Annotated in this window: 58 protein-coding genes, 1 tRNA gene and 2 rRNA genes (2 of these 61 running past the window's edge); 57 read left to right on the forward strand and 4 right to left on the reverse strand. The window is 40.4% G+C overall.

Going from position 1 to position 48,162, the window contains the following annotated elements; all coding sequences use genetic code 11:
- The 7 genes from purC to purH form a co-directional block, all read left to right on the forward strand.
- Positions 1-613 carry the 3' portion of a phosphoribosylaminoimidazolesuccinocarboxamide synthase gene (purC, locus tag HMPREF9182_RS06045; RefSeq protein WP_009754326.1) on the forward strand. It extends 95 nt beyond the left edge of the window, so the window shows 613 of its 708 coding nt (coding positions 96-708); its start codon lies beyond the left edge, outside the window; its stop codon occupies positions 611-613.
- 9 nt (positions 614-622) lie between these two features.
- Entirely contained in the window at positions 623-4,348 is a 3,726-nt protein-coding gene (locus HMPREF9182_RS06050; RefSeq protein ID WP_009443535.1) for a phosphoribosylformylglycinamidine synthase, read from the forward strand.
- Positions 4,349-4,501: 153 nt separating this feature from the next.
- Entirely contained in the window at positions 4,502-5,944 is a 1,443-nt protein-coding gene (purF, locus tag HMPREF9182_RS06055) for an amidophosphoribosyltransferase (RefSeq protein ID WP_009443629.1), read from the forward strand.
- A gap of 43 nt (positions 5,945-5,987) precedes the next feature.
- Positions 5,988-7,010, forward strand: coding sequence for a phosphoribosylformylglycinamidine cyclo-ligase (purM, locus tag HMPREF9182_RS06060; RefSeq protein WP_009754738.1), 1,023 nt, complete (start codon positions 5,988-5,990; stop codon positions 7,008-7,010).
- Entirely contained in the window at positions 7,007-7,558 is a 552-nt protein-coding gene (gene purN, locus HMPREF9182_RS06065; RefSeq protein ID WP_009754936.1) for a phosphoribosylglycinamide formyltransferase, read from the forward strand. The genes purM and purN overlap by 4 nt, the downstream gene beginning before the upstream one ends.
- Before the next feature lie 162 nt (positions 7,559-7,720).
- Entirely contained in the window at positions 7,721-8,266 is a 546-nt protein-coding gene (locus tag HMPREF9182_RS06070) for a hypothetical protein (protein WP_255263265.1), read from the forward strand.
- Positions 8,263-9,810 (forward strand): bifunctional phosphoribosylaminoimidazolecarboxamide formyltransferase/IMP cyclohydrolase, encoded by a 1,548-nt coding sequence (purH, locus tag HMPREF9182_RS06075; protein ID WP_009443184.1) that lies wholly within the window; start codon positions 8,263-8,265, stop codon positions 9,808-9,810. Before HMPREF9182_RS06070 ends, purH begins: the two co-directional genes overlap by 4 nt.
- Positions 9,811-10,378: 568 nt before the next feature.
- On the opposite strand, the gene HMPREF9182_RS06080 is transcribed toward purH, so the two are convergent.
- On the reverse strand, positions 10,379-11,095 hold the full coding sequence (locus tag HMPREF9182_RS06080; protein ID WP_009754729.1) for a GntR family transcriptional regulator: 717 nt from the start codon (positions 11,093-11,095) through the stop codon (positions 10,379-10,381).
- Positions 11,096-11,237: 142 nt separating this feature from the next.
- On the opposite strand from HMPREF9182_RS06080, the gene HMPREF9182_RS06085 reads away from it, so the two are divergent.
- From HMPREF9182_RS06085 to HMPREF9182_RS06120, 8 genes are all read left to right on the forward strand, one after another.
- A complete protein-coding gene (locus HMPREF9182_RS06085; protein WP_037603053.1) occupies positions 11,238-13,031 on the forward strand; it encodes a glycoside hydrolase family 35 protein in 1,794 nt (597 codons plus the stop codon).
- On the forward strand, positions 13,028-13,504 hold the full coding sequence (locus HMPREF9182_RS06090) for a PTS system mannose/fructose/N-acetylgalactosamine-transporter subunit IIB (protein WP_009443588.1): 477 nt from the start codon (positions 13,028-13,030) through the stop codon (positions 13,502-13,504). The genes HMPREF9182_RS06085 and HMPREF9182_RS06090 overlap by 4 nt, the downstream gene beginning before the upstream one ends.
- Before the next feature lie 26 nt (positions 13,505-13,530).
- Entirely contained in the window at positions 13,531-14,445 is a 915-nt protein-coding gene (locus HMPREF9182_RS06095) for a PTS mannose/fructose/sorbose/N-acetylgalactosamine transporter subunit IIC (protein WP_009754837.1), read from the forward strand.
- Positions 14,432-15,250, forward strand: coding sequence for a PTS system mannose/fructose/sorbose family transporter subunit IID (locus HMPREF9182_RS06100; RefSeq protein ID WP_009754896.1), 819 nt, complete (start codon positions 14,432-14,434; stop codon positions 15,248-15,250). The genes HMPREF9182_RS06095 and HMPREF9182_RS06100 overlap by 14 nt, the downstream gene beginning before the upstream one ends.
- An 11-nt stretch (positions 15,251-15,261) precedes the next feature.
- On the forward strand, positions 15,262-15,666 hold the full coding sequence (locus HMPREF9182_RS06105; protein ID WP_009754547.1) for a PTS sugar transporter subunit IIA: 405 nt from the start codon (positions 15,262-15,264) through the stop codon (positions 15,664-15,666).
- A 139-nt stretch (positions 15,667-15,805) separates the two neighbouring features.
- Complete coding sequence (locus HMPREF9182_RS06110; protein ID WP_009443057.1) at positions 15,806-16,966, forward strand: SIS domain-containing protein; 1,161 nt, start codon at positions 15,806-15,808, stop codon at positions 16,964-16,966.
- A gap of 22 nt (positions 16,967-16,988) precedes the next feature.
- On the forward strand, positions 16,989-17,990 hold the full coding sequence (lacD, locus tag HMPREF9182_RS06115; protein ID WP_009754324.1) for a tagatose-bisphosphate aldolase: 1,002 nt from the start codon (positions 16,989-16,991) through the stop codon (positions 17,988-17,990).
- 105 nt (positions 17,991-18,095) lie between these two features.
- Positions 18,096-19,130 carry an aldose epimerase family protein gene (locus tag HMPREF9182_RS06120; RefSeq protein WP_009443731.1) on the forward strand — a complete coding sequence of 345 codons (1,035 nt, stop codon included), beginning with the start codon at positions 18,096-18,098 and terminating at the stop codon, positions 19,128-19,130.
- 83 nt (positions 19,131-19,213) lie between these two features.
- Here HMPREF9182_RS06120 and HMPREF9182_RS06125 read toward each other — a convergent pair whose 3' ends face one another.
- From HMPREF9182_RS06125 to HMPREF9182_RS06135, 3 genes are read right to left on the reverse strand one after another with little or no spacing between them, the layout of a single operon-like run.
- A complete protein-coding gene (locus HMPREF9182_RS06125; RefSeq protein ID WP_009754970.1) occupies positions 19,214-20,227 on the reverse strand; it encodes a DUF4097 family beta strand repeat-containing protein in 1,014 nt (337 codons plus the stop codon).
- A complete protein-coding gene (locus tag HMPREF9182_RS06130; RefSeq protein ID WP_009443880.1) occupies positions 20,220-20,804 on the reverse strand; it encodes a DUF1700 domain-containing protein in 585 nt (194 codons plus the stop codon). Before HMPREF9182_RS06130 ends, HMPREF9182_RS06125 begins: the two co-directional genes overlap by 8 nt.
- Entirely contained in the window at positions 20,791-21,120 is a 330-nt protein-coding gene (locus HMPREF9182_RS06135) for a PadR family transcriptional regulator (RefSeq protein ID WP_009754501.1), read from the reverse strand. The genes HMPREF9182_RS06130 and HMPREF9182_RS06135 overlap by 14 nt, the downstream gene beginning before the upstream one ends.
- Before the next feature lie 211 nt (positions 21,121-21,331).
- On the opposite strand from HMPREF9182_RS06135, the gene HMPREF9182_RS06140 reads away from it, so the two are divergent.
- From HMPREF9182_RS06140 to HMPREF9182_RS06345, 42 genes are all read left to right on the forward strand, one after another.
- On the forward strand, positions 21,332-21,463 hold the full coding sequence (locus tag HMPREF9182_RS06140; protein WP_009443417.1) for a teichoic acid D-Ala incorporation-associated protein DltX: 132 nt from the start codon (positions 21,332-21,334) through the stop codon (positions 21,461-21,463).
- Positions 21,464-21,507: 44 nt separating this feature from the next.
- A complete protein-coding gene (gene dltA, locus HMPREF9182_RS06145; protein ID WP_441347890.1) occupies positions 21,508-23,031 on the forward strand; it encodes a D-alanine--poly(phosphoribitol) ligase subunit DltA in 1,524 nt (507 codons plus the stop codon).
- Positions 23,028-24,275, forward strand: coding sequence for a D-alanyl-lipoteichoic acid biosynthesis protein DltB (dltB, locus tag HMPREF9182_RS06150; RefSeq protein ID WP_009443544.1), 1,248 nt, complete (start codon positions 23,028-23,030; stop codon positions 24,273-24,275). The genes dltA and dltB overlap by 4 nt, the downstream gene beginning before the upstream one ends.
- Positions 24,276-24,291: 16 nt before the next feature.
- Positions 24,292-24,531 (forward strand): D-alanine--poly(phosphoribitol) ligase subunit DltC, encoded by a 240-nt coding sequence (dltC, locus tag HMPREF9182_RS06155; RefSeq protein WP_009754845.1) that lies wholly within the window; start codon positions 24,292-24,294, stop codon positions 24,529-24,531.
- Complete coding sequence (dltD, locus tag HMPREF9182_RS06160) at positions 24,524-25,792, forward strand: D-alanyl-lipoteichoic acid biosynthesis protein DltD (protein ID WP_009443827.1); 1,269 nt, start codon at positions 24,524-24,526, stop codon at positions 25,790-25,792. Before dltC ends, dltD begins: the two co-directional genes overlap by 8 nt.
- Positions 25,793-25,902: 110 nt before the next feature.
- Positions 25,903-26,388 carry an acetyltransferase gene (locus tag HMPREF9182_RS06165; protein WP_009755076.1) on the forward strand — a complete coding sequence of 162 codons (486 nt, stop codon included), beginning with the start codon at positions 25,903-25,905 and terminating at the stop codon, positions 26,386-26,388.
- Positions 26,389-27,135: 747 nt separating this feature from the next.
- A complete protein-coding gene (locus tag HMPREF9182_RS06170; protein ID WP_009443201.1) occupies positions 27,136-27,732 on the forward strand; it encodes a TetR/AcrR family transcriptional regulator in 597 nt (198 codons plus the stop codon).
- Entirely contained in the window at positions 27,732-28,685 is a 954-nt protein-coding gene (locus HMPREF9182_RS06175; RefSeq protein WP_009754264.1) for an ABC transporter ATP-binding protein, read from the forward strand. The genes HMPREF9182_RS06170 and HMPREF9182_RS06175 overlap by 1 nt, the downstream gene beginning before the upstream one ends.
- Positions 28,672-29,448 (forward strand): ABC transporter permease, encoded by a 777-nt coding sequence (locus tag HMPREF9182_RS06180; RefSeq protein ID WP_009754475.1) that lies wholly within the window; start codon positions 28,672-28,674, stop codon positions 29,446-29,448. Before HMPREF9182_RS06175 ends, HMPREF9182_RS06180 begins: the two co-directional genes overlap by 14 nt.
- Positions 29,449-29,694: 246 nt before the next feature.
- Positions 29,695-30,003, forward strand: a complete 309-nt coding sequence (rpsJ, locus tag HMPREF9182_RS06185; protein WP_002894478.1) for a 30S ribosomal protein S10 — start codon at positions 29,695-29,697, stop codon at positions 30,001-30,003.
- Between the two features lie 82 nt (positions 30,004-30,085).
- On the forward strand, positions 30,086-30,712 hold the full coding sequence (gene rplC, locus HMPREF9182_RS06190) for a 50S ribosomal protein L3 (RefSeq protein ID WP_009754612.1): 627 nt from the start codon (positions 30,086-30,088) through the stop codon (positions 30,710-30,712).
- 24 nt (positions 30,713-30,736) lie between these two features.
- The gene (gene rplD / locus HMPREF9182_RS06195) at positions 30,737-31,360 is read left to right on the forward strand and encodes a 50S ribosomal protein L4 (RefSeq protein ID WP_009443323.1); all 624 of its coding nucleotides are present in this window, start codon (positions 30,737-30,739) and stop codon (positions 31,358-31,360) included.
- Positions 31,360-31,656, forward strand: a complete 297-nt coding sequence (locus HMPREF9182_RS06200) for a 50S ribosomal protein L23 (RefSeq protein WP_008809908.1) — start codon at positions 31,360-31,362, stop codon at positions 31,654-31,656. Before rplD ends, HMPREF9182_RS06200 begins: the two co-directional genes overlap by 1 nt.
- A 17-nt stretch (positions 31,657-31,673) precedes the next feature.
- Positions 31,674-32,507: a 50S ribosomal protein L2 gene (rplB, locus tag HMPREF9182_RS06205; protein ID WP_009754277.1), complete on the forward strand. Its 834-nt coding sequence runs from the start codon at positions 31,674-31,676 to the stop codon at positions 32,505-32,507.
- A gap of 100 nt (positions 32,508-32,607) precedes the next feature.
- On the forward strand, positions 32,608-32,889 hold the full coding sequence (rpsS, locus tag HMPREF9182_RS06210; protein ID WP_000533766.1) for a 30S ribosomal protein S19: 282 nt from the start codon (positions 32,608-32,610) through the stop codon (positions 32,887-32,889).
- An 11-nt stretch (positions 32,890-32,900) separates the two neighbouring features.
- Positions 32,901-33,245 (forward strand): 50S ribosomal protein L22, encoded by a 345-nt coding sequence (gene rplV, locus HMPREF9182_RS06215; RefSeq protein WP_009443859.1) that lies wholly within the window; start codon positions 32,901-32,903, stop codon positions 33,243-33,245.
- Between the two features lie 12 nt (positions 33,246-33,257).
- The gene (gene rpsC, locus HMPREF9182_RS06220) at positions 33,258-33,911 is read left to right on the forward strand and encodes a 30S ribosomal protein S3 (protein WP_009754724.1); all 654 of its coding nucleotides are present in this window, start codon (positions 33,258-33,260) and stop codon (positions 33,909-33,911) included.
- Positions 33,912-33,914: 3 nt separating this feature from the next.
- Positions 33,915-34,328: a 50S ribosomal protein L16 gene (gene rplP, locus HMPREF9182_RS06225; protein ID WP_000960948.1), complete on the forward strand. Its 414-nt coding sequence runs from the start codon at positions 33,915-33,917 to the stop codon at positions 34,326-34,328.
- 9 nt (positions 34,329-34,337) lie between these two features.
- Entirely contained in the window at positions 34,338-34,544 is a 207-nt protein-coding gene (gene rpmC, locus HMPREF9182_RS06230; protein ID WP_003071328.1) for a 50S ribosomal protein L29, read from the forward strand.
- A 23-nt stretch (positions 34,545-34,567) separates the two neighbouring features.
- The gene (gene rpsQ / locus HMPREF9182_RS06235) at positions 34,568-34,828 is read left to right on the forward strand and encodes a 30S ribosomal protein S17 (protein WP_000440801.1); all 261 of its coding nucleotides are present in this window, start codon (positions 34,568-34,570) and stop codon (positions 34,826-34,828) included.
- 25 nt (positions 34,829-34,853) lie between these two features.
- Positions 34,854-35,222 carry a 50S ribosomal protein L14 gene (gene rplN / locus HMPREF9182_RS06240; RefSeq protein ID WP_002894494.1) on the forward strand — a complete coding sequence of 123 codons (369 nt, stop codon included), beginning with the start codon at positions 34,854-34,856 and terminating at the stop codon, positions 35,220-35,222.
- Positions 35,223-35,294: 72 nt separating this feature from the next.
- A complete protein-coding gene (rplX, locus tag HMPREF9182_RS06245) occupies positions 35,295-35,600 on the forward strand; it encodes a 50S ribosomal protein L24 (protein WP_008809903.1) in 306 nt (101 codons plus the stop codon).
- 23 nt (positions 35,601-35,623) lie between these two features.
- A complete protein-coding gene (gene rplE / locus HMPREF9182_RS06250; protein ID WP_002894499.1) occupies positions 35,624-36,166 on the forward strand; it encodes a 50S ribosomal protein L5 in 543 nt (180 codons plus the stop codon).
- 17 nt (positions 36,167-36,183) lie between these two features.
- The gene (locus tag HMPREF9182_RS06255) at positions 36,184-36,369 is read left to right on the forward strand and encodes a type Z 30S ribosomal protein S14 (RefSeq protein WP_001085697.1); all 186 of its coding nucleotides are present in this window, start codon (positions 36,184-36,186) and stop codon (positions 36,367-36,369) included.
- A gap of 213 nt (positions 36,370-36,582) precedes the next feature.
- On the forward strand, positions 36,583-36,981 hold the full coding sequence (gene rpsH / locus HMPREF9182_RS06260; protein ID WP_009754342.1) for a 30S ribosomal protein S8: 399 nt from the start codon (positions 36,583-36,585) through the stop codon (positions 36,979-36,981).
- Positions 36,982-37,288: 307 nt separating this feature from the next.
- Positions 37,289-37,825: a 50S ribosomal protein L6 gene (rplF, locus tag HMPREF9182_RS06270; RefSeq protein WP_009754802.1), complete on the forward strand. Its 537-nt coding sequence runs from the start codon at positions 37,289-37,291 to the stop codon at positions 37,823-37,825.
- Positions 37,826-37,906: 81 nt separating this feature from the next.
- Positions 37,907-38,263, forward strand: coding sequence for a 50S ribosomal protein L18 (gene rplR, locus HMPREF9182_RS06275; protein WP_005592009.1), 357 nt, complete (start codon positions 37,907-37,909; stop codon positions 38,261-38,263).
- Between the two features lie 18 nt (positions 38,264-38,281).
- The gene (rpsE, locus tag HMPREF9182_RS06280; protein ID WP_006269137.1) at positions 38,282-38,776 is read left to right on the forward strand and encodes a 30S ribosomal protein S5; all 495 of its coding nucleotides are present in this window, start codon (positions 38,282-38,284) and stop codon (positions 38,774-38,776) included.
- A 13-nt stretch (positions 38,777-38,789) separates the two neighbouring features.
- Positions 38,790-38,972 carry a 50S ribosomal protein L30 gene (gene rpmD, locus HMPREF9182_RS06285; protein ID WP_002894509.1) on the forward strand — a complete coding sequence of 61 codons (183 nt, stop codon included), beginning with the start codon at positions 38,790-38,792 and terminating at the stop codon, positions 38,970-38,972.
- 155 nt (positions 38,973-39,127) lie between these two features.
- Positions 39,128-39,568, forward strand: a complete 441-nt coding sequence (gene rplO / locus HMPREF9182_RS06290; protein ID WP_009754329.1) for a 50S ribosomal protein L15 — start codon at positions 39,128-39,130, stop codon at positions 39,566-39,568.
- Between the two features lie 13 nt (positions 39,569-39,581).
- Positions 39,582-40,892, forward strand: a complete 1,311-nt coding sequence (gene secY, locus HMPREF9182_RS06295) for a preprotein translocase subunit SecY (protein WP_009443862.1) — start codon at positions 39,582-39,584, stop codon at positions 40,890-40,892.
- A 94-nt stretch (positions 40,893-40,986) separates the two neighbouring features.
- Positions 40,987-41,625 carry an adenylate kinase gene (locus HMPREF9182_RS06300; RefSeq protein WP_009755025.1) on the forward strand — a complete coding sequence of 213 codons (639 nt, stop codon included), beginning with the start codon at positions 40,987-40,989 and terminating at the stop codon, positions 41,623-41,625.
- 117 nt (positions 41,626-41,742) lie between these two features.
- The gene (infA, locus tag HMPREF9182_RS06305) at positions 41,743-41,961 is read left to right on the forward strand and encodes a translation initiation factor IF-1 (RefSeq protein ID WP_001029883.1); all 219 of its coding nucleotides are present in this window, start codon (positions 41,743-41,745) and stop codon (positions 41,959-41,961) included.
- A 24-nt stretch (positions 41,962-41,985) separates the two neighbouring features.
- Positions 41,986-42,102 (forward strand): 50S ribosomal protein L36, encoded by a 117-nt coding sequence (rpmJ, locus tag HMPREF9182_RS10025; protein ID WP_001808836.1) that lies wholly within the window; start codon positions 41,986-41,988, stop codon positions 42,100-42,102.
- A gap of 16 nt (positions 42,103-42,118) precedes the next feature.
- Positions 42,119-42,484: a 30S ribosomal protein S13 gene (rpsM, locus tag HMPREF9182_RS06310; RefSeq protein WP_009443982.1), complete on the forward strand. Its 366-nt coding sequence runs from the start codon at positions 42,119-42,121 to the stop codon at positions 42,482-42,484.
- A 19-nt stretch (positions 42,485-42,503) separates the two neighbouring features.
- Positions 42,504-42,887, forward strand: coding sequence for a 30S ribosomal protein S11 (rpsK, locus tag HMPREF9182_RS06315; protein WP_001118385.1), 384 nt, complete (start codon positions 42,504-42,506; stop codon positions 42,885-42,887).
- 45 nt (positions 42,888-42,932) lie between these two features.
- Positions 42,933-43,871, forward strand: a complete 939-nt coding sequence (locus HMPREF9182_RS06320) for a DNA-directed RNA polymerase subunit alpha (RefSeq protein WP_009443840.1) — start codon at positions 42,933-42,935, stop codon at positions 43,869-43,871.
- 11 nt (positions 43,872-43,882) lie between these two features.
- Entirely contained in the window at positions 43,883-44,269 is a 387-nt protein-coding gene (rplQ, locus tag HMPREF9182_RS06325; RefSeq protein WP_009443738.1) for a 50S ribosomal protein L17, read from the forward strand.
- A gap of 312 nt (positions 44,270-44,581) precedes the next feature.
- Positions 44,582-45,064, forward strand: a complete 483-nt coding sequence (locus HMPREF9182_RS06330; RefSeq protein ID WP_009443860.1) for a sigma-70 family RNA polymerase sigma factor — start codon at positions 44,582-44,584, stop codon at positions 45,062-45,064.
- A 278-nt stretch (positions 45,065-45,342) separates the two neighbouring features.
- Positions 45,343-46,889 (forward strand): 16S ribosomal RNA (locus tag HMPREF9182_RS06335).
- A 53-nt stretch (positions 46,890-46,942) separates the two neighbouring features.
- Positions 46,943-47,015 (forward strand) — tRNA-Ala (locus HMPREF9182_RS06340).
- 120 nt (positions 47,016-47,135) lie between these two features.
- Positions 47,136-48,162 (forward strand): 23S ribosomal RNA (locus HMPREF9182_RS06345); it runs 1,873 nt beyond the window's last position.
- Together the 16S and 23S rRNA genes with 1 tRNA gene alongside form the textbook arrangement of a ribosomal RNA operon.

A 48,162-nucleotide genomic window follows, 5' to 3' on the forward strand; every position in this document is an offset into this window, starting at 1 on the left:
AGCTTTTAATGGTGTGAAAAAGGAGCAAATTGAGGGCAAGGGGATACTCAATAATCAAATCTCATCTTTTATTTTTGAAAAGCTTAATGCTGCTGGTGTGGAGACGCATTTTATTGAAAAGATTTCGGACACAGATCAGCTCAATAAAAAAGTGAATATTATTCCTTTAGAAGTCGTATTGAGGAATTATACAGCAGGTTCTTTCTCTAAGCGCTTTGGCGTAGAGGAGGGAATAAAACTTGAGACTCCAATCGTTGAATTTTATTATAAAAATGATGATTTAGATGATCCTTTTATCAATGATGAGCATGTGAAATTTTTGCAGATTGCCACTGATGAAGAAATAGTATTTTTAAAAGAAGAGACTCGTCGGATTAATGAACTTTTATCAGATTGGTTCCGTCAAATCGGATTGAAGTTGATTGATTTTAAGGTAGAATTTGGTTTTGACAAAGATGGGAAAATTATTCTAGCAGATGAATTTTCACCAGATAATTGTCGTCTATGGGATGCGAATGGTCATCATATGGATAAAGATGTTTTCCGAAGAGGTTTAGGGAAGCTGACAGATGTTTATGAAACTGTCTGGGAGAAATTACAGGTATTAAAATAAGGTATTGAAATGGATAAACGTATTTTTGTTGAGAAAAAAGCAGATTTTCGGGTGAAATCAGATAGTTTGGTCAAGGAGCTTCAGCATAATCTCAGCTTGACCACTTTAAAAGTCATTCGTATTGTACAGGTCTATGATGTGTTTGATTTGGCAGAGGGTTTGTTCGCGCGTGCGGAGAAGTATATTTTTTCGGAGCAGGTGACCGATACTGTTTTGTCAGAAGAAACTGTGCAGGCTAATCTCGCCAACTATGCATTTTTCGCCATTGAAAGCTTGCCAGGTCAGTTTGACCAACGGGCAGCTTCATCTCAAGAAGCTTTGTTATTACTTGGTAGCTCAAGTAATGTGACAGTAAAAACAGCGCAACTTTACTTAGTCAATAAAGATATTGATGAAGCTGAGTTGGAGTCTGTTAAAAAATACTTGCTGAATCCAGTGGATTCACGCTTTAAGGATATTAAACAACCAATTCAATTGGAAAAATTTTCTGAATCGGATAAAACGATTCCCAAATTGACTTTCTTTGAAAGCTATACAGCAGAAGACTTTGCGCACTATAAGGCAGAACAAGGACTGGCTATGGAAGTGGATGATTTGCTCTTTATCCAAGAATATTTCAAGTCAATCGGACGTGTGCCAACAGAAACAGAGCTCAAAGTTTTGGATACTTACTGGTCTGATCACTGCCGTCACACGACTTTTGAGACTGAGTTGAAGACTATTGACTTCTCAGCGTCGAAATTCCAAAAGCAATTACAGGAAACATATGAGAAGTATCTAGCTATGCGTGAGAAATTAGGTCGTTCTGAAAAACCACAAACCTTAATGGATATGGCGACTATTTTTGGTCGTTACGAACGTGCTAATGGTCGTTTGGATGATATGGAAGTGTCTGACGAGATTAATGCTTGCTCGGTTGAAATCGAAGTGGATGTTGATGGTGTCAAGGAACCTTGGCTTCTCATGTTCAAAAATGAAACCCATAACCACCCAACGGAAATCGAACCATTTGGTGGAGCTGCGACATGTATCGGTGGGGCTATTCGTGACCCATTGTCTGGACGTTCTTATGTTTATCAAGCCATGCGTATTTCGGGGGCAGGTGATATTACGGCGCCAATTTCTGAAACACGTGCTGGGAAATTGCCACAACAAGTCATTTCTAGGACAGCAGCTCATGGTTACTCTTCTTATGGGAACCAGATTGGTCTTGCGACGACATATGTTCGCGAGTACTTCCACCCAGGATTTGTAGCTAAACGTATGGAGCTTGGTGCAGTTGTTGGCGCAGCTCCAAAGGAAAATGTAGTCCGTGAGAAACCTGAAGCGGGTGATGTGATTATCCTCCTCGGTGGGAAAACAGGTCGTGATGGTATTGGTGGTGCGACAGGATCTTCTAAGGTTCAAACAGTAGAGTCTGTAGAGACTGCTGGTGCAGAAGTTCAAAAAGGAAATGCCATTGAAGAACGCAAGATTCAACGTCTATTCCGTAATGGTGAGGTCACTCGTCTTATCAAGAAATCAAATGATTTTGGAGCAGGTGGTGTATGTGTGGCTATCGGAGAATTGGCAGATGGTCTTGAAATTGATCTGAACAAAGTACCTCTTAAATACCAAGGTTTGAATGGTACAGAAATTGCTATCTCTGAATCGCAAGAGCGGATGGCGGTCGTTGTTCGTCCGAAGGACGTAGAAGCCTTTGTTGCGGAATGCTATAAAGAAAATATTCATGCAGTTGTGGTCGCAGTTGTCACTGAAAAACCAAATCTGGTGATGCACTGGAATGGTGAAATGATCGTGGATTTGGAGCGTCGTTTCCTTGATACCAACGGAGTGCGTGTTGTTGTAAATGCCAAAGTAGTTGACAAGGATGTCAACCTACCTGAAAAACGATCAACATCTATAAATACACTTGAAGCAGATGTTCTTGCAGTTCTATCAGACTTGAATCATACGAGTCAAAAGGGATTGCAAACAATCTTTGATAGCTCAGTTGGTCGCTCAACTGTCAATCAACCACTAGGTGGACGACACCAAATCACGCCAACAGAAGCGTCTGTTCAGAAATTACCTGTACAACATGGTGTGACTCATACTGCATCAGTAATAGCTCAAGGTTACCATCCTTACTTGGCTAAATGGTCGCCTTATCATGGTGCAGCGTATGCTGTTATTGAGGCTACAGCTCGTCTGGTGGCAGTAGGTGCCAACTGGTCCAAGGCTCGCTTTTCTTATCAAGAATATTTTGAGCGGATGGACAAACAAGCTGAGCGTTTTGGACAACCAGTATCAGCACTTCTAGGTTCTATCGAAGCACAAATTCAACTTGGTTTACCATCTATCGGAGGTAAAGACTCTATGTCTGGTACTTTTGAAGAATTGACTGTACCACCAACTTTGGTTGCCTTTGGAGTGACAACGGCAGATAGTCGCAAGGTGCTCTCACCTGAATTTAAGACTGCTGGTGAACATATTTACTACATTCCGGGTCAAGAACTTTCTCAAGATATTGACTTTGAATTGATTAAGTCAAACTTTGCTAAATTTTCAGAGATTCACGCGGCACATAAGGTAACTGCAGCATCTGCGGTTAAATATGGCGGTGTTGTTGAAAGCCTCTCACTTGCAGTATTAGGGAATCACATTGGTGCAAATGTAGCATTGACTCATCTTGAGAGTAGCTTGACAGGACAATTAGGTGGATTTGTCTTTACTTCACCTGAAGAAATTACTGGAGTAGAGAAAATCGGTCAAACTAGTGCAGACTTTACACTAACTGTCAACGGTGTGAAGTTAGATGGATACAAACTTGACAGTTCCTTCCAAGGTAAACTGGAAGAAGTTTACCCAACTGAGTTTAGGCAAGAAACGGAATTGGCAGAAATTCCAGCTGTTATGTCTAGCATAGTCATCGAAGCCAAAAAAACAATTGAAAAACCTGTGGTTTACATCCCAGTATTCCCAGGAACTAACTCTGAATATGATTCAGCTAAAGCTTTTGAAAAAGAAGGAGCACAAGTAAACTTAGTGCCTTTCGTAACAATTGATGAAGATGCTATTGTCAAGTCTGTTGACAAGATGGTTGACAACATTGTCAATTCTGACATTATCTTCTTTGCAGGAGGTTTCTCAGCTGCAGACGAACCAGATGGTTCGGCAAAATTTATCGTTAACATATTGCTTAATGAGAAGGTTCGTGTTGCTATTGACAGCTTTATTGATAGAGGTGGCTTGATAATTGGTATTTGTAATGGATTTCAAGCTCTTGTAAAATCAGGACTTTTACCATATGGTAACTTTGAAGATGCAAGTAGCACAAGTCCAACTCTCTTTTATAATGACGCTAATCAGCATGTGGCTAGAATGGTGGAAACGCGTATTGTCAATACTAACTCACCGTGGCTTGCTGGTGTTACAGTTGGAGATATTCATGCGATCCCAGTATCGCATGGTGAAGGGAAGTTTGTCGTAACAGCAGAGGAGTTTGCAAGACTTCGTGACAATGGTCAGATTTGGAGTCAGTACGTAGATTTCGATGGTCAGCCAAGCATGGACAGTAAGTACAATCCTAACGGTTCCCTTTACGCTATCGAAGGAATCACTAGCAAGAATGGTCAAATTATCGGGAAAATGGGCCATTCAGAGCGCTGGGAGGAAGGCCTTTTTCAGAATATTCCAGGTCAGAAAGACCAGAAACTATTTGAAAGTGCTGTTCGCTATTTCAGACAGAAATAAATAGTCCTAGATATAGATGAGTTTCTAAAATAATAATGTATCAGACGACAGTATGAAAGCAGTGAAACTGAACTATAAGAAAGAATACGGAGTTGTTTAGCTTGATCGGCTAGCTTTCTCCATTTTGCAAGATAAAAGAATTTAGGTAAATCAATGACGTACGAAGTAAAGTCACTTAATGAAGAATGTGGTGTTTTCGGTATCTGGGGGCATCCTGATGCAGCAAAACTAACGTATTTTGGTCTTCATAGCCTTCAGCATCGTGGCCAGGAGGGGGCAGGAATCCTTTCTAACGATGCTGGGCAGTTGAAGCGCCATCGTAATATGGGGCTTTTATCCGAAGTCTTTAAAAATCCTGCTAATTTGGATAAATTAACAGGAACAGGTGCGATTGGGCACGTTCGTTATGCAACTGCTGGCGAGGCTTCTGTAGATAATATCCAGCCTTTTATGTTTAAATTTCATGACATCCAATTTGGTCTTGCCCATAATGGGAATTTGACGAATGCAGCGTCATTAAAAAAAGAACTTGAAAAGAATGGGGCCATTTTCAGCTCGACTTCAGATTCTGAAATTTTAGCGCATTTGATTCGTCGTAGCCATAAGCCTACATTGATAGGAAAAGTCAAAGAAGCACTCAGTACAGTTAAGGGAGGCTTTGCCTACCTCTTGATGTTTGAAGACAAGCTTATTGTGGCGCTGGATCCAAATGGTTTTCGTCCTTTATCTATCGGGAGAATGGCGAATGGTGCAATTGTGGTATCCTCTGAAACCTGTGCTTTTGAGGTCATTGGAGCAGAGTGGCTTAGAGATGTGAAGCCTGGAGAGGTAGTCATCATTGACGATCAGGGCATCCAGTATGATCACTATACGACAGATACACAGCTTGCAATTTGCTCTATGGAATATATCTACTTTGCCCGTCCAGACTCGAATATCCATGGTGTCAATGTACATACAGCTCGTAAGCGAATGGGAGCTCAGTTAGCGCGTGAGTTTAAGCATGAAGCGGATATAGTGGTTGGTGTGCCTAATTCGTCGCTCAGTGCAGCCATGGGATTTGCGGAAGAATCAGGCTTACCCAATGAAATGGGCTTAATCAAAAACCAATATACACAACGCACTTTTATCCAACCAACTCAGGAATTACGTGAGCAAGGAGTTCGTATGAAACTCTCTGCGGTATCAGGTGTTGTTAAAGGAAAACGAGTCGTTATGATTGATGATTCGATTGTTCGTGGAACGACATCTCGTCGGATCGTTCAGCTCTTGAAAGAAGCGGGAGCTTCTGAGGTTCACGTTGCTATTGGTAGTCCAGCACTAGCTTATCCATGTTTTTACGGGATTGACATCCAGACTCGTCAGGAGTTGATCGCAGCGAATCACACAGTTGAAGAAACCCGTCAAATCATTGGTGCGGACAGTCTGACTTATCTTTCTATTGAGGGGTTAGTAGATTCCATTGGTATTGAGACAGACGCTCCCAATGGTGGACTTTGCGTGGCTTACTTTGATGGAAACTATCCAACCCCTCTCTATGACTATGAAGAAGAATATCGAAGAAGTTTGGAAGAAAAGACCAGTTTTTACAAATAGGCGGATGAAGGCTCTCCATTAAAGGAAAGGAAGAGGAGAAAAGATGACAAATAAAAATGCATATGCACAATCCGGTGTGGATGTTGAAGCGGGTTATGAAGTTGTTGAGCGGATCAAAAAACATGTGGCACGGACAGAACGTGCGGGTGTTATGGGTGCTCTAGGTGGCTTTGGTGGTATGTTTGATCTTTCAAAGACTGGGGTCAAAGAGCCGGTCTTGATTTCTGGTACGGATGGAGTTGGTACTAAACTGATGTTGGCGATCCAGTATGACAAGCATGATACCATTGGGCAGGACTGTGTAGCTATGTGTGTCAATGACATCATCGCAGCAGGAGCAGAACCTCTTTATTTTTTAGACTATATTGCTACTGGAAAAAATGAGCCAGCAAAGTTGGAACAAGTTGTCGCTGGTGTGGCTGAAGGTTGTGTGCAGGCAGGTGCAGCTCTCATTGGTGGGGAAACTGCTGAAATGCCTGGTATGTATGGAGAAGATGACTATGACTTGGCTGGTTTTGCGGTAGGTGTGGCTGAAAAAAGCCAAATTATTGATGGCTCAAAAGTAGCCGAAGGGGATATCCTCCTTGGACTTGCTTCCAGTGGGATCCACTCCAATGGTTACTCTCTCGTTCGTCGTGTTTTTGCCGACTATACAGGTGAGGAAGTCTTGCCAGAATTGGAAGGAAAGAAACTTAAGGAAGTCCTTCTTGAGCCGACTCGAATTTATGTCAAAGTTTTGTTGCCATTGATTAAAGAACAGCTAGTTCACGGAATTGCCCACATCACAGGTGGAGGCTTTATTGAAAATGTCCCACGTATGTTCTCGTGTGATTTAGCTGCAGTGATTGAGGAAGATAAGATTCCGGTGCTACCAATTTTCAAAGCACTTGAGAAATATGGTCAAATCAAGCACCAAGAAATGTTTGAAATCTTCAATATGGGGCTAGGGATGATTTTGGCCGTAGCTCCTGAAAATGTGGATCGTGTTAAAGAGCTTCTTGATGAGCCTGTTTATGAAGTTGGCCGGATTGTCAAAAAAGAAAATGAAAGTGTCATCATCAAATGAAAAAAATAGCGGTTTTTGCCTCTGGTAATGGCTCAAATTTTCAAGTGATTGCCGAACAATTTCCAGTGGAGTTTGTTTTTTCAGACCATCGTGATGCCTTTGTTCTCGAGCGTGCAAATCAGTTAAGGGTTAAAAGCTATGCTTTTGAACTCAAGGAGTTTGAGAACAAGGCAGACTATGAAGCAGCACTCGTGGAACTCTTGCAAGAACACCAGATTGACTTGGTTTGCCTCGCTGGCTACATGAAAATCGTTGGTTCAACCTTGCTTAGTGCTTATGAAGGTCGAATCATAAACATTCATCCAGCCTATCTGCCAGAATTTCCAGGAGCCCATGGGATTGAGGATGCTTGGCAGGCTGGTGTTGAGCAGTCTGGCGTGACCATTCACTGGGTGGACTCGGGTGTGGATACAGGCAAAATTATTCAGCAAGTGCGCGTGCCACGTCTGGCAGAAGATACACTAGAAAGCTTTGAAGCCCGCATTCATGAGGCGGAATACAGGTTATATCTAGAAGTGTTGGATAGTTTGGGAGTGGATAGGAAGTAAATTTTTGAATAATAAAGCTGTTGAGACTTTACTAGATAAAGTTAAAGAATTTGAAGAATTTTTTAATGAATATGAAAAACAATTTTACCCTAAAGTAAAAAAATTAGAAATAAATTTCTAATTAGCTTAATTGTATTTATTACTCTAATGTTAACAAGTTATGTGCTTTGGTTGTGGGATTTTGGTGATTTGTGTGTTAAAATACCTTCTCTTATTTTTACTGTGTTTTCTTTGTGGTATTTTATTTATCTCAGTCGAAAATTTGATAAAGTTTCAGATGGAAAACCTAATAAATTTGAAGAGCTATGTAGAGAAATAAAGTATGAATTGATTCTTATGTATGGAGAAAAAGCTAGTTATGCTGTGAAGTTGTTAATAGCTGATTTGACAGATAAACGTGATAGGTCGATTAATCGATATGAAAGTTCAATACAATTTGTTGGTAGAATTGGTATAATTTTGACAACGGCTTTTGTCACTTTGGCTTTAAATAAATTATTTGTTGCAGATGATACAGCTATTTCTGTTGAAACATTTTTGGGTTTAATTTTAATCGTGGCTATAATAGTATGGTTGATTAATTTCATAGATAGTGGAATAAAAAATATTATTAAATACCCCATATGGGGTAAAGCTTCAAAAGAAGTGTATCTAATAGATATTTTATACGAAGTAAAATATATGGTTTTGGAAAAGGAGAACATATGACTAAACGCGCCTTAATCAGCGTCTCAGACAAAGCGGGCATCGTTGAATTTGCCCAAGAACTCAAAAAACTTGGTTGGGAGATTATCTCGACAGGTGGTACCAAGGTTGCCCTTGAAAATGCTGGGGTAGAGACCATTGCCATCGATGATGTGACGGGTTTTCCAGAAATGATGGATGGCCGTGTCAAGACCCTCCACCCCAATATCCATGGTGGGCTCCTGGCTCGTCGTGACTTAGATAGCCACCTAGAAGCAGCTAAGGATAATCAGATTGAGCTCATTGACCTTGTGGTGGTGAACCTTTATCCATTCAAGGAAACGATTCTCAAACCAGACGTGACTTACGCTGATGCTGTAGAGAACATCGATATCGGCGGCCCATCCATGCTTCGTTCAGCAGCTAAAAACCATGCCAGCGTGACGGTTGTGGTAGATCCGGCTGACTATACAGTGGTGCTTGGTGAATTGGTTGCAGAGGGTGAAACCACTTATGAAACGCGCCAACGCTTAGCAGCTAAGGTTTTCCGTCACACAGCGGCTTATGATGCCTTGATTGCAGAATACTTCACAGTTCAAGTGGGCGAAAGCAAACCTGAAAAGCTCACTTTGACTTATGACCTCAAACAAGCCATGCGCTATGGGGAAAATCCTCAGCAGGATGCCGATTTCTACCAAAAAGCTTTGCCGACTGATTACTCTATTGCATCTGCAAAACAGCTTAATGGTAAGGAATTGTCCTTCAATAACATCCGTGATGCCGATGCAGCTATTTGTATCATCCGAGATTTCAGAGACCGTCCAACCGTTGTGGCTTTGAAACATATGAATCCGTGCGGTATCGGTCAGGCAGATGACATCGAAACAGCTTGGGACTATGCTTATGAGTCTGATCCTGTATCTATCTTTGGTGGGATTGTCGTTCTCAACCGTGAGGTGGATGTGGCGACAGCTGAGAAGATGCATGGTGTTTTTCTGGAAATTATCATTGCACCGGGCTATACAGATGAGGCGCTAGCCATTTTGACCAACAAAAAGAAAAACCTGCGTATCCTCGAGTTGCCATTTGATGCTCAAGAGACTAGTGAAGCAGAGGCTGAGTACACAGGTGTAGTCGGCGGGCTTCTTGTGCAAAATCAAGATGTGGTAAAGGAAAGCCCTGCGGATTGGCAAGTGGTGACCAAACGCCAGCCAACGAAGACAGAGGCAACCGCTCTTGAGTTCGCTTGGAAAGCTATCAAGTACGTTAAATCAAATGGTATCATCGTGACTAACGACCACATGACGCTTGGGGTAGGCCCAGGTCAGACTAATCGTGTAGCTTCAGTTCGTATCGCCATCGAGCAAGCTAAAGACCGCCTTGACGGTGCTGTCCTCGCTTCAGATGCTTTCTTTCCATTTGCTGATAATGTGGAAGAAATTGCTAAGGCTGGTATCAAGGCTATCATCCAGCCGGGTGGCTCCGTTCGTGACCAAGAATCTATCGAAGCGGCTGACAAATATGGCTTGACTATGATTTTTACTGGTGTACGTCATTTTAGACATTGAGAAAAACATAATATAATGAAGAGAGTAGGACAGAAATCGGTAATTCGTTAGAATTCGATTTCGTCGGCCCACCTCCGCACAGTTGAGTAGGGCTGTAAAAGCTGATGAAATCAGCGTAGTAGAGCCCACTCAACCACTGCGTCTTGCTCGATAATCCAAAGGCAATTGAGAGGCTAGGACTTTTGTCCCAGCCTCTTAAAGTATGAAAATAGAATGAGAAATGCGTAAGGATAAGAAAATAAGCGAAAAAAAGTAAATGATTCAAGGATTTTAGGCGGATAGCTGATTGTATGAAGAAGAATTTTTGCAAAATGTTTGAAGCTCAACAAAACAAACAAAATGTTTCGTGTGTCATTTGTGGTGATTAGCATCAAAAAGTCTCTCGAACAAGTTGTATGAGAGACTGTTAAATCAGTAAATGTTCGAATAAACTGCTTGATCAAACAAATGAGAGTTTTTGCTAAAAAACCTTTTCAAATCAGGCGAACTTCGATATAATATAAACATAAATGAAAACGCTTTTAACAAAAAGAACAATTACTTTGTCTGCAACTGTTCTTTTGTAATATTATCGGCTCTTATCAGAAGAGATAAATTTAATCTTATAAAAATCGCTACGCTTATAAGCTTCGCTATATTCTAGAATCTGTCCAGTACTTTCCAGTTGAGTTGTTTTCACTTGGTGTACAGAAGGGAATTGGGCATCAATTCCTAGTTTTTGTGCGATTACTTCAGGCGTTGGGAAGATAATTTCGTTTACTTCTTCAAAATGCTCATCATTCATATGGATATGGTAATCAGCTTTAAATCGACCATAGATAGAGCTATAGTAATCTAGATTTGGATAGTTGGCATTGATATATTGCTCAGGGATATAAGACTGATGGTAAATGTAAGTGACACCGTTTGTCTCCCGAACTCGTTCAATTTTATAATAGAATTGATTGCTTTTTAAACCGAGCTTTTCCAAGATAGACAAATCATTTCCGCGTTCGATAGATAGTACAGTCACTCGATCGTTTTGAGTTGGGAAAACTTCGATGTCGGAGAATTCAACTAATTTATGCTTACGAGCCCGAGATACAAAGGTACCTTTTCCCTGTTGGCGGATAATATAGCCGTCATTAGCTAAGTCGTTCAGTGCTCTGACAACAGTGATAGAACTAACATCGTACATTTGAATCAATTCAGCTTCAGTATAAAACTTATCACCATTTTCAAATTGACCCGAAATAATCTTTTGCTTTAGTTCTTCTTTTATATATTGATATTTAGGGATTGCCATTATTTGTTTCACCTCGCTTTTATTCCCTTTCAATAAAGATTTTACCATATTTTTAAAAAAATAGTTTAAAAGTATTGACTTTTTTTCAAAATATTATTATATTAATTAATGAAAAGGATTTCTTTTGCAGGGAGGTGAGGATTTGGTGAGATTCGAAATCTCAGATACTTTCTTATTAGATCAAAAACCATTTAAGATCTTGTCTGGGGCAATCCATTACTTCCGTGTGCATCCAGACGATTGGTATCACTCATTATACAATCTAAAAGCTTTAGGTTTTAATACAGTTGAGACTTACATTCCTTGGAATATGCATGAGCCTGAGAAAGGCAGATTTAATTTTCAAGGGCAGTTGGATCTGGAGAGATTTTTACAGATAGCCCAGGATTTGGACCTATATGCTATTGTTCGACCATCTCCTTTTATCTGTGCAGAGTGGGAGTTTGGAGGCTTGCCGGCTTGGCTCTTGTCGGAAGAGATGAGGATTCGCTCTTCAGACTCGCAATTTATTGAAGCTGTTTCATCTTATTATGATGCCTTGCTTCCCCGCCTAATCCCCAGATTACTGGATAATGGCGGTAATATCCTGATGATGCAAGTCGAAAATGAGTACGGTTCTTACGGGGAAGACAAAGCTTACCTTCGAGCTATTAAAGATTTGATGCTGAATCGTGGCGTGACTTGTCCCCTCTTCACTTCAGATGGACCTTGGAGAGCTACTTTAGAGGCTGGGACATTGATTGATGAGGATTTGTTTGTGACTGGAAACTTTGGATCTCGAGCAGATGAGAATTTTGCTTCGATGAAAAATTTTTTCCAAGAGCACAACAAGAAGTGGCCACTTATGTGTATGGAATTTTGGGATGGTTGGTTTAACCGCTGGAAGGAACCTATCATCAAGCGCGATCCAGACGAGTTGGCAGAAGCTGTTCATGATGTTTTGAAGCAAGGCTCTATCAATCTCTATATGTTTCATGGTGGAACTAATTTCGGTTTTATGAATGGTTGTTCGGCAAGAGGAACGATTGATCTGCCTCAGGTCACATCCTATGACTATGATGCTCTGCTTAATGAAGCTGGGAATCCAACTGCTAAATACTTTGCAGTCCAAAAAATGATAAAAGCTTACTATCCAGAGTATCCACAGATGGAGCCTTTGGTAAAAGATAGTTTTGAACGAAAGAATATTCCCTTGAGCGACAAGGTTAGTTTGTTTGAAACTTTGGCGGATTTGGCAGAGCCTGTTCAAAGTCTCTATCCTAAAAAGATGGAGGAACTGGGACAGAACTACGGTTATCTACTCTATCATATAGAGGCTAGTTGGGATGCAGAGTTAGAAAAGATTCGTGTCATTGATGGACGTGATCGAATGCAACTTTTTGTTGATCAAAAGCATATAGCAACTCAGTACCAAACGGAAATTGGAGAGGATATCTTAGTTGAAGGGGACATCAAGGCCAATTATAGCATTGACATTCTAATTGAGAATATGGGACGTGTCAACTATGGTCATAAACTCTTGGCAGATACCCAGAGAAAAGGGATCCGAACAGGGATTTGCAAGGATTTACACTTTATGCTAGATTGGCAGCACTACTGTCTTACTCTAGATCAACCTGAAAAGATTGATTTTTCAAAGAAATGGCACCCAGGACATCCTGCTTTCTATGCTTTTGATTTTAACTTAGAAATGAAAACGCTTAACGATACTTATCTAGATTTAACTAATTTTGGAAAGGGCGTGGCTTTTGTCAATAACGTTCATATCGGGCGTTTTTGGGATGTCGGACCGACACTATCGCTTTATATTCCCCATGGGCTTCTGAAAGAAGGAGCGAACCGTATTATTATCTTTGAGACAGAAGGGAAATATGAAGATTCTATTCAACTTGTTAACCAACCTATATTTAAAAAAGTAAAGGGGGAAAATCTATGACAATCGTAGGTAATCGAATTGACGGACGTTTGATTCACGGACAGGTAGCCAATCTTTGGACTACTAAGCTTAATGTAACACGCATCATGGTAATTGATGATGAAGTGGCACAAAATGATATTGAAAAGAGCGGACTCAAGTTGGCAACGCCGCCAGGAGTGAAGCTCAGCATTCTGCCAATCGCTAAAGCAGCAGAAAATATCTTGGCTGGTAAATATGACTCACAACGACTCTTTATCGTTGCCCGTAAACCAGACCGTTTCCTTCGTTTGGTAGAGGCTGGTGTACCACTAGAAACACTTAATGTTGGAAATATGTCTCAGTCAGACGAAACTCGTCCAATCACTCGCTCCATCAATGTAGTTGATGCAGATGTGGAAGCTTTCCACAAACTGCATGAAAAAGGCGTGAAGCTGACAGCTCAGATGGTTCCAAATGATCCAGTTACGGATTTTATGAATTTGTTAAAATAAGGAAAAATTTTTAGGAGGTCTTTGTCATGATACAATGGTGGCAAATTTTACTACTCACTCTGTACTCAGCTTATCAAATCTGCGATGAGTTGACGATCGTTTCTTCAGCAGGTTCACCTGTATTTGCTGGATTTATCACAGGTCTCATTATGGGAGATTTACCTACAGGTCTATTGATTGGTGCCAACCTTCAATTGGTGGTACTCGGTGTTGGTACCTTCGGTGGCGCTTCTCGTATTGACGCTACTTCTGGTGCGGTTCTTGCGACTGCCTTCTCAGTAGCTCAAGGTATCAAACCTGAAATTGCGATTTCAACAATCGCTGTTCCAGTAGCTGCTCTCTTGACTTACTTCGATATTCTTGGTCGTATGACTACAACTTACTTCGCTCACCGTGTAGATGCTGCGATTGAGCGCTTTGACTACAAAGGTATCGAACGCAACTATCTCCTTGGGGCTCTTCCTTGGATGGCATCTCGTGCCCTCCCAGTCTTCTTCGCACTTGCTTTTGGTGGAGCTTTCGTAGAAACTGTTGTTACAGGCATCTCTAATGTACAATGGTTGGCAAACGGTCTAAAACTTGCAGGTCAAATGCTTCCAGGTCTTGGATTTGCAATCTTGCTTCGCTATCTTCCAGTGAAACGCAACCTTCACTACTTGGCTCTCGGCTTTGGCTTGACAGCTATGTTGACAGTGCTTTACAGCAATGTTCAAAGCCTTGGTGCTGCAGTATCTAGTATTGTTGGTTCTGAAGTGTTCTCTAAACTTCCAAAAGAACAAGCTATTACTTTTGTTAACAACTTCAAGAGTGTATCTATGATTGGTATTGCCATTATCGGTATCTTCCTTGCAGTACAACACTTCAAAAACAGCCAACGTACAGTCGTAGCTGCTCCAGTAACTGAATCAGAAAGCGGGGAAATTGAAGATGACGAATTCTAATTACAAACTAACAAAAGAAGATTTTAAACAGATTAACAAGCGGAGCTTATTCACCTTCCAATTGGGTTGGAACTATGAGCGTATGCAGGCTTCTGGTTACCTTTATATGCTCTTGCCTCAACTTCGTAAAATGTACGGTGATGGTACTCCAGAATTGAAAGAAATGATGAAATTGCATACGCAATTCTTCAATACTTCACCATTCTTCCATACCATTATCACTGGTTTTGATCTAGCTATGGAAGAAAAAGATGGTGTCAAATCAAAAGATGCGGTCAATGGTATCAAGACAGGTCTCATGGGACCATTCGCTCCTCTTGGAGACTCAATCTTTGGATCATTGGTACCAGCTATTATGGGTTCTATCGCAGCAACTTTGGCTGTTGCAGGAAACCCAGCCGGTATCTTCTTATGGATCGCTGTAGCAGTTGTGTATGATATCTTCCGCTGGAAACAATTGGAATTTGCCTACAAAGAAGGGGTTAACCTCATCAACAACATGCAAAGTACTTTGACTGCTTTGATTGATGCAGCATCTGTACTTGGTGTTTTCATGGTTGGTGCCTTGATTGCTAGCATGATTGGTGTTGAAGTTTCTTGGGCTCCACACATTGGGGACAAAGCAATTGAAATTCAAGATATGCTCAACCTCATCTTCCCACGTTTGGTACCAGCTATCATCACAGGTGTAATCTTCTGGTTGCTTGGACGTAAGGGTATGAACTCTACAAAAGCTATCTTACTTATCATTCTTGCAGCGATTGCTTTCTCAGCATTTGGTCACTTCTTCTTTGGAATGGCATAATGGTGTAAATTATGAGTAAGCAATTAGTATTAATCAGTCATGGTCGTTTCTGTGAGGAATTACAACGTAGTACTGAGATGATTATGGGCCCACAAGAGTCTATTCATAGCGTTGCATTGCTTCCAGAAGAAGGGCCAGATGATTTTCTAGCAAAATTTTTAGATACTATCAAAGATTTTGATGACTATCTGGTGTTTGCTGATCTTTTGGGAGGCACTCCGTGCAATGTTGTTAGTCGCCTGATTATGGAGGGAAAAGAAATTGAGCTTTATGCTGGTATGAATTTACCAATGGTTATTGAGTTTATCAATTCTTCTCTCATCGGAGCTGACTGCAATTACCAAGAAAAAGCAGCAGGAAGTATCGTCAAGGTCAATGACCTCTTGGCCGACTTTGATGATGACGAAGACGAGTAAGAATAGTTTCTATGACTCTCTTAGCGTTTGCTAGAAACCTTATATAAGAAATAATGAGGGGAAAGGAAGAGTTTCCTCTCCTCTTTTTTGAACGAAAATGTTTGATTTTTTTCAAATTGACTAGAAAGGAAACAAAATAATGCTAGACTATTCAAAGGAAGAGCTGATAGAGTTGGGGGCAGAGATTACAACACGTGAAATCTACCAACAACCTCAGGTGTGGCAAGAAGCATTCGATACTTACAAGGCCAATCAAGCGGATATTGAAGCTTTTTTGCAGATGATTGATCGCAAACATGATTATATAAAAGTTATCTTAACAGGAGCAGGAACTTCAGCTTATGTAGGAGATACTTTAATCCCCTATTTTAAAAGTATTTATGATGAGCGTAAATGGAATTTCAATGCTATAGCAACGACGGATATTGTCGCTAGTCCTTTACATCACTTGCATAAAGATATTCCGACAGTGCTGGTTTCTTTTGCACGTAGCGGCAATTCGCCAGAAAGTGTAGCAACAGTTGATTTGGCTAAGCAGATCGTAGATGAGCTTTATCAAATAACGATCACCTGTGCTGCAGAAGGAAAATTAGCGCAACAAGCACAAGGAGATGAGAAAAATTTACTGCTGCTTCAGCCTGAACCATCCAACGATGCTGGTTTTGCTATGACATCAAGCTTTACCTCTATGATGCTGACGGCTTTATTGGTGTTTGATAAGGCTGATTTGACCATCAAAGAAGAAAAGGTAGCAGCTCTTATCGAGCTTAGCCAACAGACACTTAATCAAGTAGATACTATCCAGAATCTGGTTAATTTAGACTTTAATCGTGTTATTTATCTGGGAGCTGGTCCTTTCTTTGGCTTAGCACATGAAGCTCAGTTGAAGATCCTGGAATTGACAGCAGGACAGGTAGCAACCATGTATGAAAGCCCCGTCGGTTTCCGTCATGGGCCAAAATCACTGATTAATGAACAAACCATTGTCCTACTATTTGGCTCGGTCAATCCTTATACAAAACAGTACGATTTGGATTTAATCAAAGAAGTGGCAGGTGATCAGATTGCACGGAAGATTGTTCTTCTAACAGATAAAAAAGAAGCATTAGCACAAGTAGAACAAGTAGAAATGAACAATCGTTTGTTAGATGATATTTATCGGACCTTCCCATATATTATATTTGGTCAGCTATTTGCTCTTTTGACTTCTCTGAAAGTCAATAATAGACCAGATACTCCTTCTCCGACTGGCACTGTCAATCGTGTAGTGCAAGGAGTTGTGATTCATCCATTTGAGTAGGAGAGAAAGGATATATACAGTTATGAAATCATTGACATTAAGCAAAGGAAAGGCAGCTCATCTGAGAAATCTATCGGATGAGAAAGGTATTATTTCCGCTTTAGCTTTTGATCAGCGGGGCGCTTTAAAACGACTGATGGCTCAGTACCAAGAATCTGAACCAACAGTAGCACAAATGGAAGAGTTGAAGGTTTTGGTAGCAGAAGAATTGACACCCTATGCTTCATCCATGCTACTTGATCCTGAGTTTGGGCTTCCAGCAACCAAGGTTTTAGACAAAAAGGCAGGTCTTCTACTAGCATATGAAAAGACCGGTTACGATACGTCGACTACCAAGCGCTTACCAGACTGCCTCAATCTTTGGTCTGCAAAACGGATTAAAGAAGAAGGAGCTGATGCGGTTAAGTTTTTGTTATACTATGATGTAGATAGCAGTGACGAGCTCAATCAAGAAAAGCAGGCCTACATTGAGCGTATTGGTTCTGAATGTATAGCAGAGGACATTCCATTCTTCTTGGAAATTCTTGCTTATGATGAAACCATTGCTGATAATGGATCTGTTGAGTATGCCAAGGTTAAACCTCGTAAAGTAATTGAGGCTATGAAAATTTTTTCTGACCCACGTTTTAATGTAGATGTTTTGAAGGTTGAAGTACCGATTAATGTTAAATATGTCGAAGGTTTTGGTGAAGGGGAAATTGTTCATACTAGGGAGGAAGCAGCGGCCTTCTTTGAAGCACAAGACCAAGCAACGCACTTGCCTTATATTTATTTGAGTGCGGGTGTCTCAGCTAAGCTCTTCCAAGAGACCTTGGTTTTTGCACATGAATCAGGCGCTCACTTCAACGGTGTACTATGCGGTCGAGCTACATGGGCAGGTACTGTACAAGCCTATATTGAAAACGGCGAGGGCGCAGCACGCGACTGGCTACGGTCAACTGGTTTTGAAAATATTGATGAACTGAATAAAGTTTTGCAGACCACAGCTCATAGTTGGTTTGATAAAGTAGAAGAAAGTCTTTAAAAAGTAGGTGGTTTTTAAGCTATAGATTGTGTTATAGTGAGGTAACGAGAATGTTGCTAGGCTATCACACAGCCGCGCCTTTCCATTTCACCATAAGGAGTCACTATGAAACCGTATCAAAAATCTATTTTTGGACAGCTTCGCAACGAAGATATTTTTCGTTTTACTTTTGAAAATGACCTAGGCTATCGCCTTAGTGTTATGAATTATGGCGCAACGATATTGGAATATCAGACGCCGGATAAAGCAGGACATTTTGCAAATGTTATTTTAGGGTTTGATCGTTTTGTAGATTATATCGGAAATAGCCCTAAACATGGAGCGAGTATCGGTCCGGTTGCTGGTCGAATTGCTGGAGCAACTTTTGACTTAGCTGGAGAAAACTATATCCTTGAAGCTAATAATGGACAAAATTGTAATCACAGTGGATCGACAGGTTGGGATAGTGTTGTTTTTCAGATAGAGGAAGTGACAGATGAAGGACTTGTTCTTTATACGGAGCGTAGAGATGGCACAGGAGGCTTCCCAGGTAACCTCAAAGTCTGGATTTCTTACACTCTTTCTGAGCAAGGAGAGTTAGAAATCTCTTATCAAGTACAGACTGATAAAGATACATTGATCAATCCAACCAATCATAGTTATTTTAACCTTTCTGGTCACTTTGATCAGCCTATTGATGATCATGTTTTTCAGGTTGATAGCCTTGGTGTATTTCCAATTGCAAAAGACGGCATTCCAGCTAAGGAGCCGGAAGAAAGAGAATTTGTGAAGCACTTGCGCCAAGCGATGCTCTTAAAAGATCTATTTGCTGAGCAGGACGAACAGATTCAGCTTGTATCGGGTCTGGATCATCCTTTTGCTCTTAAGTCAGACCATGAAACAGCAGGATTTCTCTATCATCAGGAGTCAGGACGTTTCCTAACCTTTAAGACGGAAGCGCCATGCTTGGTCGTTTACACGGCTAATTGTGTGGATGATGCTATCCTATTCAATGGAAAAACTATGAAGCAGCATAATGGAATAGCACTTGAAATGCAGGCTCTACCAGATGCCATTCATAGCAACTACAAGGACCAAGTTCTAGTCCGAGCAGGTCAAGAATTTACTAGCACTACTACTTATCGCGTCATTGCGAAATAGCAAAAAAGGCTGAGATTTTCCCAGCCTTTTTTAATATCCATCTGCAGACGGATGTGGTTTTCGTTTGAAATGCTAAAATAATGTTACTCGGCAGCAGATAATTCAATGCTACCAGCACTATCTCTCACAAAAACTTTTCCTTTACTATTATCTAGTGTACGTTTAAGTTTAGAGCCGACTTCATCGCTTTCTCCTGTAATAGATTGAAAGTTACTTGGTACTTTAACGGTGCCAAGGCTAGTTTCGAGGTCAAATGACAGTGTGTCAAGACTTTCCTTGACTAAGTTTAGTTTCACATCTCCCAAACTATTGTCGATAGTGATATCTCCAGATAGAGTGAGTTGATGCGAATCAAGGAGACCAGACGATAGATCGATTGTACTATCAGCTAGCTTGCTTTGGTTTAGCATGATATCTCCCAGAGAGTTTTTCAGTTTTCCTTTGTTGATGGTACTATTATTGATTGCTAAGCTTCCAGAAGATAAATCGAGATCCAGCTTTTGAGCATTTAAGCCAGACAGGGTGATATTCCCCAGAGAATTAGAAAGATTTCCTGTGGTGATTGTGCTGTTGCTGAAAGTCAAGCTACCAGCTGAAAGGCTGAGATCTAACTCTTTAACATTCAAGCCTGATAAAGTAACATTTCCCAAGCTACTGTGACCTTTAAAGTTTGTAAGAGAAGTCCCTTTTGGTAGACTAAGACTCACTGTTGAGCGCTGTTGTTCACTGTTAAAGAGATTTGCTAGAGAGCGGAAACTGCTGATCCAACCAAAAGAGAAAAGTTGTCTTGGTTGTTGGATACTTAGAGTTCCCTGATTATTTGAAACGGTGATATGTTCAGAAGCTTCCTCTCCCTGATAATAGGTCAGATGAACTTTATCGTCCTTGGACTCATCTATGGACAAATCTCGTGTGTTCATGTGAATGTCGAGTGCAGAGATGTTTGAGAATTCCTCTGTTTTCTTGCTAAATTTAGTCTGATTTGCTTGTAGCAAGTGATTCGCACCGCCTGTTGCAACTCCAGTAGCAATCAGAGCACCACCAAACAAGCAACCTGCGATTCCAACGGTTAGTAGTGATTTTTTAAAATTAGGCATGACGAGTTCCTTTCTTAGAGATGCGTTTTGCAAGGCTGACAAAACTGTTCTTGGCGAACTGTACGAGTGGAGATACTCCTAGAGCACAAAGGGCTGATAGGCCAAATCCTAAAAGGCCGATTCCGAGTGTGAGTAAAAAGCTAGGAATGGATAAGCCTAAGGTATAGGTCAAGCTCTCCCAAATAGTGCTGAGCGCAAAGACAAAAAAAGCAAATGATCCGATAGCTAAGACGAAGGCAAAAATAAATGTTAAAAAGAAGAACACAAATACCAAAATGCCGATCACTAAAGCCAGCGGGATGGCTAGAGGTGCAGCTAGAAGGGACAAGATGGCAATTTGCAGCACGTTTGTAGTGTTTTTTGGACCATCTTCTTCGATTTTTTTATCCAAGAGATTGACCATGATGTCATGAGCGGCCTCTTTTGGACTTCCTAGTTCAGCGATAACGCTCTCTTCATTTTCAGGTCCTGCTTCATCGAAATACTCTACGAAGTAGTCCATAGCTTCTTGGTAATCATTCTTTGGTAATTTTTTTAAATATTTGTCTAACTGAGCAAGGTATTCAGTTCTTTTCATGGCGGATATTCCCTTCTATAATATCGTTGATTGTGTTGATGTATTGGCTCCACTCTTCACGGAGATTGTCAAGTTGATCAAGACCAGCACCTGTAAGAGAGTAGTATTTCCTTTTTCGACCTTGAAACTCTTGTGAGTAAGTCGTCAGATAATGGCTGTTTTCTAATTTTTTGAGAATTGGATAAAGAGTTGATTCTTTGATATTGGCTAAGAGCTTGATTGTTTGACTGATCTCATAGCCATAGGAATCTTCTTTTTCTACAAGTGCTAGGATTAGAAATTCGATCAAAGCTGATGATGTTGGAAAGTAGTACACATTTTTCCTCCTTTTTTGTTTATATAAAAAATTTATATATAATATTTTTATATATAAATTATATACATAAAAAAATTGCTTGTCAATAGAATATATAAAAAATTTATATATATTTTTTATAATCACAGAAACAAAATAGGCTTGGGATTGAAAACTATACAGATAAAATGGTAAAATAGAATATATTTTATTGAATGATTTGGAATGAAGAATGAAAAAGCATCAAACAATTTACACTTTTGCATGGAGAACTTTGCTTTACTTTGTTATTTTTTTAGCACTTCTCTATTTCTTTAGCTATCTAGGTCAAGGACAAGGTGGCTTTATTTACAATGAATTTTAAGATTAAAAGAGGTATCCTTTGTGACAAATACGATTATTAATGACATGATAGAAACGATTGAGCGCTATGCTCAAACACAGCCTGACTTCCCGGTCTACAATGTTTTAGGAGAGGTTCATACTTATGCTGATTTGAAATCAGACTCTGACTCGCTGGCAGCTAAGATCGACAGCCTTGGTTTACCAGAAAAGTCTCCAGTTGTAGTATTTGGTGGTCAAGAATATGAAATGCTTGCGACTTTTGTAGCTTTAACGAAGTCAGGACATGCTTATATCCCGATTGACAGCCATTCAGCTTTGGAGCGCGTGGCAGCTATTGTAGAAGTGGCAGAGCCAAGCTTGATCATTGCAATTGCAGACTTTCCTATGGAAGGAGCTGTTCCAAGTATCGGATTGGCAGACTTGCAAGAGACTTTCGCGCAAAAAACGCCTTATGAAATCACCCATTCTGTCAAAGGGGACGATAACTACTATATTATCTTTACATCTGGAACGACAGGAAAGCCCAAAGGGGTTCAAATTTCTCATGACAATTTACTAAGTTTCACCAACTGGATGATTACAGACAAAGAGTTTGCTACGCCTGCTCAACCGCAAATGTTGGCACAGCCTCCGTACTCGTTTGATTTGTCTGTGATGTACTGGGCGCCAACTCTGGCTTTAGGAGGTACACTATTTGCACTTCCAAGTGCCATCACACAAGACTTTAAGCAGCTCTTTGAGACGATCTTGAGTTTGCCGATTGCTATCTGGACTTCAACACCGTCTTTTGCCGATATGGCTATGCTGTCAGATGATTTCAATATTGAAAAAATGCCTGGTATCACCCATTTTTACTTTGATGGAGAAGAGCTGACTGTTAAGACAGCCCAAAAGTTACGCGATCGTTTCCCGAATGCTCGAATCATCAATGCTTATGGACCGACAGAAGCGACTGTTGCCTTATCAGCTGTTGCGATTACAGATGAGATGCTAGCGACTATGAAACGTCTACCTATCGGCTATACTAAGGCAGACTCTCCAACTTTTATCATTGACGAAAATGGAAAGAAACTTCCAAACGGAGAACAGGGAGAAATCATTGTATCTGGTCCAGCGGTTTCTAAAGGTTATATGAACAATCCAGAAAAAACAGCAGAAGCGTTCTTTGAATTTGAGGGTCTACCTGCTTATCACACTGGTGATGTGGGTTCTATGACTGACGAAGGACTCTTGCTATACGGGGGACGCATGGACTTCCAAATTAAGTTTAATGGCTACCGTATTGAGTTAGAGGATGTTTCACAGAACCTCAATAAATCTAAATATATTGATTCGGCAGTGGCTGTCCCTCGCTATAACAAAGACCACAAGGTACAAAATCTCTTGGCTTATGTGATCTTGAAGGATGGAGTGGCAGAGCAGTTTGAGAGGGAAATTGACATTACAAAAGCTATCAAGGAAGATTTAGAAGATATCATGATGTCCTACATGATGCCGTCTAAGTTTCTTTACCGTGACTCTCTTCCTTTAACGCCAAACGGTAAAATTGATATTAAGGGTTTAATTAGTGAGGTCAATAACCGATGATGGAAATTTTAAAACAACTTCCTCACTTAGAACCTTATGGCGATCCTCAATATTTTGTTTATATTATTTTAGCGGTGTTACCCATTTTCATTGGTCTCTTCTTTAAAAGAAGATTTCCAATTTATGAAACCTTGGTTAGTTTAGCTTTTATTATCTTTATGTTTGTCGGGCCGGACTTGACACAGCTCTATGCTTTTGCTTTCTATGTCATTTGGCAGACTTTTTGGCTTTTTGTCTATAAGTCTTATCGCAAGAGATGGGATAATAAGTGGATTTTCTATTTACACGTTTTCCTGGCAGTTTTGCCGTTGACGATTGTGAAAGTCACACCAGCTATTCAAGACCATCATCAGTCCTTGCTAGGTTTTCTAGGGATTTCCTATCTGACCTTCCGATCTGTTGGTATGATGATGGAGTTGCGGGATGGAGCTTTAACAGACTTTAGTCTCTGGGAGTTTTTACGATTTATGCTCTTTATGCCGACCTTTTCTAGTGGTCCGATTGATCGCTTTAAACGGTTTAATGAAGACTATATCCAGATCCCTGAGCGAGATGAATTGTTGAGCATGCTGGAGAAGTCGGTTCACTATATCATGCTAGGCTTTCTTTATAAGTTTGTCTTAGCACATATTTTTGGTCACATCTTGTTGCCGCCATTAAAGCAACTTGCGATTCAGACAGGTGGTTGGTTTAACCTACCGACGCTAGGGGTCATGTATATTTTTGGTTTGGATCTCTTTTTTGATTTTGCAGGCTATTCTATGTTTGCAGTGGCAATTTCTCATTTAATGGGAATTAAGAGTCCAATCAATTTTGACAAACCTTTTATCTCTCGTGATTTAAAGGAATTTTGGAATCGTTGGCACATGAGTTTGTCTTTTTGGTTCCGTGATTTTGTCTTTATGCGACTGGTCATGGTCTTGATGCGAAATAAAGTATTTAAAAATAGAAATACCACATCAGCTGTGGCTTATCTGATTAACATGGCGATCATGGGCTTTTGGCATGGAGTCACCTGGTATTATGTTGCTTATGGTGTGTTTCATGGCTTGGGCTTGATTATCAATGATGCTTGGTTACGTAAGAAAAAGACACTTAATAAAGAACGAAAAACAAAAGGATTATCGCCATTGCCAGACAATAAATGGACGCAAGCTTTGGGAATGGTTATAACTTTTCATGTTGTGATGTTCTCATTCTTAATCTTTTCTGGATTTTTGAATGAGCTTTGGTTTAAAAAATAAAAAAGAGGAATAAACAATGGATGTAAAAGCAGAAGTAATTGAAATTATTGATGAGCTATTCATGGAAGATGTATCGGATATGATGGATGAGGACTTGTTTGATGCAGGTGTTTTGGATAGTATGGGAACGGTAGAATTAATCGTAGAATTAGAAAATCGCTTTAATATTCGCGTACCTGTTTCTGAGTTTGGTCGTGACGATTGGAATACTGCAAACAAAATCGTTGAAGGTGTAACGGAGCTTCGCAATGCTTAAAAGACTATGGCTGATTTTAGGGCCAGTTTTCTGTGCGCTGCTATTAGTAGCAGCTTTGCTATTTTTCTATCCAATAAACTACAGTCATCATTTTGAGAATGAAAAACGTTCAGCGGTAACGTTAACTGCGGAGAATTTTAAAAATCGGACTCAAAAAGCTAAAGCTTTGACTGACGAAGATCATCGTTTCGTTCCGTTCTTTGGTTCGAGCGAGTGGTTGCGCTTTGATAGTCTGCATCCAGCAGTCTTAGCTGAGAAATATAATCGCTCTTACCGTCCTTATTTCCTAGGACAAAGGGGAGCTGCTTCTCTGAATCAATACTTTGGCATGCAACAAATACTACCACAACTAGAGAATAAAACAGCGGTGTATGTTGTTTCGCCTCAGTGGTTTACAAAAAAAGGATATGATGCCTCTGCTTTTCAGCAATATTTCAATAGTGATCAGCTGACTAGCTTTTTAAAGCAACAAAATGGGGATGTAGCCGCCCAATATGCAGCGAAGCGCCTCTTGCAACTATATCCTAATGTTGCTATGAAGGATAATGTCAAAAAGCTGGCTGAAAAAGAATCTTTGACTAGTTTTGATCAATCCTTTATTCGTTTTATGGCTCGAATTAACCAGCGAGAAGATGCTTTTTTTAGTACTTTTGTAGCGGCTAATAATGAGAATTATGAAAATCTAGTCTTGCCGAAGTTAAAAAATCTTCCGAGCAAATTTTCTTATCCAGCGTTAGAGAAAGTTGGTGTGGAGGAAGCACAGAAGCATACAAGTAGTAATGATCTGGGAATTGAAAATAAATTCTATCAGAATCGTTTAAAAAAAGCCTTGAAACGTCTCAAAGGTTCTCAGAAGAAGCTATCATATGTGCAGTCTCCTGAATACAATGATTTGCAGTTAGCTTTGGATCAGTTTGCTAAATCAAAAACGAATGTTATCTTTGTCATTCCTCCGGTCAATGCTAAATGGATGGAGTATACAGGATTGAGCCAAGAAATGTACCAACAGGCTGTTCAAAAAATCAAGTATCAGTTGACAACACAAGGCTTTACGAATATTGCTGATTTTTCTCAGGATGGAGGTAAGCCTTATTTCATGCAAGATACCATCCATATGGGATGGTTAGGTTGGCTGGCTTTTGATAAAGTTGTAGATCCTTTTGTATCGAATCCTCAGCCTGCTCCTAGCTATCAGATGAATGATCGTTTCTTTAGTCAAGAGTGGTCTCAGTATACTGGAGAACCAGAGGAATTTAAATAGTATTCTTTCAAGAAGGAGACTAAGACAAGCATGTTTCGGTCTCCTTTTCTTGTAGTATAATAAATGATTGAGCTAAAGAAGTAGAGCATCATTCTGTAAAGGAGGGAAAGATGAAAGTACGTCAATCCAAAGAGGAAGATATAAGAGATATCATAGAGATCTATGCTTTTGCCCGCCAGTTTATGAAAGAGCAAGGAAATCCGACCCAGTGGGGAGAGGGCTATCCTAGCAAACATCTAATTGAAGAAGACATACTTTCTAATCATTCTTTTGTTGTAGAGGAGGATGGAAAGATAGTCGGAACTTTTGCTTTTATCACAGGAGAGGATCCAACCTATCAGATCATTGAAAAAGGCGCGTGGCGTTCGTCTGAGATTTATGGTACAATCCACCGTATCGCATCAAACGGTCAAGTGAAAGGCCTGTCTCATAAGGTTTTTGACTATTGCTATCGGCAGATACCCTATCTACGGATCGATACTCATGAAGATAATAAGCCCATGCAAGCGGTAATCACGTCTTATGGCTTTACTGAGTGTGGCATCATTTATGTCGCAGACGGCAGTCCCCGATTAGCTTATGATTATTATCGGTAGAAAAGAATACGGAGGTTCTTGATTACGTCTTTTCATTTACAGAATGTGAGATAACAATATATACAAATAAAAAAGAGCTCTTTGTCAACTGTGGGTTGACCAAATGTTATGTCTTGGAGAGAACCAATTTAGTCCTCTCCTTTTTGATATTTTTAGCTGTGCTGTAGTAGGGACTTTCTCGATTAGTATTTTAGAAATTTTCTGGTTGAGATCTGATGCTTTTTCTTGATTAAGGAAGTCTCTGTAATAGTTACTTGTCTACAGAATTTATAGCGGAAATGGTGTTTTTTAAACGAACCAGAGTTTTGTAACTCTCACACTCTTGGTGAGCGACTTTCATTTTTTTGAAGTCGTATTTGACCATTTATTTATGGCGGTGAGGGAATTTAAGTGCAGGATAATCTAGCTTAGCGATAATTTTTTATGAGTTCCAGCATTTACATAACCCAAGATAGAGATGTTAAAATTGTTAATTCCTATTAGATTTATAATAAAAAGTAACGGTTCCATAAGATTTTGTCTGATAATGGTTTTGACGCTTTTTTGTTATAGTCCTTAGGAGACCCTTTTTCTACAACAAAATAGACTCCATAAGAACTATAATTTTTTCACTAACTACAGAAATTGTAGAGCTTTTATTTCAGAAACCATTAACTAAGTTGGTGTTTATGATTGACATTCGTTAGTCTGTGTGATAATATATGACTATAAAGTTAAAAAACGTCACAGAGAATAAAGGAGGAAGTTATGGTTGCTGCTTTTACTGCTGAGGAAAAAGAGGTAATTAAAAGGAAATTACATACAGTCGCAAAGGAATGCCTTCAAAGATATGGGGTTAAGAAAACAACAGTTGACCAAATGGCGGCCTTGGCTGATATTTCCAAAGGCTCTTTTTATAATTTTTATCCTTCAAAGGAAATGTTATTTTTTGCAGTCTTAGAAGAATATCAAATAGATGTTATGAATCACCTGACAGAACAATTGGGTATGGAAACCAAGATAGATACAAATCATCTGGTACAGTTACTTTATGATTTTTATCAAGATTTTCGCTATTCATTTATGTATACCATATTTAAAAATCATGAAATGGAATTACTCCTAAGAAAATTGCCGAAAGAAGTGATAACAAATCATCATCTGATAGATGATAGGATGGTTAAAAAAATTGTATCCCGAATCAACATTAGGGAAAATATATCGGTAGAAATCGTCTCTGCTTTATTTAGAACGATTGCTATGACTATATTACACATCGAGGAAATCGGCGAAGAACAATTTGATACTACATTGAAGTTAGTCATACAAGGAGTTGTGGAGCAAACTACTGAGGAGGATAGGTAATGGTGAAAGAAGCAATTAGAACCGCAAACCTTTCTAAAAGATATGGAACAAAAAATGTTGTCAACAACTTGAATCTATCAATAAAAAGTGGTGAAATAGTAGGGTTTTTAGGACTGAATGGTGCAGGGAAAACAACGACGATGAGAATGATGCTAGGATTGATAAAATCTACATCAGGAGAATGTTATATCCAAGGAAAAAAGTTAGATCTGAGTAATTTAGAACTTCGAAACGAAATAGGTTATATTATCGAGACGCCTTATTCTTATCCAGACTTAACTGTGAGAGAAAATTTAGAAATCGTTAGTAAATTAAGAGGGGTTAATAAAGATAATATTGACTGGGTAATTGAAAAATTAAAACTACAGCAATATGAACATAAACAGGAGAAACATCTTTCTTTAGGAAATGTTGCACGTTTAGGAATTGCAAAAGCGATTATTCATAAACCTAAAATCCTAATTCTTGATGAGCCGACAAATGGATTAGATCCTTTTGGAGTTCTTGAAGTGAGAGAGCTGTTAAAGGAATTGGCAAATAATCTAGGTACAACTGTCCTTATTTCCAGTCATAATCTGGAAGAAATATCTAAAATTGCTACTAGGATAGTTATTGTACATGAGGGCAGACTTATAAGAGAAGTTGAAAGCAATGAATTAGATCAGTACTTAGAAAAGAAGTTATTAGTAAGTGGCTCTAATAATAAGGCCATGAAAGAAGTATTATCTAATCATGGCTATCATGTAAACATTCAATCAGACGCAGAAAATAATATCGATTTCTTAGAATTAACTGATAGAAAATCTGTGGAATGCCCGGAAGAAATTGCTACATTGCTAGTTAATGCAGGTTATCCACCTAAAACACTGATTGTTGAAAAAGAAAATTTGGAACATTATTTCTTAAGAATACTGAATGACTATCATGGAGGAATTTCAAATGAAAAAGCTTAGTTCCTGTATTTTAATTGAATGGAGAAAGTTAATAAAATCAAAACTTTCCATTGTAACTGCTTGTTCTATCTGTTTAGTTCCTTTTATTGTTGGGCTGTTTGCAACTATGATGAAATATCCAGAGAATTTCAAAAATCTTGGTTTGATTTCTGCAAAAATGGAAATGATGAGGGTAACAGACTGGTCGTCGTACTTAATGACCATATCACAAGTCATTTCTGTTGGGGGATTGCTCATTTTTGGATTTACAGCATCTTGGGTTTTTGGCAGAGAATATTCTGATAAAACGATGATAGATCTATTAGCGCTCCCGATAAAAAGAGATACAATCGTATTATCCAAGTTTATCGTTATCGCTCTATGGAGCTATATTCTATCAATTTTTGCACTTTTGTTAGGATTATTAGCTGGTAATTTGATTGGACTTGAGGGTGGGAGCTTAACGGTGATTTTCAAAGGTATACTTACTTTTGTTCTTTGTACTACTCTTACGATCGTACTCTCTACTCCAGTAGCCTTTTTTGCTTGTTTAGGTCGGGGATATTTGTCACCATTGGCATTTATCATTTTTACTATTATTTTTTCTCAGCTTGGTTCTGCTCTTAACTTTGGGAAATACATTCCATGGGCGATTCCTGCATTCGCAAGTGGTATTGCAGGAAAAGCACTATTGAATTTTGGGAGCATTGTCAGTTTATTTGGAGTCAGTATTCTAGGTCTTATCGCAACAATAGCTTGGTGGAGATATGCTGATTACGATTAAAATGAAAAGGGAATAAACTGATAATGGAAAATTTGTGATTGGAGTAGATAAAAATTAAAGAAAAACTTATCCAAAAGCCTTGCAAAGAAGGCGAGTTTGTGTTAAGATACTATGGTGCTGTAAAAAAACAGCGTGTAGCTTTGATGCAAGAGGTTGCGACACGCTCGGTTGCATTGCCACGCAACTACCTGTCGGTTTTCTTGTGGAGCTAGCCTATTATCTTAAATAGACGAAAAGGAGAAAAAGATGGCAAACAAAAAAATTCGCATTCGCTTGAAAGCCTACGAACATCGTACACTTGATACAGCGGCTGCAAAAATCGTAGAAACTGCTACTCGTACAGGTGCTGAAGTTGCGGGACCAATCCCACTTCCAACTGAACGTAGCCTCTACACAATTATTCGTGCGACTCACAAATATAAAGACTCTCGCGAACAATTCGAAATGCGTACTCACAAACGCTTGATCGACATCATCAACCCAACTCAAAAAACAGTTGACGCTTTGATGAAATTGGATCTTCCAAGTGGTGTGAACGTAGAGATTAAACTTTAATCCAAAGCTTGATCTAAACTAGAGCATAAAAAACGCTCGTTAAAAACTTTTTGAAAAAATATAGAAAAGGAAACATTTTCTCATGACAAAAGGAATCTTAGGGAAAAAAGTGGGAATGACTCAAATCTTCACTGAAGCTGGCGAATTAATCCCTGTAACTGTTGTTGAAGCAACACCAAATGTTGTTCTTCAAGTTAAAACAGTTGAAACAGATGGTTACAACGCAGTTCAAGTTGGTTTTGACGACCTTCGTGACGTATTGAGTAACAAACCTGCTAAAGGACATGTAGCAAAAGCAAACACGGCTCCTAAGCGCTTCATTCGTGAATTCAAAAACATTGAAGGCTTGGAAGTTGGTGCAGAAATCACTGTTGACACTTTCGCAGCCGGCGATGTTGTTGATGTAACAGGAACTTCAAAAGGTAAAGGTTTCCAAGGTGTTATCAAACGCCACGGTCAATCTCGTGGTCCAATGGCTCACGGTTCTCGTTACCACCGTCGTCCTGGTTCAATGGGACCAGTTGCGCCTAACCGTGTTTTCAAAAATAAACACTTGGCTGGACGTATGGGTGGCAACCGTGTGACAATTCAAAATCTTGAAATCGCACAAGTTGTTCCAGAGAAAAACGTTATCCTTATCAAAGGAAACGTACCTGGTGCTAAGAAATCTCTTATCACTATCAAGTCAGCAGTTAAAGCTGGTAAATAATAAAGAAAGGGGAAATCAGTCACAATGGCAAACGTAAAATTATTTGACCAAACTGGTAAAGAAGCTGGTGAAGTAGTTCTGAACGATGCGATCTTTGGTATTGAGCCAAATGAATCAGTTGTCTTTGATGTTATCATCAGCCAACGCGCTAGTCTTCGTCAAGGAACTCACGCTGTTAAAAACCGTTCTGCAGTATCAGGCGGCGGACGCAAACCATGGCGTCAAAAAGGAACTGGACGTGCTCGTCAAGGTTCTATCCGCTCTCCACAATGGCGTGGTGGTGGTGTCGTATTCGGCCCAACTCCTCGTTCATATGCTTACAAACTTCCACGTAAAGTTCGTAGATTAGCTCTTAAATCAGTTTACTCTAAAAAAGTTGCTGAAAACAAATTCGTAGCTGTAGACAGCCTTTCATTTACAGCTCCAAAAACTGCTGAGTTTGCAAAAGTGCTTGCTGCACTAAGCATCGACACAAAAGTACTTGTTATTCTTGAAGAAGGAAATGAATTTGCTGCACTTTCAGCACGTAACCTTCCAAATGTTAAAGTTGCAACTGCAACAACTGCAAGTGTTCTTGATATCGTAAACAGTGACAAACTTCTTGTTACTCAAGCAGCTATCTCTAAAATTGAGGAGGTTCTTGCATAATGAATTTGTATGACGTTATCAAAAAACCTGTCATCACTGAAAGCTCAATGGCTCAGCTTGAAGCAGGAAAATATGTATTTGAAGTTGACACTCGCGCTCACAAACTTTTGATTAAGCAAGCTGTTGAAGCTGCTTTTGAAGGAGTTAAAGTTGCTAACGTTAACACTATCAATGTAAAACCAAAAGCAAAACGCGTTGGACGTTACACTGGTTTTACTAACAAAACTAAAAAAGCTATCATCACTTTAACGGCTGATTCTAAAGCAATCGAGTTGTTTGGTGCTGAAGCAGAATAATCTAAGGAGGATATATCGTGGGAATTCGTGTTTATAAACCAACAACAAACGGTCGCCGTAATATGACTTCTTTGGATTTCGCTGAAATCACTACCAGCACTCCAGAAAAATCTTTGCTTGTTTCATTGAAAAGCAAGGCTGGTCGTAACAACAACGGTCGCATCACTGTTCGTCACCAAGGTGGCGGTCACAAGCGTCACTACCGTTTGATCGACTTCAAACGTAACAAAGACGCTGTTGAAGCAGTTGTTAAAACAATCGAGTATGATCCAAATCGTTCAGCAAATATCGCTTTGGTTCACTATACTGACGGTGTAAAAGCTTATATTATCGCTCCAAAAGGTCTTGAAGTTGGTCAACGTATCGTTTCAGGTCCAGAAGCAGATATCAAAGTCGGAAACGCTCTTCCACTTGCTAACATCCCAGTTGGTACTTTAATTCACAACATCGAGTTGAAACCAGGTCGTGGTGGTGAATTGGTACGTGCTGCTGGAGCATCTGCTCAAGTATTGGGTCAAGAAGGTAAGTACGTTCTTGTTCGTCTTCAATCAGGTGAAGTTCGTATGATTCTTGGCACTTGCCGCGCTACAGTTGGTGTTGTTGGAAATGAACAACATGGACTTGTAAACCTTGGTAAAGCAGGACGCAGCCGTTGGAAAGGTATCCGCCCAACAGTTCGTGGTTCTGTAATGAACCCTAATGATCACCCACACGGTGGTGGTGAAGGTAAAGCACCAGTTGGTCGTAAAGCACCATCTACTCCATGGGGCAAACCTGCTCTTGGTCTTAAAACTCGTAACAAAAAAGCGAAATCTGATAAACTTATCGTTCGCCGTCGCAACGAGAAATAATAACCTAGTTGCTTAGACAACTAGAGAATCCGCCAGCTCGGTAGCGCTCCATGTGAGCGCAAGCCGCTGTGGTACAACATTTAAAGGAGAAAATATAAAAATGGGACGCAGTCTTAAAAAAGGACCTTTCGTCGACGAGCATTTGATGAAAAAAGTTGAAGCTCAAGCCAACGACGAAAAGAAAAAAGTTATCAAAACTTGGTCACGTCGTTCAACGATCTTCCCAAGTTTTATTGGTTACACTATCGCAGTTTATGATGGACGTAAACACGTACCGGTTTACATCCAAGAAGACATGGTAGGTCACAAGCTTGGTGAATTTGCACCAACTCGTACTTACAAAGGTCACGCTGCAGACGACAAGAAAACACGTAGAAAATAAGGAGAACATAAATGGCAGAAATTACTTCAGCTAAAGCAATGGCTCGTACAGTGCGTGTTTCACCTCGTAAAACTCGTCTAGTTCTTGACAATATCCGTGGTAAAAACGTCGCTGACGCTATCGCAATTTTGAAATTCACTCCAAACAAAGCTGCAGGCATTATCGAAAAAGTATTAAACTCTGCAATCGCTAACGCTGAAAACAACTTTGGTTTGGAAAAAGCTAACTTGGTGGTATCAGAAGCTTTCGCAAACGAAGGACCAACGATGAAACGTTTCCGTCCACGTGCTAAAGGTTCAGCTTCACCAATCAACAAACGCACAAGCCACATTACTGTGGTTGTTGCAGAAAAATAAGGAGGTAACATCGTGGGTCAAAAAGTACATCCAATTGGTATGCGTGTCGGCATCATCCGTGATTGGGATGCCAAATGGTATGCTGAAAAAGAATACGCGGATTACCTTCATGAAGATCTTGCAATCCGTAAATTCGTTCAAAAAGAATTAGCTGACGCAGCAGTTTCAACTATCGAAATCGAACGCGCAGTTAATAAAGTAAATGTTTCACTTCACACTGCTAAACCTGGTATGGTTATCGGTAAAGGTGGAGCAAATGTTGATGCACTTCGTGCAAAACTTAACAAAATGACTGACAAACAAGTTCACATCAATATCATTGAGATCAAATCACCAGATTTAGATGCTCATTTGGTTGGTGAAGGAATTGCTCGTCAATTGGAGCAACGTGTTGCTTTCCGTCGTGCGCAAAAACAAGCAATCCAACGTGCAATGCGTGCTGGAGCTAAAGGAATCAAAACTCAAGTATCAGGTCGTTTGAACGGTGCAGATATCGCTCGTAGCGAAGGATACTCTGAAGGAACTGTTCCACTTCACACACTTCGTGCGGATATCGATTATGCTTGGGAAGAAGCAGATACTACATACGGTAAACTTGGTGTTAAAGTATGGATCTACCGTGGTGAAGTTCTTCCAGCTCGTAAAAACACTAAAGGAGGTAAATAACCAATGTTAGTACCTAAACGTGTTAAACACCGTCGTGAATTCCGTGGAAAAATGCGCGGTGAAGCAAAAGGTGGAAAAGAAGTAGCATTCGGTGAATACGGTCTTCAAGCTACAACTAGCCACTGGATCACTAACCGCCAAATCGAAGCTGCTCGTATCGCCATGACTCGTTATATGAAACGTGGTGGTAAAGTTTGGATTAAAATCTTCCCACACAAATCATACACTGCTAAAGCTATCGGTGTACGTATGGGATCTGGTAAAGGTGCTCCAGAAGGATGGGTAGCACCAGTTAAACGTGGTAAAGTTATGTTCGAAGTTGCAGGTGTTTCAGAAGAAATTGCTCGCGAAGCACTTCGTCTTGCAAGTCACAAATTGCCAGTTAAATGCAAATTTGTAAAACGTGAAGCAGAATAAGGAGAAAGCATGAAACTTAATGAAGTAAAAGAATTTGTTAAAGAACTTCGTGGTCTTTCTCAAGAAGAACTCGCGAAGCGTGAAAACGAATTAAAGAAAGAATTGTTTGAACTTCGTTTCCAAGCAGCTGCAGGTCAATTAGAACAGACAGCTCGTTTGAAAGAAGTGAAAAAACAAATCGCTCGTATCAAAACTGTTCAATCAGAAGTTAAATAATAGACTAGGGAAGGAGAATTTCAATGGAACGCAATAATCGTAAAGTTCTTGTCGGACGCGTTGTTTCTGACAAAATGGACAAAACAATCACAGTTGTAGTTGAAACAAAACGTAACCACCCAGTCTATGGTAAACGTATTAACTACTCTAAGAAGTACAAAGCACATGACGAAAACAATGTTGCCAAAGAAGGCGATATCGTTCGTATCATGGAAACTCGTCCGCTTTCAGCTACTAAACGCTTCCGTCTTGTAGAAGTTGTTGAAGAAGCGGTCATCATCTAATCAAACCAGAAAGGAGAAAACTTAAATGATTCAAACAGAAACTCGTTTAAAAGTTGCCGATAACAGTGGCGCTCGCGAAATCTTGACAATCAAAGTTCTTGGTGGTTCAGGACGTAAGTTTGCTAATATCGGTGATGTTATCGTTGCGTCTGTAAAACAAGCTACTCCTGGTGGTGCGGTTAAAAAAGGTGACGTTGTAAAAGCTGTTATTGTTCGTACTAAATCAGGTGCTCGTCGTAAAGATGGTTCATACATCAAATTCGATGAAAACGCTGCAGTTATTATCCGTGAAGATAAAACTCCTCGCGGAACACGTATCTTTGGCCCTGTTGCACGTGAATTGCGTGATGGTGGCTTTATGAAGATCGTATCACTTGCCCCAGAAGTACTTTAATTTAAAAACAAACTAGTCCCCTGGATTATCCAGGGTGCCCGTTCAGGGCGTAAGAAATCAAAGGAGAACCTAATGTTTGTAAAAAAAGGCGACAAAGTTCGCGTAATTGCTGGTAAAGACAAAGGTGTTGAAGCACTTGTTGTTACAGCTCTTCCAAAAGTAAACAAAGTTGTTGTTGAAGGTGTAAACATCGTTAAGAAACACCAAAAACCAAATAACGAACACCCTCAAGGTGCTATCGTGGAAAAAGAAGCACCAATCCATGTTTCAAACGTTCAAGTTTTGGATAAAAATGGAGTCGCAGGACGTGTTGGCTACAAATTTGTAGACGGCAAAAAAGTTCGTTATAACAAAAAATCAGGCGAAGTGCTTGACTAATCACGAAGGAAAGGAGAAGTATAATGGCAAATCGTTTAAAAGAAAAATATCTTAAAGAAGTAGTTCCTGCTTTGACTGAAAAGTTCAACTACTCATCTGTTATGGCTGTGCCAAAAGTGGATAAAATCGTTTTGAACATGGGTGTCGGTGACGCTGTATCAAACGCTAAAAACCTTGAAAAAGCTGCTGAAGAATTGGCTCTTATCTCAGGTCAAAAACCACTTATCACTAAAGCTAAAAAATCAATCGCCGGCTTCCGTCTTCGTGAAGGTGTAGCGATCGGTGCTAAAGTAACCCTTCGTGGCGAACGTATGTATGAATTCTTGGATAAATTGGTTTCAGTTTCTCTTCCACGTGTTCGTGACTTCCACGGTGTTCCAACAAAATCTTTTGATGGACGCGGAAACTACACACTTGGTGTGAAAGAACAATTGATTTTCCCAGAAATCAACTTTGATGATGTTGATAAGACACGCGGTCTTGACATCGTTATCGTAACAACTGCTAACACTGACGAAGAGTCACGTGAATTGCTTACAGGCCTTGGAATGCCTTTTGCAAAATAATATAGGAGGTAAAACAAATGGCTAAAAAATCAATGATTGCTAAGAACAAACGCCCAGCTAAGTTCTCTACGCAAGCTTATACTCGTTGTGAAAAATGTGGTCGTCCACATTCTGTTTACCGCAAGTTTAAACTTTGCCGTGTTTGCTTCCGTGAATTAGCATATAAAGGACAAATCCCTGGCGTTACCAAAGCATCTTGGTAATATCATGATACAAAGAGCGTAACAACCGCAGCAAAAATAGAAAATTTGGTGAAGGAGCGATGCTCCAAAACAAATTTATCTTTTTTGCCTAGGTTGTAGCTTGTGTTCGAATGAGAGTAATCTTATTCGAATGTATCGATACAATCTGAGCCTAGCTCAATCATTAACTAGCAAGTGCAACTTGCAAACTACTAGTAAGAGGAGAAATAAAAAATGGTTATGACTGACCCAATTGCAGACTTTTTGACACGTATTCGTAATGCTAACCAAGCAAAACACGAAGTGCTTGAAGCTCCTGCATCAAATATCAAAAAAGGGATTGCTGAAATCCTTAAACGTGAAGGTTTTGTAAAAAACGTTGAGTTTATCGAAGATGACAAACAAGGTTTGATTCGTGTCTTCCTTAAATACGGTCAAAACGGTGAAAGAGTTATCACTGGTTTGAAACGTGTTTCTAAACCAGGACTTCGTGTTTACAAGAAACGTGAAGATCTTCCAAAAGTATTAAACGGACTTGGAATTGCTATCCTCTCAACATCTGAAGGTTTGCTAACTGATAAAGAAGCTCGCCAAAAGAATGTTGGTGGAGAAGTTATTGCTTACGTTTGGTAATTGATGATGTGAGAGCGTTAAAAGAATGCAGTGAAAATAGGAAGTTTGTAGCAGGAGCGATGCTTCAAGACAAACTTATCTTTTTCACCAAATTCTTAGCTCGAACTCAAATCAGATACAAAGCTCGTGAAGAACAAAGCAAAATTAGGAAGTTGGAGCAGTTTGTTTACAAACAAGCCAACTTATCTATTTTGCACAGTTCTTAGAGCGTGTTCAATTCAGCGATTGAACTTAATAAGTATCTTTAACCCCCACCCCCGTGAAAACTGGCCATCAAGGCCTGACAATTTAACAGGAGAAAATAAACATGTCACGTATTGGTAATAAAGTTATTGTGTTGCCTGCTGGTGTTGAAATCACTAACAATGGCAACGTTGTAACTGTAAAAGGACCTAAAGGAGAACTTACTCGTGAGTTCTCAAAAGATATTGAAATCCGTGTGGAAGGTACTGAAGTAACACTTCACCGTCCAAACGATTCAAAAGAAATGAAAACTATCCACGGTACTACTCGTGCCCTTTTGAACAACATGGTTATTGGTGTTTCAGAAGGATTCAAGAAAGAACTTGAAATGCGTGGGGTTGGTTACCGTGCACAACTTCAAGGAAAGAAACTTGTCTTGGCTGTTGGTAAATCTCATCCAGATGAAGTAGAAGCTCCAGAAGGAATTACTTTTGAACTTCCAAACCCAACAACTATCGTTGTCAGCGGAATTTCAAAAGAAGCTGTTGGACAAACAGCTGCTTATGTTCGTAGCTTGCGTGCTCCAGAACCATATAAAGGTAAAGGTATCCGCTACGTTGGTGAATTTGTTCGCCGTAAAGAAGGTAAAACTGGTAAATAATGTGATATGGTTGATTTTCAACCCTGTCCCTTATTTCCAACTTTGTGCCTAGGCACTCATTAAAATTAAGAGGTGAAAATTGTGATTACGAAACCAGATAAAAACAAAGTCCGCCAAAAACGCCACCGTCGTGTACGCGGAAAACTCTCTGGAACTGCTGATCGCCCACGTTTGAACGTATTCCGTTCTAATACAGGCATCTACGCTCAAGTGATTGATGACGTAGCGGGTGTAACGCTCGCAAGCGCTTCAACTCTTGACAAAGAAGTTTCAAAAGGAACTAAAACTGAACAAGCCGTTGTTGTTGGTAAACTCGTTGCTGAACGTGCAGTTGCTAAAGGTATTTCTGAAGTGGTGTTTGACCGCGGTGGATATCTCTATCACGGACGTGTAAAAGCTTTGGCTGATGCAGCTCGTGAAAACGGATTGAAATTCTAATAGGGAGGACACTAGAAAATGGCATTTAAAGACAATGCAGTTGAACTTGAAGAACGCGTAGTTGCGATTAACCGTGTTACGAAAGTTGTTAAAGGTGGACGTCGTCTTCGTTTTGCAGCTCTTGTAGTTGTCGGTGACCGCAATGGTCGTGTAGGCTTCGGTACTGGTAAAGCTCAAGAAGTACCAGAAGCAATTCGCAAGGCAGTTGAAGATGCGAAGAAAAACTTGATTGAAGTACCAATGGTTGGTACAACAATTCCTCACGAAGTTCTTTCAGAATTTGGTGGAGCTAAAGTATTGTTGAAACCAGCTGTAGAAGGTTCTGGAGTTGCTGCTGGCGGTGCTGTTCGTGCCGTTATCGAATTGGCAGGTGTGGCAGATGTAACATCTAAATCACTTGGTTCTAACACTCCAATCAACATTGTTCGTGCAACTGTTGAAGGTTTGAAACAACTAAAACGCGCTGAAGAAGTTGCTGCCCTTCGTGGTATTTCAGTTTCTGACTTAGCATAAGAAAGGGGATCACATGGCTCAAATTAAAATTACTTTGACTAAGTCTCCAATCGGACGCATCCCGTCACAACGTAAAACTGTTGTAGCACTTGGACTTGGCAAATTAAACAGCTCAGTTATCAAAGAAGATAATCCAGCAGTACGTGGTATGATTACTGCAGTATCACATTTGGTTACTGTTGAAGAAGTTAAATAAGCATTGCAGATTTAACAACTTTAAAATTGAAATACATTAGGGGATGGGAGTTTCTCAGCCCCTAAAACTGAATATATGTATAGGCGAGTTTGTATAGGAGACACCTTTTCTCCTATATGAGCGCTAGCATTTTACAAAAGAGGAGAAATTAAATAATGAAACTTCATGAATTACAACCTGCTGCAGGTTCTCGTAAAGTACGCAACCGCGTTGGTCGTGGTACATCATCAGGTAACGGTAAAACTTCTGGCCGTGGTCAAAAAGGTCAAAAAGCTCGTAGCGGTGGCGGAGTTCGCCTTGGTTTTGAAGGTGGACAAACTCCATTGTTCCGTCGTCTTCCAAAACGTGGCTTCTTAAACGTTAACCGTAAAGAATATGCTATTGTAAACCTTGATCAGTTGAATGCTTTTGAAGATGGTGCAGAAGTGACACCAGTAGTACTTGTAGAATCAGGTATTGTAAAAGCTGAAAAATCTGGCGTTAAAATTCTTGGTAATGGAGAATTGACAAAGAAATTAACTGTGAAAGCAGCTAAATTCTCTAAATCTGCTGAAGAAGCTATCACTGCTAAAGGTGGTTCAGTGGAAGTCATCTAAGTGAGGTGACCAAATGTTTTTCAAACTATTAAAAGACGCATTAAAGATTAAGCAAGTACGATCCAAAATTTTGTTTACAATTTTCATTATTTTGGTTTTCCGTATTGGTACAACAATCACGGTTCCTGGGGTCAATGCGAAAAGTTTAGAGGCTTTAAGTGGCCTATCTTTCCTGAACATGTTAAGTTTGGTGTCGGGAAATGCGATGAAGAACTTTTCAATTTTTGCTTTAGGAGTGAGCCCGTATATCACGGCTTCGATTGTTGTTCAGCTTCTTCAAATGGATTTGCTTCCTAAGTTTGTCGAATGGGGCAAGCAAGGAGAAGTAGGTCGTAGGAAGCTCAATCAGGCGACGCGTTATATTTCTCTTTTCTTGGCCTTTGTCCAATCTATAGGTATCACAGCAGGTTTTAATACTTTATCAAGTACAAAACTAGTGCCAACACCAAATTGGCAAACTTATCTTTTTATCGGGTGTATCTTAACAACAGGTTCGATAATTGTGGTTTGGTTAGGTGAACAGATTACAGATAAAGGATATGGAAATGGCGTATCAATGATTATCTTTGCGGGAATCGTTGCGTCATTCCCAGAGATGATTAAGAGTATTTATGAAGATTATTTTGTCAATGTGCCAAGCGACAGAATTCAATCTTCTCTTATCTTCGTTGCTTGTTTGATTGTTGCTGTTTTAATTATCGTCTATTTTACAACTTATGTACAACAAGCGGAATACAAAATTCCAATTCAATATACAAAGATTGCACAAGGCGCTCCATCAAGTTCTTACCTTCCTTTAAAGGTAAATCCAGCTGGAGTTATCCCAGTTATCTTTGCAAGTTCGATTACTGCGGCACCAGCTGCTATTCTGCAATTTTTAAGTGCAACTCAGCATGATGCACAGTGGGTTCGAACGCTTCAAGATTTACTTGCTACGACTACACCTAGTGGGATGGCTATGTATGCGGTGCTGATTATTTTATTTACATTCTTCTACACATTTGTTCAAATCAATCCAGAGAAGACTGCAGAAAATCTTCAGAAAAGTGGCGCATATATTCCAGGTGTACGTCCAGGTAAAGGTACAGAACAATATATGTCGAAACTACTTCGCAGGCTTGCGACAGTTGGATCGCTATTCTTAGGCTTCATTTCAATTATTCCGATTATTGCAAAAGATTTGTTTGGATTATCAGACACGGTCGCATTGGGAGGAACCAGTCTTTTGATTATCATCGCAACTGGTATCGAAGGAATGAAACAATTGGAAGGATATTTACTGAAGAGAAAATATACCGGCTTTATGAATACAACGACAAAATAGGAATAGGTTGACATAGTCAACCTTCTATTTTGTTTTTGAATAAGTTTATTAACCGGTGTAATAGATTTATTGAAAAACGAAAAGGAGAATAAATATGAATCTTTTAATCATGGGATTACCTGGTGCCGGAAAAGGAACACAGGCAGCAAAAATTGTAGAAAACTTTAAGGTGGCGCATATTTCAACTGGTGATATGTTCCGTGCTGCGATGGCAAACCAAACAGAAATGGGTCTACTTGCGAAGTCTTATATCGACAAAGGTGAGTTGGTTCCAGATAATGTTACAAATGGAATCGTTAAAGAGCGTTTAGCTCAAGCAGACATCAAGGAATCTGGCTTCTTATTAGATGGCTTTCCTCGAACAATTGATCAAGCACATGCTTTAGATGAAATATTAGAAGAACTCGGAATCAAGTTGGATGGTGTTATCAACATCGAAGTGGATCCTAACAGCCTTTTGGAGCGGCTGAGCGGTCGTATCATTCACAGAGAAACTGGCGAGACCTTCCATAAAGTATTTAATCCACCAGTGGATTATAAAGAAGAAGATTACTATCAACGCGAAGATGATAAGCCCGAAACGGTGAAACGTCGTCTTGATGTGAATATCGCTCAAGGGGAGCCAATCCTCGCACATTACCGCCAGATGAATCTAGTTCATGATATCCAAGGAAATCAAGATATTAATGATGTATTTACAGACATTAAAAAAGTCTTGGAAAAATTGAAATAAAAGCGTTTTTCACACTTGCAATATTTGACAAGTAGTGATACAATGAATTAGTCTGACTTATAATTGTTACCTCTGTGTCTAGAGGTACTAAATCAAAATTTAGGGAGGTACTTTTGCGTGGCAAAAGATGATGTGATCGAAGTCGAAGGCAAGGTAGTTGATACAATGCCTAACGCAATGTTTACGGTTGAACTTGAAAATGGACATCAGATTTTAGCAACAGTTTCTGGTAAAATTCGTAAAAACTATATTCGTATTTTAGCGGGAGACCGTGTTACTGTCGAAATGAGTCCGTACGATTTGACTCGTGGACGGATCACTTACCGCTTTAAATAATGGAAAAACTTGGAGGATTAAGAAATGAAAGTAAGACCATCGGTCAAACCAATTTGCGAATACTGCAAAGTTATTCGTCGTAATGGTCGTGTTATGGTTATTTGCCCTGCAAATCCAAAACACAAACAACGTCAAGGTTAATTAGAAAGGAGAAAGCATGGCTCGTATTGCTGGAGTTGATATTCCAAATGACAAACGTGTAGTCGTTTCGTTGACTTATGTATATGGTATCGGTCTTCCAACTTCTAAGAAGATTTTGGCTGCTGCTGGAATTTCTGAAGATGTTCGTGTTAAAGACTTGACACCAGATCAAGAAGACGCTATCCGTCGTGAAGTGGACGCTATCAAAGTTGAAGGTGACCTTCGTCGTGAAGTAAACCTAAACATCAAACGTTTAATGGAAATCGGTTCATATCGTGGAATCCGTCATCGTCGTGGACTTCCTGTTCGTGGACAAAACACTAAAAACAACGCTCGCACTCGTAAAGGTAAAGCTGTTGCGATTGCTGGTAAGAAAAAATAATATAAGGAGGTAAAAAGTCTTGGCTAAACCAACACGTAAACGTCGTGTGAAGAAAAATATCGAATCTGGTATTGCTCATATTCACGCAACATTTAATAACACTATTGTTATGATTACTGATGTGCATGGTAATGCAATTGCTTGGTCATCTGCTGGAGCTCTTGGTTTTAAAGGTTCTCGTAAATCTACACCATTTGCTGCCCAAATGGCATCTGAAGCTGCAGCTAAATCTGCACAAGAACACGGTCTTAAATCAGTTGAAGTTACTGTTAAAGGTCCAGGTTCTGGTCGTGAGTCAGCTATTCGTGCTCTTGCTGCCGCTGGTCTTGAAGTAACAGCTATTCGTGATGTGACTCCTGTACCACACAATGGTGCTCGTCCTCCAAAACGTCGCCGTGTATAATCATATCCAATTACACTGCTTTTCGTTTAAGAGGGAGTTAACTAAATGATTGAGTTTGAAAAACCAAATATAACAAAAATTGATGAAAATAAAGATTATGGCAAGTTTGTAGTAGAACCACTTGAACGTGGTTATGGTACAACTCTTGGGAACTCACTTCGTCGTGTCTTGTTGGCTTCATTACCAGGAGCAGCAGTAACTTCAATTAATATTGAAGGGGTATTGCACGAATTTGATACAATCCCAGGTGTCCGTGAAGATGTCATGCAGATTATTCTGAACATCAAGGGTATTGCTGTAAAATCTTACGTCCAAGACGAAAAGACGATAGAATTAGATGTTAAGGGGCCTGCGGAAGTAACTGCTGGAGACATCTTGACAGATAGTGATGTCGAAATTGTAAACCCAGATCATTATCTTTTTACAATTGGTGATGGTGCTAGTTTCAAAGCTATAATGACCGTTAATAGTGGTCGTGGTTATGTACCTGCAGATCACAACAAAAAAGATGATGCACCAGTGGGAACACTTGCTGTAGATTCCATCTATACGCCAGTGACAAAAGTCAATTACCAAGTTGAGCCAGCTCGTGTTGGAAGCAACGATGGTTTTGACAAACTAACCCTTGAAATTATGACCAATGGGACAATTATCCCTGAAGATGCCCTAGGACTTTCAGCGCGTATCTTAACAGAACATTTGGACCTCTTCACAGATCTTACTGAAGTTGCTAAAACTACTGATGTAATGAAGGAAGTAGATAAGAGTTCTGATGATCATGTGTTAGAACGCACTATTGAAGAATTGGACTTGTCTGTTCGCTCATATAACTGTTTGAAACGTGCTGGTATTAATACTGTCTACGATTTAACAGAAAAAACTGAGCCTGAAATGATGAAAGTTCGAAATCTTGGTCGTAAAAGTCTGGAAGAAGTTAAGGTTAAACTGACAGATTTAGGATTAGGATTAAAAAACGATAAATAAAGGAGGAATACATGGCTTACCGTAAATTAGGACGCACTAGCTCACAACGTAAAGCAATGCTTCGCGATTTGACTACTGACTTGATTATCAACGAATCAATCGTCACAACAGAAGCACGTGCAAAAGAAATCCGTAAAACAGTTGAAAAGATGATTACATTAGGTAAACGTGGTGACTTGCACGCTCGTCGTCAAGCAGCGGCTTTTGTTCGTAACGAAATTGCAACAGAAAACTATGATGAAGCAACTGAAAAATATACTTCAACAACTGCTCTTCAAAAATTGTTCTCTGACTTAGCACCTCGTTATGCAGAACGTAATGGTGGATATACACGTATCCTTAAAACTGAACCACGTCGTGGAGATGCTGCACCGATGGCAATCATCGAATTAGTATAAGATCATCAATCTTTGTTGAGTGTTATGATGATGGAATAATATTTATTCTTAGTCTAGCTCTGGTCTGCCGCTGGAATATTTCCAGCGGTAACACTCATCATATGATGAAACGTAGACGCTTGTTTACGAAATTGTTTTTATCAAAAAACAATTTCGTAAGCAGGCGTTTTTTCATATCAGCTAAAAGGTTATTTTCCTCAAGCACATGATAGTTCGTTTGAGCAACAGGATAGTAAGTTAGAGGGACAAAGAGAAGGTAAGATGATAAATTAGAGGAGGGTTTTACCCCAGAAGAAAACAAGGAGGAAGGACATGGACTTTCAAGAATTATATAGAAACGTACAAGGCATAGTCAGGAGGTGTTATAAAGACTACTATTTACATTTATGGGAATACAGCGACTGGGAACAAGAAGGGATGATGGCCTTGTATGAGTTGGTAAAGTCACGCCCGGAACTATTGCAGGACAAGACGATGTTATACCGCTGTTTTAAGACCAAGTTTCGGAACAGAATCCACGACAAGATACGCCGCCAGGAGAGTCAGAAGCGGAAATTGGACAAGGCACCATATGAAGAAGTGAGTGAGATAGGGCACAAGTTAAGGATGAAGGAGATGTACCTAGATGAGCTAGTAGCTTTTCGCAGTGCCATGGCAGAGTACAGAAGCGGACTCGGTCCAGAAGAATACAAACAATACGAGCGTCTAATGGCTGATGAAAGATTCAAAGGACGCAAAGCCATGCTTCGTGATTTATCAGAACATCTACGAGATTTCAATCCACGATTAGACTAATAGGAAGGGGGAGGCAATGACTCTCCTTTCTATTTATAAAAGTTAGAAGTGCAGAATCGACAGTCAAAAAGAAAAAAGTAAAAAAGATAAGAAAAGTAGTTGACAGTTTAGTTAGTAGATGATATACTAAGATAGTTGTCTCGCCAGAGGCAGTAAAGACCTTTGAAAACTGAACAAGACGAACCAATGTGCAGGCGACTGTCAAGAGAGACAGTCCGTCAAACATAAAAAAGCAATAAATCTGTCAGTGACAGAATGAGCAAGAAGACAAACGAACATTAAATGAGAGTTTGATCCTGGCTCAGGACGAACGCTGGCGGCGTGCCTAATACATGCAAGTAGAACGCTGAAGGAGGAGCTTGCTCTTCTGGAAGAGTTGCGAACGGGTGAGTAACGCGTAGGTAACCTGCCTGGTAGCGGGGGATAACTATTGGAAACGATAGCTAATACCGCATAAGATTGAAAATCGCATGATAATTGATTAAAAGATGCAATTGCATCACTACCAGATGGACCTGCGTTGTATTAGCTAGTAGGTGAGGTAACGGCTCACCTAGGCGACGATACATAGCCGACCTGAGAGGGTGATCGGCCACACTGGGACTGAGACACGGCCCAGACTCCTACGGGAGGCAGCAGTAGGGAATCTTCGGCAATGGGGGCAACCCTGACCGAGCAACGCCGCGTGAGTGAAGAAGGTTTTCGGATCGTAAAGCTCTGTTGTAAGAGAAGAACGAGTGTGAGAGTGGAAAGTTCACACTGTGACGGTATCTTACCAGAAAGGGACGGCTAACTACGTGCCAGCAGCCGCGGTAATACGTAGGTCCCGAGCGTTGTCCGGATTTATTGGGCGTAAAGCGAGCGCAGGCGGTTAGATAAGTCTGAAGTTAAAGGCTGTGGCTTAACCATAGTACGCTTTGGAAACTGTTTAACTTGAGTGCAGAAGGGGAGAGTGGAATTCCATGTGTAGCGGTGAAATGCGTAGATATATGGAGGAACACCGGTGGCGAAAGCGGCTCTCTGGTCTGTAACTGACGCTGAGGCTCGAAAGCGTGGGGAGCGAACAGGATTAGATACCCTGGTAGTCCACGCCGTAAACGATGAGTGCTAGGTGTTAGGCCCTTTCCGGGGCTTAGTGCCGGAGCTAACGCATTAAGCACTCCGCCTGGGGAGTACGACCGCAAGGTTGAAACTCAAAGGAATTGACGGGGGCCCGCACAAGCGGTGGAGCATGTGGTTTAATTCGAAGCAACGCGAAGAACCTTACCAGGTCTTGACATCCCGATGCCCGCTCTAGAGATAGAGTTTTACTTCGGTACATCGGTGACAGGTGGTGCATGGTTGTCGTCAGCTCGTGTCGTGAGATGTTGGGTTAAGTCCCGCAACGAGCGCAACCCCTATTGTTAGTTGCCATCATTAAGTTGGGCACTCTAGCGAGACTGCCGGTAATAAACCGGAGGAAGGTGGGGATGACGTCAAATCATCATGCCCCTTATGACCTGGGCTACACACGTGCTACAATGGCTGGTACAACGAGTCGCAAGTCGGTGACGACAAGCTAATCTCTTAAAGCCAGTCTCAGTTCGGATTGTAGGCTGCAACTCGCCTACATGAAGTCGGAATCGCTAGTAATCGCGGATCAGCACGCCGCGGTGAATACGTTCCCGGGCCTTGTACACACCGCCCGTCACACCACGAGAGTTTGTAACACCCGAAGTCGGTGAGGTAACCTTTTAGGAGCCAGCCGCCTAAGGTGGGATAGATGATTGGGGTGAAGTCGTAACAAGGTAGCCGTATCGGAAGGTGCGGCTGGATCACCTCCTTTCTAAGGAAAAACGGAATGCACATTGAGTCTTGTTTAGTTTTGAGAGATCTTGTGGGGCCTTAGCTCAGCTGGGAGAGCGCCTGCTTTGCACGCAGGAGGTCAGCGGTTCGATCCCGCTAGGCTCCATTGGAACGGAAGTTCCAAGACTAGTCCATTGAAAATTGAATAACTATATCAAATAGTAACAAGAAATAAACCGAAACGCTGTGAATATTAATGAGTTTAAGACTGAAAGGTCAAGAATAAGGTTAAGTTAGTAAGGGCGCACGGTGGATGCCTTGGCACTAGGAGCCGAAGAAGGACGTGACAAACGACGAAATGCCTCGGGGAGCTGTAAGTAAGCGACGATCCGTGGATGTCCGAATGGGGGAACCCAACAGGTTGATGCCTGTTACCCATATCTGTTAAGGATATGAGGAGGAAGACGCAGTGAACTGAAACATCTAAGTAGCTGCAGGAAGAGAAAGCAAAAGCGATTGCCTTAGTAGCGGCGAGCGAAGAGGCAGGAGGGCAAACCGAAGAGTTTACTCTTCGGGGTTGTAGGACTGCAATATGGACTCAGAGTTTATAGAAGAATGACTTGGGAAAGTCAGCCAAAGAGAGTAAGAGCCTCGTATTTTAAATAGACTCTGTACCTAGCAGTATCCTGAGTACGGCGGGACACGAGAAATCCCGTCGGAATCTGGGAGGACCATCTCCCAACCCTAAATACTCCCTAGTGACCGATAGTGAACCAGTACCGTGAGGGAAAGGTGAAAAGCACCCCGGGAGGGGAGTGAAATAGAACCTGAAACCGTGTGCCTACAACAAGTTCGAGCCCGTTAATGGGTGAGAGCGTGCCTTTTGTAGAATGAACCGGCGAGTTACGTTATGATGCGAGGTTAAGTTGAAGAGACGGAGCCATAGGGAAACCGAGTCTGAATAGGGCGAAATAGTATCATGACGTAGACCCGAAACCATGTGACCTACCCATGAGCAGGTTGAAGGTGCGGTAAAACGCACTGGAGGACCGAACCAGGGCACGTTGAAAAGTGCTTGGATGACTTGTGGGTAGCGGAGAAATTCCAAACGAACTTGGAGATAGCTGGTTCTCTCCGAAATAGCTTTAGGGCTAGCGTCGACATAAAGATTCTTGGAGGTAGAGCACTGTTTGGGTGAGGGGTCCATCCCGGATTACCAATCTCAGATAAACTCCGAATGCCAACGAATTATGGTCGGCAGTCAGACTGCGAGTGCTAAGATCCGTAGTCGAAAGGGAAACAGCCCAGACCAC

Origin of the sequence: Streptococcus sp. oral taxon 056 str. F0418 (assembly GCF_000220065.1) — a bacterium.
GTDB lineage: Bacteria > Bacillota > Bacilli > Lactobacillales > Streptococcaceae > Streptococcus.

What these genes read in the sequence shown, in the direction of transcription:
- HMPREF9182_RS06050 (WP_009443535.1), top strand. Translation starts at nt 623, where the DNA reads ATGGATAAACGTATTTTTGTTGAGAAAAAAGCAGATTTTCGGGTGAAA.
- purF (WP_009443629.1), top strand. Translation starts at nt 4,502, where the DNA reads ATGACGTACGAAGTAAAGTCACTTAATGAAGAATGTGGTGTTTTCGGT.
- purM (WP_009754738.1), top strand. Translation starts at nt 5,988, where the DNA reads ATGACAAATAAAAATGCATATGCACAATCCGGTGTGGATGTTGAAGCG.
- purN (WP_009754936.1), top strand. Translation starts at nt 7,007, where the DNA reads ATGAAAAAAATAGCGGTTTTTGCCTCTGGTAATGGCTCAAATTTTCAA.
- purH (WP_009443184.1), top strand. Translation starts at nt 8,263, where the DNA reads ATGACTAAACGCGCCTTAATCAGCGTCTCAGACAAAGCGGGCATCGTT.
- HMPREF9182_RS06080 (WP_009754729.1), bottom strand. Translation starts at nt 11,095, where the DNA reads ATGGCAATCCCTAAATATCAATATATAAAAGAAGAACTAAAGCAAAAG.
- HMPREF9182_RS06090 (WP_009443588.1), top strand. Translation starts at nt 13,028, where the DNA reads ATGACAATCGTAGGTAATCGAATTGACGGACGTTTGATTCACGGACAG.
- HMPREF9182_RS06095 (WP_009754837.1), top strand. Translation starts at nt 13,531, where the DNA reads ATGATACAATGGTGGCAAATTTTACTACTCACTCTGTACTCAGCTTAT.
- HMPREF9182_RS06100 (WP_009754896.1), top strand. Translation starts at nt 14,432, where the DNA reads ATGACGAATTCTAATTACAAACTAACAAAAGAAGATTTTAAACAGATT.
- HMPREF9182_RS06105 (WP_009754547.1), top strand. Translation starts at nt 15,262, where the DNA reads ATGAGTAAGCAATTAGTATTAATCAGTCATGGTCGTTTCTGTGAGGAA.
- HMPREF9182_RS06110 (WP_009443057.1), top strand. Translation starts at nt 15,806, where the DNA reads ATGCTAGACTATTCAAAGGAAGAGCTGATAGAGTTGGGGGCAGAGATT.
- lacD (WP_009754324.1), top strand. Translation starts at nt 16,989, where the DNA reads ATGAAATCATTGACATTAAGCAAAGGAAAGGCAGCTCATCTGAGAAAT.
- HMPREF9182_RS06120 (WP_009443731.1), top strand. Translation starts at nt 18,096, where the DNA reads ATGAAACCGTATCAAAAATCTATTTTTGGACAGCTTCGCAACGAAGAT.
- HMPREF9182_RS06125 (WP_009754970.1), bottom strand. Translation starts at nt 20,227, where the DNA reads ATGCCTAATTTTAAAAAATCACTACTAACCGTTGGAATCGCAGGTTGC.
- HMPREF9182_RS06130 (WP_009443880.1), bottom strand. Translation starts at nt 20,804, where the DNA reads ATGAAAAGAACTGAATACCTTGCTCAGTTAGACAAATATTTAAAAAAA.
- HMPREF9182_RS06140 (WP_009443417.1), top strand. Translation starts at nt 21,332, where the DNA reads ATGAAAAAGCATCAAACAATTTACACTTTTGCATGGAGAACTTTGCTT.
- dltA (WP_441347890.1), top strand. Translation starts at nt 21,508, where the DNA reads ATGATAGAAACGATTGAGCGCTATGCTCAAACACAGCCTGACTTCCCG.
- dltB (WP_009443544.1), top strand. Translation starts at nt 23,028, where the DNA reads ATGATGGAAATTTTAAAACAACTTCCTCACTTAGAACCTTATGGCGAT.
- dltC (WP_009754845.1), top strand. Translation starts at nt 24,292, where the DNA reads ATGGATGTAAAAGCAGAAGTAATTGAAATTATTGATGAGCTATTCATG.
- dltD (WP_009443827.1), top strand. Translation starts at nt 24,524, where the DNA reads ATGCTTAAAAGACTATGGCTGATTTTAGGGCCAGTTTTCTGTGCGCTG.
- HMPREF9182_RS06165 (WP_009755076.1), top strand. Translation starts at nt 25,903, where the DNA reads ATGAAAGTACGTCAATCCAAAGAGGAAGATATAAGAGATATCATAGAG.
- HMPREF9182_RS06170 (WP_009443201.1), top strand. Translation starts at nt 27,136, where the DNA reads ATGGTTGCTGCTTTTACTGCTGAGGAAAAAGAGGTAATTAAAAGGAAA.
- HMPREF9182_RS06175 (WP_009754264.1), top strand. Translation starts at nt 27,732, where the DNA reads ATGGTGAAAGAAGCAATTAGAACCGCAAACCTTTCTAAAAGATATGGA.
- HMPREF9182_RS06180 (WP_009754475.1), top strand. Translation starts at nt 28,672, where the DNA reads ATGAAAAAGCTTAGTTCCTGTATTTTAATTGAATGGAGAAAGTTAATA.
- rpsJ (WP_002894478.1), top strand. Translation starts at nt 29,695, where the DNA reads ATGGCAAACAAAAAAATTCGCATTCGCTTGAAAGCCTACGAACATCGT.
- rplC (WP_009754612.1), top strand. Translation starts at nt 30,086, where the DNA reads ATGACAAAAGGAATCTTAGGGAAAAAAGTGGGAATGACTCAAATCTTC.
- rplD (WP_009443323.1), top strand. Translation starts at nt 30,737, where the DNA reads ATGGCAAACGTAAAATTATTTGACCAAACTGGTAAAGAAGCTGGTGAA.
- HMPREF9182_RS06200 (WP_008809908.1), top strand. Translation starts at nt 31,360, where the DNA reads ATGAATTTGTATGACGTTATCAAAAAACCTGTCATCACTGAAAGCTCA.
- rpsS (WP_000533766.1), top strand. Translation starts at nt 32,608, where the DNA reads ATGGGACGCAGTCTTAAAAAAGGACCTTTCGTCGACGAGCATTTGATG.
- rplV (WP_009443859.1), top strand. Translation starts at nt 32,901, where the DNA reads ATGGCAGAAATTACTTCAGCTAAAGCAATGGCTCGTACAGTGCGTGTT.
- rplP (WP_000960948.1), top strand. Translation starts at nt 33,915, where the DNA reads ATGTTAGTACCTAAACGTGTTAAACACCGTCGTGAATTCCGTGGAAAA.
- rpmC (WP_003071328.1), top strand. Translation starts at nt 34,338, where the DNA reads ATGAAACTTAATGAAGTAAAAGAATTTGTTAAAGAACTTCGTGGTCTT.
- rpsQ (WP_000440801.1), top strand. Translation starts at nt 34,568, where the DNA reads ATGGAACGCAATAATCGTAAAGTTCTTGTCGGACGCGTTGTTTCTGAC.
- rplN (WP_002894494.1), top strand. Translation starts at nt 34,854, where the DNA reads ATGATTCAAACAGAAACTCGTTTAAAAGTTGCCGATAACAGTGGCGCT.
- rplX (WP_008809903.1), top strand. Translation starts at nt 35,295, where the DNA reads ATGTTTGTAAAAAAAGGCGACAAAGTTCGCGTAATTGCTGGTAAAGAC.
- rplE (WP_002894499.1), top strand. Translation starts at nt 35,624, where the DNA reads ATGGCAAATCGTTTAAAAGAAAAATATCTTAAAGAAGTAGTTCCTGCT.
- HMPREF9182_RS06255 (WP_001085697.1), top strand. Translation starts at nt 36,184, where the DNA reads ATGGCTAAAAAATCAATGATTGCTAAGAACAAACGCCCAGCTAAGTTC.
- rpsH (WP_009754342.1), top strand. Translation starts at nt 36,583, where the DNA reads ATGGTTATGACTGACCCAATTGCAGACTTTTTGACACGTATTCGTAAT.
- rplF (WP_009754802.1), top strand. Translation starts at nt 37,289, where the DNA reads ATGTCACGTATTGGTAATAAAGTTATTGTGTTGCCTGCTGGTGTTGAA.
- rpsE (WP_006269137.1), top strand. Translation starts at nt 38,282, where the DNA reads ATGGCATTTAAAGACAATGCAGTTGAACTTGAAGAACGCGTAGTTGCG.
- rpmD (WP_002894509.1), top strand. Translation starts at nt 38,790, where the DNA reads ATGGCTCAAATTAAAATTACTTTGACTAAGTCTCCAATCGGACGCATC.
- rplO (WP_009754329.1), top strand. Translation starts at nt 39,128, where the DNA reads ATGAAACTTCATGAATTACAACCTGCTGCAGGTTCTCGTAAAGTACGC.
- secY (WP_009443862.1), top strand. Translation starts at nt 39,582, where the DNA reads ATGTTTTTCAAACTATTAAAAGACGCATTAAAGATTAAGCAAGTACGA.
- HMPREF9182_RS06300 (WP_009755025.1), top strand. Translation starts at nt 40,987, where the DNA reads ATGAATCTTTTAATCATGGGATTACCTGGTGCCGGAAAAGGAACACAG.
- rpmJ (WP_001808836.1), top strand. Translation starts at nt 41,986, where the DNA reads ATGAAAGTAAGACCATCGGTCAAACCAATTTGCGAATACTGCAAAGTT.
- rpsM (WP_009443982.1), top strand. Translation starts at nt 42,119, where the DNA reads ATGGCTCGTATTGCTGGAGTTGATATTCCAAATGACAAACGTGTAGTC.
- HMPREF9182_RS06320 (WP_009443840.1), top strand. Translation starts at nt 42,933, where the DNA reads ATGATTGAGTTTGAAAAACCAAATATAACAAAAATTGATGAAAATAAA.
- rplQ (WP_009443738.1), top strand. Translation starts at nt 43,883, where the DNA reads ATGGCTTACCGTAAATTAGGACGCACTAGCTCACAACGTAAAGCAATG.
- HMPREF9182_RS06330 (WP_009443860.1), top strand. Translation starts at nt 44,582, where the DNA reads ATGGACTTTCAAGAATTATATAGAAACGTACAAGGCATAGTCAGGAGG.